This window comes from Citrobacter sp. CK189, assembly GCF_030333505.1.
In the GTDB taxonomy this organism is placed as follows: domain Bacteria; phylum Pseudomonadota; class Gammaproteobacteria; order Enterobacterales; family Enterobacteriaceae; genus Citrobacter_B; species Citrobacter_B koseri.
This window is the reverse complement of sequence record NZ_JAOWFV010000040.1, coordinates 439,563-497,233: the sequence shown is the minus strand read 5'-3', so window position 1 is coordinate 497,233 and position 57,671 is coordinate 439,563. Positions and strand designations below refer to the sequence as shown.

Annotated in this window: 54 protein-coding genes and 1 other annotated feature (1 of these 55 only partly in view); of the genes, 17 read left to right on the top strand and 37 right to left on the bottom strand. The window is 54.2% G+C overall.

The genetic code is table 11. The annotated features are described in order from the left end of the window. The 4 genes in view from lspA to OGV83_RS20655 are tightly spaced (at most 37 nt apart) and all read right to left on the bottom strand, a layout consistent with a single transcriptional unit that may run on beyond the window. Positions 1-276, bottom strand: partial view of a signal peptidase II gene (lspA, locus tag OGV83_RS20670; RefSeq protein ID WP_047459022.1) — the 5' portion only. 213 nt of this gene lie to the left of the window's left edge; the window shows 276 of its 489 coding nt (coding positions 1-276); the start codon lies at positions 274-276; the stop codon falls past the left edge of the window. Next, a complete protein-coding gene (gene ileS, locus OGV83_RS20665; RefSeq protein WP_286464523.1) occupies positions 276-3,092 on the bottom strand; it encodes an isoleucine--tRNA ligase in 2,817 nt (938 codons plus the stop codon). The genes lspA and ileS overlap by 1 nt, the downstream gene beginning before the upstream one ends. Before the next feature lie 37 nt (positions 3,093-3,129). Continuing rightward, a complete protein-coding gene (gene ribF, locus OGV83_RS20660) occupies positions 3,130-4,068 on the bottom strand; it encodes a bifunctional riboflavin kinase/FAD synthetase (RefSeq protein ID WP_012134153.1) in 939 nt (312 codons plus the stop codon). Between the two features lie 25 nt (positions 4,069-4,093). Then, on the bottom strand, positions 4,094-4,294 hold the full coding sequence (locus OGV83_RS20655; protein ID WP_049008862.1) for a DUF2575 family protein: 201 nt from the start codon (positions 4,292-4,294) through the stop codon (positions 4,094-4,096). 102 nt (positions 4,295-4,396) lie between these two features. Between OGV83_RS20655 and rpsT the strand changes: the two genes are divergently transcribed. After that, the gene (rpsT, locus tag OGV83_RS20650) at positions 4,397-4,660 is read left to right on the top strand and encodes a 30S ribosomal protein S20 (protein WP_001518655.1); all 264 of its coding nucleotides are present in this window, start codon (positions 4,397-4,399) and stop codon (positions 4,658-4,660) included. A gap of 97 nt (positions 4,661-4,757) precedes the next feature. Here rpsT and nhaR read toward each other — a convergent pair whose 3' ends face one another. The 4 genes from nhaR to dnaK all read right to left on the bottom strand — a co-directional run bounded on the left by nhaR (position 4,758) and on the right by dnaK (position 10,210). Beyond that, positions 4,758-5,654, bottom strand: coding sequence for a transcriptional activator NhaR (nhaR, locus tag OGV83_RS20645; RefSeq protein ID WP_012134154.1), 897 nt, complete (start codon positions 5,652-5,654; stop codon positions 4,758-4,760). Between the two features lie 67 nt (positions 5,655-5,721). Then, positions 5,722-6,888 carry a Na+/H+ antiporter NhaA gene (nhaA, locus tag OGV83_RS20640; RefSeq protein WP_012134155.1) on the bottom strand — a complete coding sequence of 389 codons (1,167 nt, stop codon included), beginning with the start codon at positions 6,886-6,888 and terminating at the stop codon, positions 5,722-5,724. 184 nt (positions 6,889-7,072) lie between these two features. Further along, entirely contained in the window at positions 7,073-8,206 is a 1,134-nt protein-coding gene (gene dnaJ, locus OGV83_RS20635) for a molecular chaperone DnaJ (protein ID WP_047463780.1), read from the bottom strand. 87 nt (positions 8,207-8,293) lie between these two features. Continuing rightward, positions 8,294-10,210, bottom strand: coding sequence for a molecular chaperone DnaK (gene dnaK / locus OGV83_RS20630; protein WP_012134158.1), 1,917 nt, complete (start codon positions 10,208-10,210; stop codon positions 8,294-8,296). 401 nt (positions 10,211-10,611) lie between these two features. Here dnaK and satP point away from each other — a divergent pair, with 401 nt between their 5' ends. Further along, entirely contained in the window at positions 10,612-11,178 is a 567-nt protein-coding gene (satP, locus tag OGV83_RS20625; RefSeq protein WP_286464522.1) for an acetate uptake transporter, read from the top strand. 34 nt (positions 11,179-11,212) lie between these two features. Here the strand turns inward: satP and OGV83_RS20620 are convergent, their stop codons facing one another. The 3 genes from OGV83_RS20620 to tal form a co-directional block, all read right to left on the bottom strand. Beyond that, positions 11,213-12,520: an MFS transporter gene (locus OGV83_RS20620; protein ID WP_012134161.1), complete on the bottom strand. Its 1,308-nt coding sequence runs from the start codon at positions 12,518-12,520 to the stop codon at positions 11,213-11,215. 124 nt (positions 12,521-12,644) lie between these two features. Beyond that, the gene (gene mog / locus OGV83_RS20615) at positions 12,645-13,232 is read right to left on the bottom strand and encodes a molybdopterin adenylyltransferase (protein WP_012134162.1); all 588 of its coding nucleotides are present in this window, start codon (positions 13,230-13,232) and stop codon (positions 12,645-12,647) included. A gap of 113 nt (positions 13,233-13,345) precedes the next feature. Next, complete coding sequence (tal, locus tag OGV83_RS20610) at positions 13,346-14,299, bottom strand: transaldolase (protein ID WP_012134163.1); 954 nt, start codon at positions 14,297-14,299, stop codon at positions 13,346-13,348. Positions 14,300-14,585: 286 nt separating this feature from the next. Here tal and OGV83_RS20605 point away from each other — a divergent pair, with 286 nt between their 5' ends. Together OGV83_RS20605 and yaaA are read left to right on the top strand one after the other, a co-directional pair. Next, entirely contained in the window at positions 14,586-16,016 is a 1,431-nt protein-coding gene (locus OGV83_RS20605) for an alanine/glycine:cation symporter family protein (RefSeq protein ID WP_104867792.1), read from the top strand. A 77-nt stretch (positions 16,017-16,093) separates the two neighbouring features. Next, positions 16,094-16,870 (top strand): peroxide stress protein YaaA, encoded by a 777-nt coding sequence (gene yaaA / locus OGV83_RS20600; protein WP_104867793.1) that lies wholly within the window; start codon positions 16,094-16,096, stop codon positions 16,868-16,870. A 98-nt stretch (positions 16,871-16,968) separates the two neighbouring features. Here yaaA and OGV83_RS20595 read toward each other — a convergent pair whose 3' ends face one another. The 7 genes from OGV83_RS20595 to yjjY form a co-directional block, all read right to left on the bottom strand. After that, positions 16,969-17,259, bottom strand: coding sequence for a DUF2502 domain-containing protein (locus OGV83_RS20595; protein ID WP_012134167.1), 291 nt, complete (start codon positions 17,257-17,259; stop codon positions 16,969-16,971). A gap of 237 nt (positions 17,260-17,496) precedes the next feature. Beyond that, a complete protein-coding gene (gene thrC, locus OGV83_RS20590) occupies positions 17,497-18,783 on the bottom strand; it encodes a threonine synthase (RefSeq protein ID WP_049010528.1) in 1,287 nt (428 codons plus the stop codon). Between the two features lie 3 nt (positions 18,784-18,786). Beyond that, positions 18,787-19,716, bottom strand: a complete 930-nt coding sequence (gene thrB / locus OGV83_RS20585) for a homoserine kinase (protein WP_012134169.1) — start codon at positions 19,714-19,716, stop codon at positions 18,787-18,789. A gap of 1 nt (position 19,717) precedes the next feature. Continuing rightward, positions 19,718-22,180: a bifunctional aspartate kinase/homoserine dehydrogenase I gene (gene thrA, locus OGV83_RS20580; RefSeq protein WP_049010533.1), complete on the bottom strand. Its 2,463-nt coding sequence runs from the start codon at positions 22,178-22,180 to the stop codon at positions 19,718-19,720. 25 nt (positions 22,181-22,205) lie between these two features. Further along, positions 22,206-22,326 (bottom strand) — a sequence feature (Thr leader region). Further along, entirely contained in the window at positions 22,262-22,327 is a 66-nt protein-coding gene (gene thrL / locus OGV83_RS20575; RefSeq protein ID WP_060815970.1) for a thr operon leader peptide, read from the bottom strand. It overlaps the preceding feature by 65 nt. A 212-nt stretch (positions 22,328-22,539) precedes the next feature. Beyond that, positions 22,540-23,226, bottom strand: coding sequence for a tRNA/rRNA methyltransferase (locus tag OGV83_RS20570; RefSeq protein ID WP_199976483.1), 687 nt, complete (start codon positions 23,224-23,226; stop codon positions 22,540-22,542). Between the two features lie 398 nt (positions 23,227-23,624). Beyond that, positions 23,625-23,765 carry a YjjY family protein gene (yjjY, locus tag OGV83_RS20565; protein WP_001541509.1) on the bottom strand — a complete coding sequence of 47 codons (141 nt, stop codon included), beginning with the start codon at positions 23,763-23,765 and terminating at the stop codon, positions 23,625-23,627. Positions 23,766-23,860: 95 nt separating this feature from the next. On the opposite strand from yjjY, the gene arcA reads away from it, so the two are divergent. Next, on the top strand, positions 23,861-24,577 hold the full coding sequence (gene arcA, locus OGV83_RS20560; protein ID WP_001194359.1) for a two-component system response regulator ArcA: 717 nt from the start codon (positions 23,861-23,863) through the stop codon (positions 24,575-24,577). Between the two features lie 108 nt (positions 24,578-24,685). Here the strand turns inward: arcA and creA are convergent, their stop codons facing one another. Continuing rightward, the gene (gene creA, locus OGV83_RS20555; RefSeq protein ID WP_024130725.1) at positions 24,686-25,156 is read right to left on the bottom strand and encodes a protein CreA; all 471 of its coding nucleotides are present in this window, start codon (positions 25,154-25,156) and stop codon (positions 24,686-24,688) included. A 211-nt stretch (positions 25,157-25,367) separates the two neighbouring features. On the opposite strand from creA, the gene robA reads away from it, so the two are divergent. Next, positions 25,368-26,237, top strand: coding sequence for an MDR efflux pump AcrAB transcriptional activator RobA (gene robA, locus OGV83_RS20550; RefSeq protein WP_012134174.1), 870 nt, complete (start codon positions 25,368-25,370; stop codon positions 26,235-26,237). On the opposite strand, the gene gpmB is transcribed toward robA, so the two are convergent. Next, the gene (gpmB, locus tag OGV83_RS20545) at positions 26,234-26,881 is read right to left on the bottom strand and encodes a 2,3-diphosphoglycerate-dependent phosphoglycerate mutase GpmB (protein WP_012134175.1); all 648 of its coding nucleotides are present in this window, start codon (positions 26,879-26,881) and stop codon (positions 26,234-26,236) included. The two genes, robA and gpmB, sit on opposite strands and share 4 nt — an antisense overlap. Before the next feature lie 51 nt (positions 26,882-26,932). Here gpmB and yjjX point away from each other — a divergent pair, with 51 nt between their 5' ends. Further along, the gene (yjjX, locus tag OGV83_RS20540; RefSeq protein WP_114847979.1) at positions 26,933-27,448 is read left to right on the top strand and encodes an inosine/xanthosine triphosphatase; all 516 of its coding nucleotides are present in this window, start codon (positions 26,933-26,935) and stop codon (positions 27,446-27,448) included. Between the two features lie 191 nt (positions 27,449-27,639). Here the strand turns inward: yjjX and trpR are convergent, their stop codons facing one another. Next, positions 27,640-27,969: a trp operon repressor gene (gene trpR / locus OGV83_RS20535; protein WP_024130726.1), complete on the bottom strand. Its 330-nt coding sequence runs from the start codon at positions 27,967-27,969 to the stop codon at positions 27,640-27,642. Positions 27,970-28,059: 90 nt separating this feature from the next. Then, positions 28,060-29,997, bottom strand: a complete 1,938-nt coding sequence (gene sltY, locus OGV83_RS20530; protein WP_012134178.1) for a murein transglycosylase — start codon at positions 29,995-29,997, stop codon at positions 28,060-28,062. Positions 29,998-30,211: 214 nt separating this feature from the next. Here sltY and ettA point away from each other — a divergent pair, with 214 nt between their 5' ends. After that, on the top strand, positions 30,212-31,879 hold the full coding sequence (ettA, locus tag OGV83_RS20525; protein ID WP_071257493.1) for an energy-dependent translational throttle protein EttA: 1,668 nt from the start codon (positions 30,212-30,214) through the stop codon (positions 31,877-31,879). Positions 31,880-31,950: 71 nt separating this feature from the next. On the opposite strand, the gene nadR is transcribed toward ettA, so the two are convergent. From nadR to serB, 3 genes are all read right to left on the bottom strand, one after another. Next, a complete protein-coding gene (gene nadR, locus OGV83_RS20520; protein WP_012134180.1) occupies positions 31,951-33,183 on the bottom strand; it encodes a multifunctional transcriptional regulator/nicotinamide-nucleotide adenylyltransferase/ribosylnicotinamide kinase NadR in 1,233 nt (410 codons plus the stop codon). 138 nt (positions 33,184-33,321) lie between these two features. Then, complete coding sequence (gene radA / locus OGV83_RS20515) at positions 33,322-34,704, bottom strand: DNA repair protein RadA (RefSeq protein WP_024130728.1); 1,383 nt, start codon at positions 34,702-34,704, stop codon at positions 33,322-33,324. A 97-nt stretch (positions 34,705-34,801) separates the two neighbouring features. After that, positions 34,802-35,770 (bottom strand): phosphoserine phosphatase, encoded by a 969-nt coding sequence (gene serB / locus OGV83_RS20510; RefSeq protein ID WP_024130729.1) that lies wholly within the window; start codon positions 35,768-35,770, stop codon positions 34,802-34,804. Positions 35,771-35,887: 117 nt separating this feature from the next. Between serB and OGV83_RS20505 the strand changes: the two genes are divergently transcribed. The 6 genes from OGV83_RS20505 (at position 35,888) to OGV83_RS20480 (ending at position 42,511) form a co-directional block, all read left to right on the top strand. Then, complete coding sequence (locus OGV83_RS20505) at positions 35,888-36,535, top strand: YtjB family periplasmic protein (RefSeq protein WP_012134185.1); 648 nt, start codon at positions 35,888-35,890, stop codon at positions 36,533-36,535. Positions 36,536-36,589: 54 nt separating this feature from the next. Continuing rightward, a complete protein-coding gene (gene lplA, locus OGV83_RS20500) occupies positions 36,590-37,606 on the top strand; it encodes a lipoate--protein ligase (RefSeq protein ID WP_012134186.1) in 1,017 nt (338 codons plus the stop codon). A 398-nt stretch (positions 37,607-38,004) separates the two neighbouring features. Then, the gene (locus OGV83_RS20495) at positions 38,005-38,703 is read left to right on the top strand and encodes a DUF1120 domain-containing protein (RefSeq protein ID WP_012134187.1); all 699 of its coding nucleotides are present in this window, start codon (positions 38,005-38,007) and stop codon (positions 38,701-38,703) included. 82 nt (positions 38,704-38,785) lie between these two features. After that, complete coding sequence (locus OGV83_RS20490) at positions 38,786-39,496, top strand: fimbria/pilus chaperone family protein (RefSeq protein ID WP_047459060.1); 711 nt, start codon at positions 38,786-38,788, stop codon at positions 39,494-39,496. 31 nt (positions 39,497-39,527) lie between these two features. Continuing rightward, positions 39,528-41,948, top strand: coding sequence for a fimbrial biogenesis outer membrane usher protein (locus OGV83_RS20485; RefSeq protein WP_115182020.1), 2,421 nt, complete (start codon positions 39,528-39,530; stop codon positions 41,946-41,948). Then, positions 41,945-42,511 (top strand): DUF1120 domain-containing protein, encoded by a 567-nt coding sequence (locus OGV83_RS20480; RefSeq protein WP_112001216.1) that lies wholly within the window; start codon positions 41,945-41,947, stop codon positions 42,509-42,511. Before OGV83_RS20485 ends, OGV83_RS20480 begins: the two co-directional genes overlap by 4 nt. A gap of 193 nt (positions 42,512-42,704) precedes the next feature. Here OGV83_RS20480 and deoD read toward each other — a convergent pair whose 3' ends face one another. From deoD to deoC, 4 genes are all read right to left on the bottom strand, one after another. Next, complete coding sequence (gene deoD, locus OGV83_RS20475) at positions 42,705-43,424, bottom strand: purine-nucleoside phosphorylase (protein WP_114847984.1); 720 nt, start codon at positions 43,422-43,424, stop codon at positions 42,705-42,707. Positions 43,425-43,523: 99 nt separating this feature from the next. Further along, on the bottom strand, positions 43,524-44,747 hold the full coding sequence (deoB, locus tag OGV83_RS20470; protein ID WP_200076040.1) for a phosphopentomutase: 1,224 nt from the start codon (positions 44,745-44,747) through the stop codon (positions 43,524-43,526). Between the two features lie 52 nt (positions 44,748-44,799). Continuing rightward, complete coding sequence (gene deoA / locus OGV83_RS20465; protein ID WP_024130732.1) at positions 44,800-46,122, bottom strand: thymidine phosphorylase; 1,323 nt, start codon at positions 46,120-46,122, stop codon at positions 44,800-44,802. A 135-nt stretch (positions 46,123-46,257) separates the two neighbouring features. Then, on the bottom strand, positions 46,258-47,037 hold the full coding sequence (gene deoC, locus OGV83_RS20460; protein ID WP_024130733.1) for a deoxyribose-phosphate aldolase: 780 nt from the start codon (positions 47,035-47,037) through the stop codon (positions 46,258-46,260). Between the two features lie 262 nt (positions 47,038-47,299). Here deoC and OGV83_RS20455 point away from each other — a divergent pair, with 262 nt between their 5' ends. After that, on the top strand, positions 47,300-48,886 hold the full coding sequence (locus OGV83_RS20455; protein ID WP_024130734.1) for a YjjI family glycine radical enzyme: 1,587 nt from the start codon (positions 47,300-47,302) through the stop codon (positions 48,884-48,886). Positions 48,887-48,957: 71 nt separating this feature from the next. Next, the gene (locus tag OGV83_RS20450; RefSeq protein ID WP_286464521.1) at positions 48,958-49,812 is read left to right on the top strand and encodes a YjjW family glycine radical enzyme activase; all 855 of its coding nucleotides are present in this window, start codon (positions 48,958-48,960) and stop codon (positions 49,810-49,812) included. Between the two features lie 33 nt (positions 49,813-49,845). On the opposite strand, the gene OGV83_RS20445 is transcribed toward OGV83_RS20450, so the two are convergent. From OGV83_RS20445 to OGV83_RS20410, 8 genes are all read right to left on the bottom strand, one after another. Beyond that, positions 49,846-50,622, bottom strand: a complete 777-nt coding sequence (locus tag OGV83_RS20445) for a metal-dependent hydrolase (RefSeq protein WP_115182023.1) — start codon at positions 50,620-50,622, stop codon at positions 49,846-49,848. Then, complete coding sequence (locus OGV83_RS20440; RefSeq protein ID WP_047459075.1) at positions 50,619-51,692, bottom strand: patatin-like phospholipase family protein; 1,074 nt, start codon at positions 51,690-51,692, stop codon at positions 50,619-50,621. Before OGV83_RS20440 ends, OGV83_RS20445 begins: the two co-directional genes overlap by 4 nt. A 123-nt stretch (positions 51,693-51,815) precedes the next feature. Continuing rightward, the gene (locus OGV83_RS20435; RefSeq protein ID WP_047459078.1) at positions 51,816-51,977 is read right to left on the bottom strand and encodes a DUF1328 domain-containing protein; all 162 of its coding nucleotides are present in this window, start codon (positions 51,975-51,977) and stop codon (positions 51,816-51,818) included. A 128-nt stretch (positions 51,978-52,105) separates the two neighbouring features. Further along, on the bottom strand, positions 52,106-52,723 hold the full coding sequence (osmY, locus tag OGV83_RS20430) for a molecular chaperone OsmY (RefSeq protein WP_047459081.1): 618 nt from the start codon (positions 52,721-52,723) through the stop codon (positions 52,106-52,108). A gap of 329 nt (positions 52,724-53,052) precedes the next feature. Further along, positions 53,053-54,642 (bottom strand): peptide chain release factor 3, encoded by a 1,590-nt coding sequence (prfC, locus tag OGV83_RS20425; RefSeq protein ID WP_012134201.1) that lies wholly within the window; start codon positions 54,640-54,642, stop codon positions 53,053-53,055. A gap of 92 nt (positions 54,643-54,734) precedes the next feature. Next, the gene (gene yjjG / locus OGV83_RS20420; protein ID WP_286449884.1) at positions 54,735-55,412 is read right to left on the bottom strand and encodes a pyrimidine 5'-nucleotidase; all 678 of its coding nucleotides are present in this window, start codon (positions 55,410-55,412) and stop codon (positions 54,735-54,737) included. A 14-nt stretch (positions 55,413-55,426) separates the two neighbouring features. Beyond that, positions 55,427-55,873 carry a ribosomal protein S18-alanine N-acetyltransferase gene (gene rimI, locus OGV83_RS20415; protein ID WP_012134203.1) on the bottom strand — a complete coding sequence of 149 codons (447 nt, stop codon included), beginning with the start codon at positions 55,871-55,873 and terminating at the stop codon, positions 55,427-55,429. Continuing rightward, positions 55,842-56,255, bottom strand: a complete 414-nt coding sequence (locus OGV83_RS20410) for a DNA polymerase III subunit psi (protein WP_286464519.1) — start codon at positions 56,253-56,255, stop codon at positions 55,842-55,844. Before OGV83_RS20410 ends, rimI begins: the two co-directional genes overlap by 32 nt. A gap of 103 nt (positions 56,256-56,358) precedes the next feature. Here OGV83_RS20410 and rsmC point away from each other — a divergent pair, with 103 nt between their 5' ends. Then, entirely contained in the window at positions 56,359-57,387 is a 1,029-nt protein-coding gene (gene rsmC / locus OGV83_RS20405) for a 16S rRNA (guanine(1207)-N(2))-methyltransferase RsmC (RefSeq protein WP_047459087.1), read from the top strand. Positions 57,388-57,671: the final 284 nt, after the last annotated feature.

The following is a 57,671-nucleotide window of genomic DNA, read 5'->3' as shown; positions in this document are numbered from 1 at the left end:
CGCCTTCGAGCGATACATCATCACCATCAGGATAACGCAAATACCGATGGCGATACCGGCAAAGAACCAGCGCTGCCAGCCGCCGCTGTCGGCTAAGAAACTAAACGCCGCACCATAATTACGCGCGTAGTGCAGATTAAGCGACGGGAACAGCGACACCGTATCCCCCAGAGCAAAGTTCTGGAGGATCAGGTACTTGCTGCCTAAATCGATAATCAGCACGACCACCACCAGCCACAGCCAGCGCAGTCCTGTTGAACAAAGAGGCTTACTCATCAGGCAAACTTACGTTTTTCGCCATCACCGGCGATGTTGCTGACACAGCGGCCGCAGATCTCTGCATGTTCCGCTACCTTGCCGACATCCGTGGTGTAGTGCCAGCAGCGTGGGCACTTCTCACCTTCGGCTTTACTCAACGCGACTTTCAGCCCTTTGAGCAGTTCGCTCTGCTGCGCATCAGCAGAAGCCTCCGCATAGTCAGCGACTTTCGCGCCAGAGGTCAACAGGACAAATCGTAATTCATCGCCCAGTGCGGTCAGCTTCGCCGCCAGTTCCGGTTCAGCGAACAGGGTGACTGCCGCTTCGAGAGAACCACCGACTTTCTTGTCCGCACGCGCCTGCTCGATAACCTTGTTCACTTCGCCACGCACTTTCAGCAGCTCGTCCCAGTAAGCGTCATTCATCGCTTCGGTTTCGCCTAAGCCAAACAGCCCTTCGTACCACTCCCCGGTGAAGACGTACTTCTCACGATCGCCTGGCAGATAACCCCAGATTTCATCTGCGGTGAAGGACATGATCGGCGCCATCCAGCGCACCAGCGCTTCTGCGATATGGTACAGCGCGCTCTGGCAACTACGACGCGCCACGCTGTCGGCTTTCGCGGTGTACTGGCGGTCTTTGATGATGTCGAGATAGAACGAGCCCATCTCAACGGAGCAGAAGCGCATCAGACGCTGTACCACTTCGTGGAAATCATAGGCTTCGTAGGCTTTCAGGATATCGTCCTGCGCCGCTTTCGCGCAGCCCACCGCCCAGCGATCCAGCACCACCATCTCTTCCGGTTTCACCATATCTTTTACCGGATCAAACCCGTTCAGGTTCGCCAGCAGGAAGCGCGCGGTGTTACGGATACGACGATAGCTGTCGGCAGCGCGTTTCAGGATCTCGTCGGAAACGGCCATTTCGCCGGTGTAGTCGGTAGATGCCACCCACAGACGCAGGATATCCGCGCCCAGTTTGTTCATCACATCCTGCGGAGAAACGGTGTTACCGATGGATTTGGACATTTTGCGGCCCTGACCATCCACGGTGAAGCCGTGGGTCAGTACCTGACGGTACGGCGCTTTGCCCTTCATCGCAGTGGAGATCATCAGGGAGGACATGAACCAGCCGCGATGCTGGTCGGAACCTTCCAGATACATATCCGCCGCATGACCGGCAAACTCAGGACGCACATCGACCACAGAAGCGTGTGTCGAACCGGAGTCAAACCAGACGTCCAGCGTATCCGGCACTTTTACGTACTGGTCAGCGTCGTCGCCGAGGATCTCTTTCGGATCGAGGTCCCACCATGCCTGAATGCCGTCCACTTCAACGCGCTTCGCCACTTCTTCCATCAGTTCGATGGCGCGCGGGTGCAGCTCTTCGGTGTCTTTATGTACGAACAGAGACATCGGCACGCCCCAGGTACGCTGACGGGAAATACACCAGTCAGGACGGTTCGCAACCATTGATTCAATACGTGCCTGACCCCAGTCCGGGATCCACTGTACGCCTTTGATCTCTTTCAGCGACTGCTCGCGCAGGCCTTTCTGATCCATGCTGACGAACCACTGCGGCGTCGCACGGAAGATGATCGGCGTTTTGTGACGCCAGCAGCACGGATAGCTGTGTTGCAGCTTCTCAACGTGCAGCAGCGCGCCTTTTTCACGCAGCAGCGCAACGACGATGTCGTTCGCTTTGAAAACGTTCACGCCATCGAGCGTCGGATACGTGCCTGGCAGGTAAGCGCCGTCCGGTCCAACCGGGTTAGCGGTTTCCAGACCGTATTTTTGACCGATGACATAGTCGTCCGGGCCATGACCAGGCGCGGTATGCACCGCCCCCGTACCGGCATCCAGCGTGACGTGATCGCCGAGGATCGCCGGAACGTCGAAGTCCATAAACGGATGGGTAAAGCGCAACAGCTCCAGCTCCGCGCCTTTTACAGTGCCGAGGACGGTATAGTCAGCCGCGCCAAGGCGCTGCATCACGCTTTCCACCAGGTCTTTCGCCAGAATCAGCGCCTGGCCGTCAATTTGTACCAGCGCATAATCAAAATCCGGCGCCAGAGAGATCGCGCGGTTCGCAGGTAACGTCCACGGGGTGGTGGTCCAGATAACCAGCGAGATCGGGCCATTGACGCTGGAAACGCCAAACGTCGCTTTCACCGCATTCTGGTCAGCGGCGTGGAACGCCACGTCGATAGACGGAGACGTTTTGTCATAATATTCAACTTCCGCTTCCGCCAGCGCGGAACGGCAGTCCACGCACCAGTGCACCGGTTTCGCGCCTTTATGCAGATGGCCGTTGCCGATGATTTTACCCAGCGCGCGAATGATGTTGGCTTCAGTTTTGAAGTCCATCGTCAAATACGGATGCGACCAGTCGCCCAGCACGCCCAGACGGATGAAGTCTTTACGCTGGCCGTCAACCTGGGTGGCGGCGTATTCGCGACACTTCGCACGGAATTCCGCAGCCGTGAATTTTTCGCCCGGCTTACCGTATTCCTGCTCGACTTTCAGCTCGATAGGCAGACCGTGGCAGTCCCAGCCCGGAACGTAAGGCGAGTCAAATCCCGCGAGTCCTTTGGACTTCACGATAATGTCTTTCAGAATCTTGTTAACCGAGTGACCAATATGAATGCTGCCATTCGCATAAGGAGGGCCATCATGCAGAATGAAGGTTTTTTTGCCTTTTTTGGCCGCACGAATGATGCCGTACAGGTCATCATCGGTCCAACGCGCCAGCATTCCCGGTTCACGCTTGGCGAGATCGCCGCGCATCGGGAACCCTGTTTCCGGCAAATTCAGGGTTGATTTATAGTCACTCATCAGATTCTCGGTTCCGTATTTAAAACTCGTATAGGCATTAAGCCGGTTTTGATAGCCCAAAAAAATCGCGGGCAGTTAACTCATCACGCGCAATCTGCGCTTTTAGTTCATCCAGCGATGCGAATCGCTGTTCGTTGCGTATTTTTTTACGCAGTATTACATCTATATGGCGACCATAGAGGTCCATTACAACGTCCAGCAGATGCACTTCTAACTGTTGGCGTACGCCTGCCACTGTCGGACGCGTGCCGATATTGGCAACGCCAGGCATGGGTTTATCACCCAGCCCCATCACTTCCACCGCATAAACCCCTTTTACCGGGGAGACCTGACGACGCAGCGGTAAATTCGCCGTCGGGAAACCAATGGTGCGCCCTAACTCATCGCCGTGGACGACACGCCCGGAGATGGTAAACGGATGCCCCAGCAAACTTTCAGCCAGCGGCAGGTTGTCCTCCGCCAGCGCCTGACGCACGGCCGTACTGCTGATGCGTACGCCACCTTCGCAAAAGGTCTGCGTGTTGGTGATGTCAAAACCGTACTCCGCTCCGGCTTTCTGTAATAACAAGAAATCGCCTTCGCGACCAGCGCCAAAACGGAAATCATCACCGACAGCGAGGAACCGCACGCCGAGACGCTTCACCAGCAGATCGCTGATAAAGTTTTGTGCGGTCAGGGCGGCAAAGCGGCGATCGAAGCGTACGCACAGCACGTAGTCCACGCCGCATTCCGCCAGGTAACGCAGTTTTTCCCGCAGGCGGGTCAGGCGCGCAGGGGCCTTTTCCGTAGCGAAGAGTTCCAGCGGCTGCGGTTCGAAAATCATTACCATCACCGGTAAACCCCGCTTGCGCCCTTCTTCCCGCAAGCCCTGCAGCAATGCACGATGGCCACGATGCACACCGTCGAAATTACCAATAGTCAGCACACACCCATGCGGGGCCTGACTGAGATTATGTATGCCGCGTATCAGCTTCATGTCTGGCTCAAAACAGTGAAAATCGTCAGAGTATACCTTGTACAGCGGTCAAGGTTAACCGACGATTGCCCCTGTGAAACATAAAGAAGATTGTTTTCATTGTTATGGGGCAAATCAGAACAAGAAACTGCCCATTCAATGTAATTTTTATCGTGGAAAAGCTGTATTCACGACCCGCAAGCTGGTAGAATCCTGCGCCATCACTACGTAACGAGTGCCGCCATATTAACGGCGCTTATTTGCACAAATCCATTGACAAAAGAAGGCTAAAAGGGCATATTCCTCGGCCTTTGAATTGTCCATATAGAACACATTTGGGAGTTGGACCTTGGCTAATATCAAATCAGCTAAGAAGCGCGCCGTTCAGTCTGAAAAGGCTCGTAAGCACAACGCAAGCCGTCGCTCTATGATGCGTACTTTCATCAAGAAAGTATACGCAGCTATCGAAGCTGGCGACAAAGCTGCTGCACTGAAAGCATTTAACGAAATGCAACCGATCGTGGACCGTCAGGCTGCTAAAGGTCTGATCCACAAAAACAAAGCTGCACGTCATAAAGCAAACCTGACTGCACAGATCAACAAACTGGCTTAATCGCCCGCTTGTTATCAGCTTTGTAAAAAAGCCCGCGTAAGCGGGTTTTTTTATGTCTGCCGGATGGCGGGCAAACGCCTTATCCGGCCTGTAGCGCTTACCCTTTGTGGCTAAATAGCGCCGAATAATCCGCGTGACAAATACGCTGTACGGCCGGGTGCTGAATCATCCTCTCGGCAAAAATGGCGTGGTACTCTTCCATGACGTTTTCCACACGGCCAATCTCAACGATCGATTCATCGGCGTAAAAGTCATGCGCATAGAGCGTCGGCGCGACGAAAATCGCATTGTGGGTAGCGCCAAACGCTTTCATCAGCGCCGCATCATCAAACTCGCCGAGGATTTCGACATTTAAGCCCTGCGAATTAAACCAGTTTAATAATTTGCGACCGAGCATAGAGCGACGGCCAGGGATCAGCAGCCGACGCTCTTCCAGACACGCCGGGAAGGGTTTTGCAGGCAGCGGTTTCGTACACCAGAAGCTCACGCTGCATTCACCTATCTTCACCGAAAACAGCCCTTCCTGCTGGGTAGAGTCGATTGGGCAATCCGAGATAATCATATCCAGCTTATGCTGGCTAAGCTGCTCAAGCAGCATCTCATGGGTGGATTCAAAACAGCGCAAATGAATTTGTTCGTCGTCAACCACGGCCGCGTCCAGCACATTGCTGACCAGACGTTTTGACAACGCATCCGCCACGCCGACATCAAACAGCAGGTTAGACTCTTTGCGGTAGTTAACGATATCCAGCATTTCCTGGCTTAAGGTAAACATTTTGTCCGCATAGCGAAACACCAGTTCCCCTAATTCACTGGGCTCCAACCCACGCCCTTTACGCTTGAATAATTTTCCCTGCAAGCGCTCCTCAAGGGCTTTGATCTGACCGGTGATGGTTTGCGGCGTCAGGTAAAGCGCTTCTGCCGCCCCGACAACGGAACCTTCTTTATACACATGCCAAAAATAATAAAGGTGGTTGTAGTTAATATGAGACATGCTCACTCCTCTCCCTGATCTGTGTCGCAAGGGGGGCCACATCAGCCCCCCAACCCTCTGACCCCGCTCAGACCACCGGGCTTAAACGTGTACGTAACCAGCTATAGCCGATCACTGCCGAAAGCAGAGAACCAATCAAAATCCCCAGCTTCGCCCAGTTAATCAGTGCCGGATCTACACTACCAAACGCCAGACTGGCGATGAAAATCGACATCGTAAAACCGATCCCGCACAGAATACCGACCGCCATTATTTGCTGAAAACGTGTTCCTTCCGGCAGCTTCGCCAGTTTGAGACGCAGCGCCAGCCAGCAAAACAGGCTAATCCCCAGCGGTTTACCGATCAGCAACCCGGCAATGATTCCCAGCGGGAGTATTGAGGTCAGCCCGTCAAGCGTTACCCCCTGTAGCGAGACGCCCGCATTGGCGAAGGCGAACAGAGGCAGAATCAGATACGCCACCCACGGGTGCAGCACATGTTCCAGACGCTTCGCCGGAGAACGGCCATGCTTCTCCTTCAATGGGATGAAGAAACCGACGATCACCCCGGCAAGAGTGGCATGAACGCCAGATTTCAATACGGCAGTCCACAGCACCACGCCGACCAGGATATAAACCCCTGTTCGTCTGACATCACACAGGTTCAGCACGGCCAGAAGCACAATCGCAAATGCCGCAACTCCCAGCGAGACCATCGAAAGATCGCTGGTGTAGAACAGCGCAATGATCACAATCGCGCCCAGGTCGTCAATAATAGCCAGCGCCATCAGGAATATCTTCAACGCCAGCGGCACCCTGCTGCCCAGCAAGGCCAATACGCCCAGCGCAAAAGCAATATCCGTTGCCGCCGGGATCGCCCAGCCTTCGCGCGTAATCGGGTCGGAATAGTTAAAAGCCAGATAGAGCAGCGCCGGAACAATCATACCGCCAATGGCGGCAATCACCGGAAACGCCGCCTGACGTAAACTGGCCAGCGAGCCCTGCATAAGCTCGCGCTTGACCTCCAGACCAATCAGCAGGAAAAATACCGCCATTAGCGCGTCGTTGATCCACAGCAGCATATTTTTATTGATCTCAAGCGCCCCAACCCGCAGCTGAACGGGCGTCTCCAGAAAGGCGTGATACCATCCGCTGGTGAATCCGCTGTTCGCCATCAGCATAGCCAGCACGGCGGCGATAATGAGAATGATGCCCCCGGAGGCATCACTGCTAAAAAAACGATGCAGGTGTTTCACTTTTTATTCTCTCAATATAATCAAACCTCGTGGCGTCTATCTTACCTCGCATGATCTATCGTTAAAATTAGATTATTTATGGTGAAATATTCGGTTTTTACGAAATAAGATAATCGCCGCCGACAAACAAAAAAAGCCCGGGATTGTACAACCCCGGGCTTTTTATGCAATGTAACAGCGGTGATTAACGCGTTAAATCGTCAAAGAACTTCTTCACACCATCGAAGAAACTCTTCGAACGCGGACTGTTTTTCTCACCTGTCGGGCCGCCGAAGCTTTCTTGCAGATCTTTCAGCAACTGCTTCTGCTTCTCGTTCAGACCTACCGGCGTTTCGACCACAACACGGCACAGCAGATCGCCCTGCGCACCGCCGCGTACGGATTTCACGCCTCTTCCGCGCATACGGAACAGCTTGCCGGTTTGCGTTTCGTGCGGCACTTTCAACTTCACACGGCCATCCAGCGTCGGGACTTCAATCTCGCCGCCCAGCGCCGCCATTGCAAAGTTAATCGGCACTTCGCAATACAGGTTGTTGCCTTCACGCTCGAAGATCGGGTGCTGCTTCACCTGCACCTGAACGTACAGATCGCCCGCTGGCGCGCCATGCTCGCCCGCTTCACCTTCTCCGGAGAGACGAATACGATCGCCGGTGTCCACACCCGCCGGGATTTTAACCGACAGGGTTTTGGTTTTCTCTACGCGGCCATGACCGTGGCATTTGTTACACGGATCTTTAATCAGCGTACCGCGCCCCTGACAGTGCGGGCAGGTTTGCTGCACGGCGAAGAAACCCTGACGCATCTGCACCTGGCCGGAACCATGACAGGTTGGACAGGTCTGCGGCTGAGTGCCTGCTTTCGCACCGCTACCGTGGCAAACGTCGCACTCTTCCAGCGTTGGAATACGGATCTCTTTGGTCACGCCACGTACGGCTTCTTCCAGGGTGAGATCCATGTTGTAACGTAAATCAGCACCACGCGCTGCGCGCTGACGACCACGTCCGCCGCCAAAGATATCGCCGAAAACGTCACCAAAGATATCGCTGAAGTCAGCACCGCCGCCGAAGCCGCCGCCAAATCCACCACCGCCTTGTTCAAACGCGGCGTGCCCATACTGATCGTATGCCGCACGTTTTTGCGCATCGGTCAGAACTTCGTAGGCTTCCTTGATCTCTTTGAACTTGGCCTCGGCCTCTTTATCACCCTGGTTACGGTCCGGGTGATATTTCATGGCCAGGCGCTTGTACGCCTTTTTGATTTCACGCTCTTCCGCTGTTTTGGAAACGCCTAAAATCTCGTAATAGTCTTGCTTAGCCATCTTGTTTTTATCTGCCCCTAACATGCGTGCACGGGCGGAGAGGAACCCTCTTCGCCCGTGCCAGTATTTTACCCGTTCAAAGGGCGATTATTTTTTGTCTTTCACTTCTTCAAACTCAGCGTCGACAACATCGTCATCTTTCGCGTTGTTTGCAGAAGCGTCAGCGCCGCCAGCCTGCTGCTGTGCATGCTGCTGCTGAGCGATTTCCATCAGTTTCTGGGAAGCCTGCGCCAGTTCCTGCATTTTCGCTTCGATAGCCGCTTTGTCTTCGCCTTTCAGCGCCGTTTCCAGCGCGCTCAGTGCAGACTCGATAGCCGTTTTGTCATCTGCTGGCAGCTGATCGCCTGCTTCTTCAACCTGCTTACGCGTGCTGTGCAGCAGATGGTCGCCCTGGTTACGCGTCTGAACCAGCTCTTCGAACTTACGGTCAGATTCTGCGTTCGCTTCAGCATCGCGAACCATTTTCTGAATTTCGTCCTCGTTCAGACCAGAAGAAGCCTTGATGGTGATCTTCTGCTCTTTACCGCTGTTTTTGTCTTTCGCGGAAACGTGCAGGATACCGTCAGCATCGATATCAAAGGTGACTTCGATCTGCGGCATACCGCGCGGCGCCGGGTTGATGCCATCCAGGTTGAACTGACCCAGAGATTTGTTATCAGACGCGCGTTTACGCTCACCCTGCAACACATGGATGGTTACCGCAGACTGGTTGTCTTCAGCGGTAGAGAACACCTGGCTGTGCTTGGTCGGGATAGTGGTGTTTTTGCTGATCAGCGCCGTCATTACGCCGCCCATGGTTTCGATACCCAGAGACAGCGGGGTAACGTCCAGCAGCAGAACGTCTTTCACATCACCGGTCAGTACGCCGCCCTGCACCGCTGCGCCGATAGCAACAGCTTCGTCCGGGTTAACGTCTTTACGCGGTTCTTTACCAAAGAACTCCGCCACTTTTTTCTGCACCATCGGCATACGCGTCTGACCACCAACGAGGATAACGTCGTTGATATCAGATACAGACAGGCCAGCATCCTGCAACGCGACTTTCAGCGGCTCGATGGAACGGTTCACCAGGTCTTCGACCAGGCTTTCCAGTTTCGCGCGAGTCACTTTGATGTTCATGTGTTTCGGACCGGTGGCATCTGCGGTGATGTACGGCAGGTTCACGTCGGTCTGCTGTGCGGAAGAAAGCTCGATTTTCGCTTTTTCTGCCGCTTCTTTCAGACGCTGCATCGCCAGCGGGTCGTTACGCAGGTCAATGCCCTGATCTTTCTTAAATTCTTCAACCAGGTAGTTAATCATACGGCTGTCGAAGTCTTCACCACCCAGGTGGGTATCACCGTTGGTTGCCAGAACTTCGAAGGTTTTTTCGCCGTCAACTTCGTCGATTTCGATAATAGAGATATCGAAAGTACCACCACCGAGGTCGTAAACCGCGATAGTACGGTTGCCGACTTCTTTATCCAGACCATAAGCCAGCGCGGCGGCGGTCGGTTCGTTGATGATACGTTTTACTTCCAGACCTGCGATACGACCGGCATCTTTCGTTGCCTGACGCTGAGCATCGTTGAAGTAAGCAGGTACGGTGATAACAGCTTCAGTTACCGGTTCGCCCAGGTAATCTTCTGCGGTTTTCTTCATTTTTTTCAGCACTTCAGCAGAGATCTGCGGCGGTGCCATTTTCTGACCTTTCACATCAAGCCATGCGTCGCCGTTATCGGCGCCGATGATTTTGTACGGCATGATGGAAACGTCACGCTGAACTTCTTCGTCCTGGAAGCGGCGGCCAATCAGGCGTTTAATCGCAAACAGGGTGTTTTGCGGGTTTGTCACTGCCTGACGTTTAGCCGGCTGACCAACCAGAGTTTCACCATCCTGGGTATAAGCAATGATAGAAGGCGTGGTGCGATCGCCCTCGGCGTTCTCCAGCACACGTGCAGTTGTGCCATCCATAATCGCTACACAAGAGTTGGTAGTACCCAGGTCGATACCAATAATTTTACCCATCTAAACGTCTCCACTAAAAATTCGGTCATCATGTGGTTGTGAATCTGTAATAAGGGCGAAACGTGCGGTTTCAACTACCCTGAATCGTTTTTTTTCAGACTCACTCACTGCGGTTGACTACAAGATGGGGTCGTAACCCACGTCATCAAGGGGGGCATGAAAAATTTTTTTTGCGAAAAACGATAATTTTCTTCACCGGGCATATGGAAAACACCTCTGCCAGCACGACGGTTAAGCCTTTTTCTTCCGTGATCGTCATCACAAGGGGAAATATTTCATTTTCCCCCTATTAGATCATAGACAGCCTCTATTCCCCTGATTATCATGCCGCGCCCCGAATACGGTATCGGTTGTTCGGGGAAACTATTTCACCATTCGATTAATGATGATTTTGAGGAATTATGGGCAACACTAAGTTGGCTAACCCGGCTCCGCTGGGCCTGATGGGCTTCGGCATGACCACCATTCTGCTTAACCTGCACAACGCGGGTTTCTTCGCTTTAGACGGCATTATTCTGGCGATGGGCATTTTCTACGGCGGTATCGCGCAAATTTTTGCTGGCCTGCTGGAATACAAAAAAGGCAACACCTTCGGCTTAACCGCATTTACCTCTTACGGTTCTTTCTGGCTGACGCTGGTCGCGATCCTGTTAATGCCGAAAATGGGTCTGACAGAAGCGCCGAACGCGCAGTTCCTGGGCGCCTACCTGGGGCTGTGGGGCGTGTTCACACTGTTCATGTTCTTTGGCACGCTGAAAGCCGCTCGCGCGCTACAGTTTGTCTTCCTGAGCCTGACCGTACTGTTCGCCCTGCTGGCCTTCGGCAACATCGCGGGTAATGAAGCGGTGATCCACGTTGCGGGTTGGATTGGCTTAGTGTGTGGTGCCAGCGCCATTTACCTGGCGATGGGCGAAGTGCTGAACGAACAGTTTGGCCACACCATCCTGCCAATCGGTGAAGCGCACTAATCTTCCGTTATCCCCCCGACCGGGGGGATAATTTTTACAGCTGTTGTAATTCTGCCTGCACATCCGCATCGCGATAATAAATATCCTGTCGCAACCAGACGCCCAACCCCAGCCCCACCAGTGACAACGCCAGCACATACCAGGCCGGCGCCATTGGCGACACGCCCATCAACATGGTGACCGCAATTGGCGTCAGGCCGCCAAAAATGGCATACGAGACGTTGTAAGAAAAAGAGATGCCGGTGAAACGCACTTCCGCCGGGAAGGCTCGCACCATTACGTACGGCACCGCGCCAACAACACCAACACACAGCCCCACCAGCCCGTATAATAAAAACAACTGCTCGGGATGCGCGCCAGACAGGTGATAGAAGATCCAGCTTGAGCAGGCCAGCAGAAAACTGCCTACAATAAAGGTCTTGCTGGCGCCAACCCGATCGACAATGAACCCTGCCAGCAGGCATCCCACGCACAGCATAATGGTCGCCACGCTATTTGCCTGTAAAGTTAACGCGGGCGCAAACCCGTACTGCTTTTGCAACCAGACCGGCGACATCAAAATCACGACGACAATGCCGGCCGATAACAACCAGGTCAGCAGCATCGAAATCGCCACCGCTTTTTTATGTTTCACCACTACCGCTTTGACGGGCAATTCCTGCGCGAGCGTTTTGCGCTGCTGCATTTCAAGGAAGATGGGCGTTTCCTGCAACCAACGACGTAAATACATCGCAATCAGACCAAATACGCCGCCGAGCAGGAAGGGAATACGCCAGCCATAATCATGCACCGCCTGCTGGGTCATACTGGTATTCACCAGCGTCGCCACGACAGAACCAAGCAGGATACCGACCGTCAGTCCCGCAGTCAGCGTGCCGCAGGCGATGCCGATACGGCGCTCCGGCACATGTTCAGCCACAAACACCCACGCTCCCGGCACTTCGCCGCCAATCGCTGCGCCTTGCAAAATACGCATCAGCAGCAATAACAACGGCGCAAGGATGCCCATTGAGGCGTAAGTCGGCAGCAGGCCAATCGCCAGCGTTGGAACAGCCATCAATAGAATACTCAGGGTGAACATCTTCTTGCGCCCTACCAGATCGCCAAAGTGCGCCATGATAATGCCGCCCAGCGGGCGCGCCAGATAACCGGCGGCGAAGATCCCAAACGTCTGAACCTGACGAAGCCACTCAGGAATATCGGCGGGGAAAAACAGTTCGCCCACAACCGCTGCGAAGAAAACAAAGATGATGAAGTCGTAAAACTCGAGCGCGCCGCCGAGAGCGGCAAGTGAAAGAGTCTTATAATCCTGGCGATTCAGAGGTCGTGTGTGTCGTGACATAGCAAACCATGAGTCAGTGGAGTTATTGAGGGCGTTTATCGATATGTGTAAATCAAAAATTACTATATCGTAAACAATTCAATACTCCACCACCTGCGTAATTTATGTCACAGAAAGGCCAACTTCAGGCGTTTATGTCGCGTCTGGCATTTTTCGGGCGGAAAGATGCTACCACTTCCGCTGCGGTTTCCACATAAGGCCCTTCAAGCAACTGTACACAATACGGTACGCTTGCGAAAATTCCCGGCACAACAACCTTACCCTCGGCATCTTTCACCCCTTCCAGGGTCTCTTTGATGGATTTTGGCTGCCCCGGTAAGTTCAGGATCAGCGCCTGCTTACGGATCACGCCAACCTGGCGGGAAAGGATCGCCGTAGGAACAAAGTGCAGGCTGATCTGGCGCATCTGCTCGCCAAAGCCGGGCATTTCTCTGTCGGCGACGGCCAGAGTCGCGTCAGGCGTGACATCACGACGCGCCGGCCCCGTACCACCCGTCGTCAGTACCAGGTGACAGCTCATTTCATCCACCAGCTCACACAGCGTTTGCTCAATGATCGCCTGCTCATCCGGGATCAGTCGGGTTTGTACGTCAAAAGGGGTGGTCAGCGCGGAGGCCAGCCACTCTTCAAGAGCAGGAATGCCTTTATCCTGGTATACGCCGCTGGACGCGCGGTCAGAAATGGAAACTAAACCAATACGTAAGGTGTTCATGATTATTCCGTCTAAACAGTCTCGTTAAACAGAATGATACACTGCAAAGGGAAGGACAGACAGGTTTCAGAAGAGGTAGCGTGACCAGAAACCTGTCTGGTCACGCCGAATGATTACAGCAGATCGCCGATCATTTTTTCCAGTTTTTCCTGGTCAATAGCAAACTTACGGATACCGTCCGCCAGTTTGTCTACCGCCATTGGATCCTGGTTGTGCTGCCACAGGAACTCAGACTCGGTGATGCGTTCTGGACGCGCTTTCACTTCGCCAGAGAAGGACAGTTTACGTTCGATAGCGCCTTCGCTTTCCGCCAGCTCTTTCAGCAGCGCCGGAGCGATGGTCAGACGATCGCAACCCGCCAGCTCCAGAATCTCACCGACGTTGCGGAAGCTCGCGCCCATCACCACTGTCTCATAACCGTGCTGTTTGTAGTATTCGTAGATTTCCGTAACGGAAACCACGCCCGGATCTTCTGCCGGAGCGTACTCTTTCTTGTCGGTATTGGCTTTGTACCAGTCAAGAATACGGCCCACGAACGGAGAGATCAGGTATACGCCCGCTTCCGCACAAGCACGCGCCTGCGCGAAGGAGAACAGCAGAGTCAGGTTACAGTTGATACCTTCCTTTTCCAGCTGTTCAGCAGCACGAATCCCCTGCCAGGTAGACGCCAGTTTGATCAGGATGCGATCGTTGCTGATGCCCGCGTCGTTGTAGAGCTTGATGATGCGTTTTGCTTTGGCGATAGACGCGTCGGTGTCGTAGGACAGACGAGCGTCAACTTCGGTGGAGATACGGCCCGGAACCAGTTTCAGGATCTCCAGACCAATGTTCACCGCCAGCTTGTCGGCCGCGTCAACAATCTGCTGCGCGCGATCGCTGCTCTGCTGTTTCGCCCAGGCAACGGCATCGTCAATCAGCTTACGGTATTCCGGGATCTGTGCTGCGTTAAGAATGAGAGAAGGGTTGGTTGTGGCATCCTGCGGCTGGTACAGCTTCATTGCCGCGATGTCTCCGGTGTCGGCCACCACGGTGGTGAACTGACGAAGGGAGGTCAATTTGTCCGTCATGATAGTGTTTCTCTTTAAACAGCTTGTTAGGGGGGATGTAACCGGTCTGCCTTGATGATAACACGACGCACTCACAGCGCAACCGCAGACAATGCGGTTATCCCACTCCCCTCTTTGTTTGCCTCTTTTCGGCCCCTCGCCAGGGCTGCGCGCAATTAAAGGATATTGCCATATAGTATGGTAGACTCCCCCCATTCAATAGCCTGACAAGGTCTATACTGTTCGTGAATTGGTAACGCTTACACTGGAACCCAAAAGCGTACCGGCATCAACAAGAGGGATGTTAATGCCTGATTTCTTCGCCTTTATTAATGAAATACTCTGGGGATCGGTAATGATCTACCTCCTGCTTGGCGCAGGGTTTTGGTTTACTTACCGCACCGGATTCGTTCAGTTTCGCTATATCCGCCAGTTTGGCAAAAGTCTTAAAAACAGCATACATCCCCAGCCGGGCGGGCTTACGTCATTTCAGGCGCTGTGTACCAGCCTTGCCGCGCGTATTGGCAGCGGCAACCTGGCAGGCGTTGCGTTGGCTATCGCCGCAGGCGGGCCAGGCGCCGTATTCTGGATGTGGGTATCTGCGCTTATCGGCATGGCGACCTCGTTTGCCGAATGCTCTCTGGCCCAGCTCTACAAAGAGCGCGACAGCACAGGACAGTATCGCGGCGGCCCGGCATGGTATATGGCGCGCGGCCTGGGTATGCGCTGGATGGGCGTTCTCTTCGCGATTTTCTTACTCATTGCGTATGGTCTGATTTTTAATAGCGTACAGGCGAACTCCGTCTCGCGGGCGCTCGCTTTTGCCTTTGACATACCGCCCATTATCTCCGGTATCGTGCTGGCGCTGGCGGCCTTTTTTGTCATCGTTCGCGGCATTAAAGATGTCGCAAAACTCATGCAATGGTTCGTCCCTGCGATGGCCCTTCTGTGGACGCTCACCGGTTTAGTGATTTGCCTCTGGCACATTGAACAGCTGCCCGAGATTATCGCGTCGATTGTGAAAAGCGCATTCGGCTGGCAGGAAGCCACTGCCGGGGCGGCTGGGTATACGCTCAGCCAGGCGATTACCAGCGGTTTCCAGCGCGGCATGTTCTCCAACGAAGCGGGAATGGGTTCTGCGCCTAACATTGCGGCCGCCGCCTCATCCTGGCCGCCGCACCCTGCCGCGCAGGGAATTGTGCAGATGATCGGCGTCTTTACCGATACCATTATTATCTGCACCGCCAGCGCGATGATTATTCTGCTGGCAGGCAATGGCGCCTCGCATATGCCAACGGAAGGCATCCAGCTGGTGCAACAGGCAATGATTTCACTGACCGGCGAATGGGGCGCAAGCCTTGTCGCGTTTATTGTGGTGTTGTTCGCCTTCAGCTCAATTGTCGCCAACTACGTTTACGCCGAAAATAACCTGATTTTTCTGCGTCTGGACAGTCTGCGAATGCGCTGGGCGCTGCGTATTGTCACCGTCGGTATGGTCGTGGCGGGCACGTTACTCAGCTTTCCGCTCGTCTGGCAGTTGGCCGACATTATTATGGCCTGTATGGCCATCACCAACCTGACGGCGATTCTGCTGCTCTCGCCGGTGGTGCATACGATCGCCAGCGACTATCTGCGACAGCGTAAGCTCGGCGTACAACCCGTGTTCGACCCGTTCCGCTACCCTGAAATTGAGCAGCAACTGGCGCCGGATACATGGGATGAGTTGCCGCGTCACTAGCGCGGCAATCACAACCATCGATCAAATCGGTCGGTTTTTTTGCTAAAGTCGCAGTAAATTTCCTGCAAGGACTGGATATGCTGATTCTGATTTCACCTGCAAAAACGCTCGATTACCAAAGCCCGCTGGCCACGACGCGCTATACGCGGCCTGAACTGCTGGATTACTCACAGCAGTTGATCCACGAGGCGCGCAAGCTCTCGGCGCCGCAGATTGGCAAGCTGATGGGCATTAGCGACAAACTGGCCGATCTGAATGCCACCCGTTTTCATGACTGGCAGCCTGACTTCTCCCCTGAAAACGCCCGCCAGGCGATTCTGGCGTTTAAAGGCGACGTCTATACCGGACTACAGGCGGAAACGTTCAGCGAAGCCGATTTTGATTTCGCGCAGCAGCATTTGCGTATGCTTTCCGGGTTGTACGGCGTCCTGCGTCCGCTGGATCTGATGCAGCCTTACCGTCTGGAGATGGGCATTCGCCTTGAGAACGCCAAAGGGAAAGACCTTTATCAGTTCTGGGGCGATGTGATTACCGATAAGCTGAACGAAGCGCTGGCTGCGCAAGGCGATAAAATCGTCATCAACCTGGCCTCGGATGAATATTATAAATCCGTGAAGCCGAAGCAGCTGAATGCGGAGATTATCAAGCCTATGTTCCTTGACGAGAAAAACGGCAAATTCAAAGTTATCAGCTTCTACGCCAAAAAAGCGCGCGGCCTGATGAGCCGTTACATCATTGAAAACCGGCTGACGAAGCCGGAACAGCTCACCGCATTTAACAGCGAAGGCTATTTCTATGATGAGCAAGCGTCAGGAAAAGGCGAGCTGGTGTTTAAACGCCACGAGCAAAACTGATGCCCTGAAGCGCAGGCCGGATAAGACGCCTTTTGTCGCTATCCGGCGCTAAAACCGCATAATTGCCTGATAGCGCTACGCTTATCAGGCCTGCGTACTTAATGACGGTGGTCGTCGCGGCGATCATCATGACGATGCTCGTCATGCTTATTATGATGCGGTTGCGGACGTGGTCCATGCGGCTGCCAGCGGTTTTCTCGCCACTCATAATGCTTCTGCCACCAGCCGTGGTCGCGCCAGTGACCGCCATCCCAGTAATTACCGTGGTTATCGCGATCGCCAATCTGAAGTTTAACTGCCGGTACGAGAGTAATTTCGGCAGCCTGTGCTGCGAGGGGAGCCACCAGCATCATGGAAAGTGCAAGAAGCACGGGTTTCAACTTGTTCATGAGGTACTCCTTTTTACCATTGCCCGATTTGGGTCGATGAAAGGAGATTACTTGATGAGAACGCGGGTTGTTATTCTCTGCAATCCTAATCTCTAAGTTACCGCATTTATTGAGAATTACTCCTTTTTACCTGCTAAATTTCTCCTTATTTTCTCCATAAAAAAGCCGGATGGCGGCTAACGCCTTATCCGGCCTACAATAGCTACAATAGCCCCGAAGCGCCACCGGGCACAACCGTTAGCCGCGTGTCATCATCAGCTTACGCAATTCGGCAAAATCGGCAGGCAGATTATGCGAGAGCAGCGGCAGATCGGCACGATCCGCCAGCTCTTTTGGCAGATCCAATGTTTCACCAAGAATCGCCTCCACACTCTCTTTGAATTTCGCCGGATGCGCAGTCCCGAGGAACAAGCCATACTCCCCCGGATGCAGCTGATCACGCAGCGCGCGGTACGCCACGGCAGCGTGCGGTTCAGAGGTATAACCTGCCGCTTTCAGTTCGCGCATGGTCTCCTGCGTCGTCTCATCGTCAACCGCAGCGTAGCCCAGCTCCGTCAGACGCCAGATTTTACGGCGGAACAGCTCTTCCACACGCGGCCAGTTATTGGGCTGGCTGACATCCATCGCGTTCGACAAGGTAGCCTGCGTCGCTTTCGGCGACCACTGCCCCTCTTTCAGGAAGCGCGGCACCGTATCGTTGACGTTAGTGGCGGCGATAAAGCGTTTCACCGGCAGGCCGAGCGACTTCGCCAACAGCCCCGCCGTCAGGTCGCCAAAGTTACCGCTGGGCACGGAGATCACTAACTGATTACGCGCGTCCTGCGGCAGTTGAGCGACCGCTTCAAAGTAATAGCAAATCTGCGCCAGCAGACGGCTGATGTTGATAGAGTTCGCCGAATTCAGCCCCAGCGCCGCCTTCAGTTCTTCATCATCAAACGCCTGTTTTACCAGCGCCTGGCAGGCATCGAAATCACCGTCAATCGCAACCGTTTCGATGTTGCCGCCCAGCGTACAGAACAGTTTTTCCTGCAACGGGCTGATCTTGCCGCGTGGGTAGAGGATCACGACGCGTACATTTTTTAGACCGTAGAATGCGTGAGCAACTGCCGCGCCGGTATCGCCAGAGGTCGCCGTCAGGATAGTCACCGGTTTGTCGCCGCTGATGTGCGTCAGCATTTGCGCCATAAAGCGACCGCCAAAATCCTTAAAGGCCAGCGTCGGGCCGTGGAACAACTCCAGGCACCCGACATCGCCTTCCACCTGACGCACCGGCGCCGGAAAAGCGAATGCCTTGCGAACGCGCTCTTCTAAGATTTCCTGCGGGATCTCATCCCCGATAAACGCGGAAAGGATCTTTGCGCTACGACTCACAAAGTCCTGATTCAGCATCTCATCAACTTCAGTCAGGCTAAATTCCGGCAGGTCGTGCGGGAAAAAGAGCCCCTGATTCTTGCCAAGCCCTTGCGTAACGGCCTGCGCAAAGCTGACCTGCTCATTATGATCTTTCAGATTGTAGAGTTTCATTGTTTATCCCAGTACTCGTGCGCCCGCCGTATCCAGCTGACAAATATGAACAAAGCCTTCCTGATTTTGCAGGTAATTTTTACCCAGCCAGTCTGCTACACGCTGCGCCGTATCCGGCTTATCACAGAGCGCGAAGAGCGTCGGCCCGGACCCGGAAATACCGCTGGCCAGCGCGCCAATTTCCGCTACCGCCTGACGTGCCTGGCTGAAGCCCGGCAGCAGACGAGCGCGGTACGGTTCGGCAATCACATCCTTCATCAGCTTCGCAGCAAGCTGCGGCTGACGGGAATAGCAGGCATGGATAAACCCGGCCAGATGCCGCCCGTGGGCGATACAGTCCTGACGGCGATACTGCGCGGGTAAAATCGCCCGCGCTTCAGCCGTCGAAACGTTAATCCCCGGATAGGCCAGTACCCACAGCCACTCATCAAATCCTGGCACCTGCTGGCTGATAATGCCGTTTTCTTCGATCATCAACTGCATGCCGCCGAGAAAGCACGGCGCGACGTTATCGTAATGAATGCTGCCAGAGATACGCCCTTCCAGTTCCCCCATGATCGCCAGCAGACGCGTGTCGTTCAGCGGTTTGCCACAGAACTCATTCATCGCCACCAGCGCGGCGACCACGGAACAGGCGCTGGACCCTAACCCGGAACCAATCGGCATGTTCTTTTCCAGCGTCATCGCCACCGGTATCTGTTTACCCAACTCCTGGCAAAAACGCTCCCAGCACTGATAAACGATATTTTCACGCGGCGCTGACGGCAGCTTGTCGGCAAAACGCCCTAAATTATTCAGCGTGAAGCTTTCTGCCGCATCCACCGAGACCACATCGCCCAGCAGTGAGCCATCAACCGGCGTGACGGCCGCCCCAAGCACATCAAATCCGACGCTCATATTGGCACTGGAAGCCGGAGCATAGACTTTCACCATTTTAGACTCCTAACTTCCATGAAAGGGTGCGCAGCAGATCGGCAAAAACACCCGCCGCCGTCACATCGTTCCCCGCACCGTAACCGCGCAGAACCAGCGGCAGCGGTTGATAATAGTGACTGTAAAACGCCAGCGCGTTCTCCCCGTTTTTCACTTTAAACAGCGGATCGTTGCCGTCAACCTCGGCGATCTTCACGCGACACACGCCGTCGTCTTCAATGTTGCCAACATAGCGCAATACTTTGCCTTCATCACGGGCTTTCGCCACACGAGCGGCAAACGCGTCATCAAGCTGCGGCAGATTGGTCATAAACGTGGCGACATCGCCGGAATCGTCGAAACCTTCCGGCAGCACCGGCTCAATCACGATATCGGACAGTTCCAGCTCACGTCCCGTTTCACGGGCGAGGATCAGCAATTTGCGCGCCACATCCATCCCGGAAAGATCGTCGCGCGGATCGGGTTCGGTATAGCCCAACTCGCGCGCCATCGTGGTCGCGGCCGAAAGGCTCATGCCTTCATCCAGCTTGCCGAAAATAAAAGAGAGCGATCCAGACAGGATGCCGGAGAAGTGTTGCAGTTCATCACCTGCGTTCAGCAGGTTTTGCAGGTTCTCGATAACCGGTAAGCCCGCGCCTACGTTGGTGTCGTACAGGAACTTACGTCGGGATTTCGCCGCGGCAAAACGCAGTTGATGGTAGTAATCCATCGACGACGTGTTGGCTTTTTTGTTCGGCGTTACCACATGGAAGCCTTCACGCAGGAAGTCGGCGTATTGATCCGCCACCGCCTGGCTGGAGGTACAGTCGACAATAACCGGGTTAAGCAGGTGATACTCTTTCACCAGGCGAATTAAGCGCCCTAAATTAAACGGTTCTTTCGCTTCCGCCAGTTCCGCCTGCCAGTTATCCAGGTTCAGGCCATGCACATTGGTCAACAGCGCTTTCGAATTCGCCACGCCACAAACACGCAGGTCGATATGCTTGTTTTTCAGCCAGGACTGCTGGCGTTTCAGTTGCTCAAGTAACGCGCCGCCAACGCCGCCAACGCCGATAACGAACACTTCAATCACCTGATCGGTGTTGAACAGCATCTGGTGGGTAACACGTACGCCCGTTGTGACGTCATCGTTATTCACGACCACCGAAATCGATCGTTCGGACGAGCCCTGCGCAATCGCGACAATATTGATATTCGCGCGCGCCAGCGCCGCAAAGAACTTCGCCGAAATGCCACGCAGCGTGCGCATACCGTCGCCAACCACCGAGATGATCGCCAGACGTTCAGTCACCGCCAGCGGTTCCAGCAACCCTTCTTTCAGTTCCAGGTAGAACTCATCCTGCATTGCACGCTGGGCCCGCGCGCAGTCGCCCTGCGGTACGCAGAAACTGATGCTGTATTCAGAAGAGGATTGCGTGATCAGCACCACGGAGATCCCCGCGCGGGACATTGCCGCGAAGACACGCGCCGCCATCCCGATCATCCCTTTCATTCCAGGGCCGGAAACGCTGAACATCGCCATATTGTTCAGGTTCGAGATCCCTTTCACCGGCAGTTCGTCTTCATCCACGCTGGCGCCGATCAGCGTACCAGGAGCTTGCGGGTTTCCAGTGTTTTTAATCAGGCATGGGATTTGGAACTGAGCAATGGGGGTGATGGTGCGAGGATGAAGGACTTTGGCGCCGAAGTAAGAAAGCTCCATCGCCTCCTGATAGGACATCGACTTCAGCAACCTGGCGTCCGGCACCTGGCGCGGATCGCAGGTATACACGCCGTCGACGTCAGTCCAGATCTCACAACAGTCGGCGCGTAAGCAGGCAGCCAACACCGCAGCGGAGTAATCAGAACCGTTGCGGCCCAGCACGACCAGCTCGCCTTTTTCGTTACCGGCGGTGAAACCTGCCATCAGCACCATGTGGTCAGCCGGAATGCGGCCCGCCGCGATACGGCGCGTAGATTCGGCGATATCAACGGTCGATTCGAGGTAATGCCCGACCGCCAACAATTTTTCGACCGGATCGATAACCGTCACGCCATGACCGCGCGCTTCCAGCAGGCCAGCCATGATCGCGATCGACATCTTCTCGCCACGGCAGATCAGCGCAGCATTGATGCTATCCGGGCACTGGCCCAGCAGGCTGATTCCGTGCAGGATATGTTTGATTTGCGCAAATTCTTGCTCAACGAAAACTTTCAACTGCGCCAGCGGGAACCCCGGCTGAGCGGCTGCAAGACCCGTAAGAAGTTCGGAAAAAATACGTTCGGCATCGCTGATATTCGGTAAAGCATCCTGACCGCTGATGGTCTTTTCAATCATCGCCACCAGATGGTTAGTAATTTTGGCGGGGGCAGAGAGAACAGTCGCTACCTGCCCCTGCCTGGCATTGCTTTCCAGAATATCGGCAACACGCAGAAAGCGCTCTGCATTTGCCACTGATGTACCGCCGAACTTCAACACTCGCATGGTTGTTACCTCGTTACCTTTGGTCGAAAAAAAAGCCCGCACTGTTCAGGTGCGGGCTTTTTTCTGTGTTTCCTGTACGCGTCAGCCCGCACCGTTACCTGTGGTAATGGTGATGGTTGTGGTAATGGTGGTGCTGATGCGATTCATGGATGTTGTGTACTCTGTAATTATTATCTGTCTGTCTTGTATCTTTAAAGGGTTAAAGTATCTCGTGACCTAAGTCAATAAATTTTTAATTTGATCACATTCCGCAACATGTTCACGAGCTGCTGCTTGCGCATTTATTTTCAACCAATACGGAATGAAGCAACCTCTTGAAACCAGATTTAAAATCTCACATCAAGCAATTCAACAAGATTTTATTTTGTTATATTTTTCTCAATATCATGCAATAAACGGTGCAGCATGGCCGTGTCGCGCTGCCCTGACAGCCCCAGTCGTTGTTGCAGCCAGTCCGCCAGTTTGATGTCATCAGCAACATCCAGCGTCGCCAGTAACTGCGAAACGCGTGTGCGTAACGCCTGCAATTGCGGCGCGTCAGTCACCTCTGCTTGTTTCGCCGATTGTTGCATTAAACCTGCTAATTGATAGCAATACACCATTACTGCCTGCCCTAAATTGAGTGAAGGATAATCAGCAACCATTGGCACGCCGGTTAAAACGTCCGCCAGCGCCAGTTCTTCATTCGTCAGGCCCGAATCTTCCCGGCCAAAAACCAGCGCCGCATGGTTCATCCACTGCGATTTTTCCTGCAACAGCGGCAGCAGTTCTGCGGGCGTTGCGTAGTAGTGGAACTTCGCGCGACTGCGGGCCGTGGTGGCGACAGTGAAATCAACATCGTGCAGCGCTTCCGCCAGCGTTGGATAAACACTAATATTATCAATAACATCAGCGGAACCATGTGCGACCCAACGGGTCGCCGGCTCCAGGTGCGCCTGGCTGTCGACAATACGCATATCGCCAAAACCCATCGTCTTCATTGCCCGTGCCGCCGCGCCAATATTTTCCGCTCTGGCCGGCGCGACCAGAATAATTGTTACACGCATTTCGATTCTCTTTTTGACCAGCCGCTGGCAATAATGTGACCAATGTCAACATATTACGCAGCACGAATTTACAATTTTTTAACGAAAATCGTTGAAAAACCATTTCACATTCAGTAAAAGGCACTAAACTATTTCTTATCTTTACTATTGCGTTTTATGTTAAGAAATACTACATATCCTTCTGTTTATTTAGGATAATTTAATTTAGAATGAATCACACCTATTGGATTCATTACATTTATTAGTTGGCATGCGCAACTAGTTGGATTATTGCAAATTTGTGATGAACGCTAGCATTTGGATACGATGATTTCATCAAACTGTTAACGTGCTACAATTGAACTTGATATATGTCAACGAAGCGTAGTTTTATTGGGTGTCCGGTACGTCTTAGCCTGTTATGTTGCTGTTAAAATGGTTAGGATGACAGCCGTTTTTGACACTGTCGGGTCCAAAGGGAAAGTACCCACGACCAAGCTAATGATGTTGTTGACGTTGATGGAAAGTGCATCAAGAACGCAATTACGTACTTTAGTCATGTTACGCCGATCATGTTAATTTGCGACATGCATCAGGCAGGTCAGGGACTTTTGTACTTCCTGTTTCGATTTAGTTGGCAATTTAGGTAGCAAACATGCAGACCCCGCACATTCTTATCGTTGAAGACGAGTTGGTAACACGCAACACGTTGAAAAGTATTTTCGAAGCGGAAGGCTATGATGTATTCGAAGCGACAGATGGCGCGGAAATGCATCAGATCCTCTCTGAATATGACATCAACCTGGTGATCATGGATATCAACCTGCCAGGGAAAAACGGTCTTCTGTTAGCGCGTGAACTGCGCGAACAGGCTAACGTTGCGTTGATGTTCCTGACTGGCCGCGATAACGAAGTCGATAAAATCCTCGGCCTCGAAATCGGCGCAGACGATTACATCACCAAGCCGTTTAACCCACGCGAACTGACTATCCGTGCGCGCAACCTGCTGTCCCGTACTATGAATCTGGGTACGGTCAGCGAAGAGCGCCGTAGCGTCGAAAGCTACAAGTTCAACGGTTGGGAACTCGATATCAACAGCCGTTCTTTGATCGGCCCAGATGGTGAGCAGTACAAACTGCCACGCAGCGAATTCCGCGCCATGCTTCACTTCTGCGAGAACCCGGGCAAGATCCAGTCTCGTGCAGAACTGCTGAAGAAAATGACCGGTCGCGAGCTGAAGCCGCATGACCGTACTGTTGACGTGACTATCCGTCGTATTCGTAAACATTTCGAATCCACGCCGGATACCCCGGAAATCATCGCGACCATTCACGGTGAAGGTTACCGTTTCTGCGGTGATCTACAGGACTAATCGGTTACCACCGGCAGCAAAAACGGCGCAAAACGCGCCGTTTTTTATTGTCTGTCAATGGTTTATCCGACCTGAACGGGAATCACTTCCAGAGACGCGTCAGGAACGTTACCGCCACGGCATAACGGGCACCGCGCTTATGGCATTTTTTGGCGACCCTTCAACGACCTTGTCAGAATAGGCCAGATACGCCAGCGTATTGCGTTTGGCATCATAAAAACGCACGACCTGTAATTTTTTAAACACCAGCGACGTGCGCTTCTGAAAAACGACATCCCCTTGCGCTTTCCCGTTCTTAATTTTATCGCTCAGCTCAATCGGCCCTACCTGCTGACAGGAGATCGCCGCGTCGGAGGTATCTTCGGCCAGTCCCAGACCGCCTTTAATCCCCCCCGTTTTCGCCCGACTTACATAGCACGTCACATTTTTGACGTCGGGATCGTCAAACGCTTCGACGACGATTTTATGGTCAGGCCCAAACATTTTAAATACGGTATCGACGGAACCCACCTGTTCTGCATGCGCAAACTGCCCCAGCATCAACAGAATTGAGGAAAGTATTAAGCTCTTGTATTTCATATTGTTACCATTCATAAAAGTTACACTGCGCAATTATTCGACACGTCTGGATAAACTGTTTACAGATCACAGGATTAGAATAATCATGCTTTAGTGTGCCCCAAAAAAGCACAGATGAGCAAAAAAAACACCGAATGCTAAAACAGCAAAAAATGCTATTATCCACTTACCTGATGTCAGGTGCTCGTTGTGGAAAGGATGAGGATATTTTATGGATCAGGCTGGCATTATTCGCGACCTCTTAACCTGGCTGGAAGGCCATCTGGATCAGCCTCTGTCGCTTGACAATGTGGCGGCAAAAGCAGGTTATTCCAAGTGGCACCTGCAAAGAATGTTTAAGGACGTGACGGGCCATGCTATTGGCGCTTACATCCGCGCTCGCCGCTTATCTAAATCCGCCGTGGCCCTGCGCCTGACGGCGCGTCCGATTCTGGATATCGCGTTGCAGTACCGCTTCGATTCTCAGCAAACCTTTACCCGCGCGTTTAAAAAGCAGTTCTCTCAGACGCCGGCGTTATATCGCCGTTCTCCAGAATGGAGCGCCTTTGGCATTCGTCCGCCGATGCGTCTGGGTGAGTTCGCCATGCCTGAGCATCAGTTTGTCACCCTGGAAGATACGCAACTGCTCGGCACCACCCAGAGCTATTCCTGTTCGCTGGAGCAAATCTCCGATTTTCGACACGAAATGCGCGTACAGTTCTGGCAAGACTTTCTCAGCCAGGCGCCAACGATTCCTCCGCTGCTCTACGGCCTTAACGAAACGCGCCCCAGCCTGGAGAAAGATGACGAACAGGAGGTGTTCTACACCACCGCGCTACCGCAAGAACATGCCAACGGGTATGTGCCGTCAGCGCAGCCTGTTACCCTACAGGGCGGCGAATATGTGATGTTCACCTACGAAGGTTTAGGAACCGGGGTACAGGAGTTTATCCTGACGGTATACGGCACCTGTATGCCGATGCTGAACCTGACCCGCCGTAAAGGGCAGGATATAGAGCGATACTACCCGGCAGAAGATGCCAAAACAGGCGGTCGCCCTATTAACCTGCGTTGCGAATTCCTGATCCCCGTTCGCCGTTAACGCTGTAGCTCATCTAACGCAGGGGCATCGAGATGCGAGACGTCCCCTGCCGTTTCAACGACCCAACCAGGCGCCAGCCACAAACTTTCCTGATAATCGACGCGGGAAATAGAGCAATTACGCAGACGTAACCGACGCTCCGCCCAGGCCGGTAATCCCAGAATGGTGCTGACCAGGCAACCCAGCGCGATACCGTGACTGACCAGCAGCGGGCGGCTGCCCTGCGGCAGTTCCAGACAGGACGCGAGAGCGGCATTGACGCGATCGCTCAGTTCCTGCATGGATTCGCCATCAGGAATGCGCCCGTCAACCGTGCCGTTCACTAACTGGCGACGCCAGTTCTCTTCTTCTTCGGTGAGGGTGTCGATGTGTCGTTTTTCCAGCACGCCCATGTCCAGCTCACGCAGACGGGCGTCGAAAGTGATATCGCAACCGCATGCCTGGGCGATGATTTCAGCCGTGCGGCGGGTGCGACCGAGATCGCTACTGACGATATGGGTGATGCCGAGCGTTCTGGCGCGTTCTCCCACTTGCATAGCTTGTTGCTCACCTTTAGCGGTCAGCGGACTGTCAGACTGGCCTTGAATACGTCGCTCGGCGTTCCACTGCGTTTCACCGTGGCGAACAAGGTATACCTGTAACATGCTTTTTATCCGTTATACTGCGATGACATTCATTTCTGAGTAATTCTGATTATGCACCATGTTGTCTCAGCAACCACCAATCCCGCTAAAATTCAGGCAATTCTGCAAGCATTTAACGAGATTTTCGGTGAAGGATCCTGCCATATTGAGTCCGTCTCCGTCGAGAGCGGCGTGCCGGAACAACCTTTTGGAAGTCAGGAAACGCGCGCTGGCGCACGGAATCGGGTAGAAAATGCGCGCTGTCTGCGTCCTCAGGCCGATTTTTGGGTGGCTATCGAAGCGGGGATTGATGATAACAGTACGTTCAGTTGGGTGGTGATAGAGAATGCCGCCCAGCGAGGCGAGGCGCGATCGGCAACGCTGCCGCTTCCTGCGGTTATCCTTGAAAAAGTTCGTCAGGGCGAAGCGCTCGGCCCGGTGATGTCGCAGTATACCGGTATTGATGAGATTGGCCGTAAAGAGGGGGCTATCGGGGTGTTTACCGCCGGAAAACTGACCCGCTCCAGCGTTTATCACCAGGCGGTGATTCTGGCGCTCAGTCCGTTTCATAATGCGGTGTATCGGTAGGGCTCGCGATCCACGCCGGATGGCGGCTTCGCCTTATCCGGCCTACGTTCATCATTCCTGTAGGCCTGATAAGCGTAGCGCCATCAGGCGTGAACGTCCGTCATTCCTGTAGGTCTGATAAGCGTAGCGCCATCAGGCATGAGCGTTCACCATTCCTGTAGGCCTGATAAGCGTAGCGCCATCAGGCGAAATTACCTTTCGCTCTTGAGCAACACCTGCTCCAGCCACTGGCGTAACTCTACCGGTGCGGATTTCAGGCTGTTGGAACCGCGCGTAATGGTGGCGATGCCCGCCCCCAGCTCATTTTTAAGCTCGCGCTGGCTCATTTCACCGCGTAACAACTCTTCAATGATACGCACGCGCGTTCCCAGCGCCTCACGCTCATCCGGCGTCAGCATCAAATTGAGTAAGGGAAGGTGCAGGTCTTCCGCACAAGCGTGCTTGAGCAGCTCAACAAAGCGTAACCACTCCTGGTGACGCTGTTCTGCCATCGCTGCTGAATAGGGTGATTGCTGAGTCATAGAATGTCGCCATCGTTGCAAGGGGAAACGTATCTGCCTCCCCCGATTGTACTCTTTAACGAGTACGATAGCATAACATAACCGATGCGATCAGTAACGGCGCTGCCATTCTGCGTCATTCATCAACGTTGGTTTATCGCCCATGAAGTAGCGATAGTAGGCATCATAAGCCAGCACGTTCTTCACGTAGCCCCGCGTTTCTGAGAACGGAATACTTTCAACAAACGCGACGGCGTCGATGCGCCCTGCGCTGTTGCCAAGCCAGGTACGAACGCGCCCCGGCCCGGCATTGTAAGCCGCTGAAGAGAAAATACGGTTATTACCAAACTGTTGATAAACGTATTGCAGGTAACTGGTGCCAATGTTGATGTTCGTCTCCGGGTCAAGCAGCTGGCTGGGGCTGCTGTAGCCCGGTATCGAGAACATTTTCACCGTATGCGTCGCCGTGCCCGGCATAACTTGCATCAGACCGCTGGCCCCTACCGGGGATTTCACTTTCGGATTCCAGGCGCTCTCCTGACGCGCAATCGCCATAGCGTAACTTTGCGAGATCGCTTTGCCGCCAGTGTAACGGGCGAAAAGATCCTTGTACGCCAGCGGGAAACGCTCTTCCAGATGATCCCACAGTTTCCCTGCGATCGTCGCCTGCACGCTCAGATCCCACCAGTGGTTATTGAAGGCATAACGCGCCAGCTGTGCCTGCTCCGACTTCGTCCTGCTGGAGACCAGATTCGCCCACTCGCTGCGCGCCGTATTATCCAGGTTCCAGTACATCAGTTCGCGTACTCGCGCCATTTCCGCGCCCTGCGTAAGCGAAGCGTCCACTGTCGTCGGCGCTTTGTCGATCTTCAGCACATACGCTTCACCCAGCTTTTGCGCGGCGACCATCGGGTAGAAACCACGCTGTTGCATCAGCGCATGGAGAATCTCTTTTGCCTCTGCCTCACGCCCGCGCTCAAGCAACAAATCCGCCTGCCAGTAGCGCCATTCATCCTTCTCCTTCGCTTCCATCGGCAGTCGGGCAAGCCAGGTATTCAGCCCACGCCGATCGCCGGTGCCCAGCGCCATCCGCACGCGGCGTTCCACCAGCGTGGTGGATTGCGAGCGCATAATCGCATCATCGCGCCACTTCGCCTGCGCATCGGTCACATCGTTCCCCATCAGCCGCCAGGCGACGATATCGCGCAGTTCCTGAGTTTGCTCCTCATTAAGCTGCTGGGCCTGCACCAGTGACGGGATCATCAAACGCGCATTCTCTGCGTCCTGACGCGCGACGCTGGCAAAGGCCACTGCCGCCATCTGACGGGTAAAATCGGTCGCGCCGGTCGTACGCGCAAAAGTCATCACGCTATTGGGATCGTTCGCCAGCGCGATGATCGCCGAAGCAATGGTCTGGTACTGCGCAGGCATCTGCCCGGCCAGCACCGTTACCAGCCCCGTGTTGCCTGCTTTCATCGCCAGGCGGATGCGTTCCAGCCAGGCCAGCGGGTCCTGGGTGCCGGAAGCGCGCCAGACGCTGAACAGTTTGTCACAGGCGTTCGGCTGGCTTTTCCCGGTCAGCCAAAGCGCTTTCGCCCCCTGCCAGGCCTCTTCCGTCTGCCCGGTATTCCATTTCGCGTAGTAGTAATTACATTGCGCTTCGGTGGTGCCCGGCTTCTCGGGGCTGAACGCTAGCAGTCCACGCCAGTCTTCGCGACGCGCCAGCTCATTAACGAAACGCGATTGCAGCGTACGCGCAGGAGGAAGCGTAGGGTTGGCGCGCACAAACTGGGTGACGGTGACCGCAGGCTGGTTCATCAGATCGTCGGTGATCTGGCGATACTCAAGATAGGGATACAGCGGGTAATTCTTCAGGCCAGGCATCATCTGCTCAACGACATCCATCTGTCGGTTATCCCAGGCCTGTTTGATTTGCGCATAGCGATTGCGCTGCTCATCCAGAGAATCCGCTCGCGCCGCCTGACTTACCGTCAGCAGGCATACGCTGGCGGCGATAAGACGCCAGGTAAATGGTTTGGCTTTGTCCACAAGCTCTTCCTCTTGTCGTAATACATCAATGCAGCATCATGCCGCGTAATGAATTTATGCTAACCAGACATTGCTAAATGCGCCATGTTACGGACACTTTTTTACTTTTATTGCGAGTGAGAGTTGCTGGCTGGGATTAGCCCGGGAAAAAGGCTACACTTCGCCTTTGAAAATTATTCTTCATCACGATAAACCTATAGAGGCGAAGTCCAACGTGGCTCAATTCGTTTATACCATGCATCGTGTCGGCAAAGTGGTTCCGCCGAAACGTCATATTTTGAAAAACATCTCGCTGAGCTTCTTCCCTGGGGCGAAAATCGGCGTACTGGGTCTGAACGGCGCCGGTAAGTCTACCCTGCTGCGCATTATGGCTGGCATCGATACAGATATTGAGGGCGAAGCTCGCCCACAGCCAGGCATCAAAATTGGCTACCTGCCGCAGGAACCTCAGCTCACCCCTGAACACACCGTTCGCGAATCGATCGAAGAGGCGGTGGCCGAAGTGGTCGGCGCCCTGAAACGTCTGGATGAAGTGTACGCGCTGTACGCCGATCCAGATGCGGACTTTGACAAGCTGGCCGCCGAACAGGGCAAGCTGGAAGAGATCATCCAGGCGCATGACGGCCACAACCTGAACGTACAGCTGGAGCGCGCCGCTGACGCCCTGCGTCTGCCGGACTGGGATGCCAAAATCGCGAATCTTTCCGGTGGTGAGCGCCGCCGCGTCGCGCTGTGCCGTCTGCTGCTGGAAAAACCGGACATGCTGCTGCTCGACGAACCGACCAACCACCTGGATGCGGAATCCGTCGCGTGGCTGGAACGCTTCCTGCACGACTTCGAAGGCACCGTTGTGGCGATTACCCACGACCGTTACTTCCTCGACAACGTGGCGGGCTGGATCCTCGAACTTGACCGTGGCGAAGGGATTCCGTGGGAAGGCAACTACTCCTCCTGGCTGGAACAGAAAGATCAGCGTCTGGCGCAGGAAGCCTCTCAGGAAGCGGCCCGCCGTAAATCCATTGAGAAAGAGCTGGAGTGGGTGCGTCAGGGTGCTAAAGGCCGTCAGTCTAAAGGCAAAGCCCGTCTGGCGCGCTTTGAAGAGCTGAACAGCACCGAATACCAGAAACGTAACGAAACCAACGAACTGTTTATTCCACCTGGACCACGTCTGGGCGACAAGGTCGTTGAAGTCAGCAACCTGCGTAAATCCTACGGCGATCGCCTGCTGATCGACGATCTCAGCTTCTCAGTACCGAAAGGCGCGATTGTCGGCATCATCGGTCCGAACGGCGCGGGTAAATCCACCCTGTTCCGCATGATGTCCGGTCAGGAACAGCCGGATAGCGGCACCATCACGCTGGGGGAAACCGTAAAACTGGCTTCCGTTGACCAGTTCCGTGACGCGATGGATAACAGCAAAACCGTGTGGGAAGAAGTTTCCGGCGGGCTGGATATCATGAAGATCGGCAACACCGAAATGCCAAGCCGCGCCTATGTGGGCCGCTTTAACTTCAAAGGCGTCGATCAGGGTAAACGCGTGGGCGAGCTGTCCGGCGGTGAGCGCGGTCGTCTGCATCTGGCGAAGCTGTTGCAGGTTGGCGGCAATATGCTGCTGCTCGATGAACCGACCAACGACCTGGATATCGAAACCCTGCGCGCGCTGGAAAACGCCCTGCTGGAGTTCCCGGGCTGTGCAATGGTTATCTCGCACGACCGTTGGTTCCTCGACCGTATCGCCACGCACATTCTGGATTACCAGGATGAAGGCAAAGTGGAGTTCTTCGAGGGTAACTTTACCGAGTACGAAGAGTACAAGAAACGCACGCTGGGCGCCGACGCGCTGGAGCCGAAGCGTATCAAGTACAAACGTATCGCCAAGTAATGTATCAGATGCCGGATGGCGCTACGCTTATCCGGCCTACACCTTGTAGGCCGCCATCCGGCGCTTCAGGCTTAACCCTGCTCGCCCATCATCTCTTTCACTAACTCCACGCAGCGCAAAAATCGACCATCGTAATCGGCCTCTTCTACGTGGACGAAATTGATGTTGTTCTCCCGCAGCATATCCACCAGCAGATTCTGGAACTCTTTACGATCCACCGAACTGCCCAGACTCCGTAACCCATCCGCGACCCAGGGCGTATTGTTCTCCAGCAGGATCACCAGATCAAAGCGGTATTCATCGATCAACGCCTGTACAAACGGATGCTCGCGCCCTTCGTATTTTTTACAAAAGGCCTGCGTGGTAACGAAATCGGTATCGATAAAGGCCACTTTATTGGCGTATTTCACCGCAAAATCAATATATTGTGCATGGCCCAGCGCGATCTTATCGTAATCAGAATACTGTAACGCCATCTCGTCACCGCCCAGATGCGAGAAGACATAGTCGCGCCCGTACTCCCACGCGCTGGTGGTATTAAAAATATTGGCGAGCTTGTTCACCAGCGTGGATTTCCCGCTCGACTCCCCGCCTAATATCGCCACGGTGCGCACGAAAAAGGGCTTCACTTCCGTCGGAATGTATTCCCAGTAGCGGAACGGGTTTTCACGGATCTGCGCCCCGCTGATACTCATAAAGGTTCGTTTCGGATCGACCAGCACCGTTTCAATAGCCAGGTGTTCGAGATACTGCGGCGCATCGGCTTCCTCGGACGTGTAGATCCAGTTGGGCTGAATCCCCTTCTCTTCCATAAAGGCTTTGATGCCGTTGCTCCACACATCCCAGCCATGCGGGTACGGCTCCATCCCTTCCTCATTGAAGGCATGAATACGAATATTCTTCTGATATTTAAAGGTCTGTAGTAGCCAACGCAGACGATCCGACACGGTAGGCTGTTGCGACATGGCGCTGTCTTCAAACAGTTCGCGGTCGCGGGTATCGTCATAACCCATAATGATATGCAGTTCATCCACCTGGCTACAGGCGCGCTGAATCAAATAGATATGCCCGGTATGCAGGGGGTAGAACTTGCCAAACACCACGCCGATGTTTTTCCGCTGCCGGGGAAACTCCAGCCCCAAAAAACGATGCAGCGCCTCCAGCTTTTGCGCGCTGGGGCTTTTAATCTTCGCGTTCAGAAGTTGGCTCAAATACCCTTTGGTCATGCCGCTGGCATCCGCCACCTGTTGCAGGGTACACCCCTTTTGCTTGATCGCGGTTTTGAGATAGTCGAACGATGACACAAGAGCCTCCTGCTAAAAAACGCGTAACAATGCCTGATGGCGCTTCGCTTATCAGGCCTACAACATCAATCCGTAGGCCGGATAAGACGCACTGCGTCGCTATCCGGCAAATTATACAACATCAGTGCATACAGATGATTATAAGTCGTCAAACACACTTAACGCATCCGCAAGCTTTTTAACGCCAAAAACCTGCATCCCTTCCGGCGGCTTTTTCGGCACGTTGGCAGCCGGTACGATAGCGCGGCGGAAACCGTGTTTAGCCGCTTCAGAAATACGTTCCTGACCGCTGGGCACCGGGCGAATTTCCCCTGCCAACCCCACTTCGCCAAACACCACCAGATCCTGCGGCAGCGGCCTGTCGCGCAGGCTGGAGACCATCGCCAGCAATAGCGCGAGATCCGCGCTGGTCTCCGTGACCTTCACGCCGCCCACGACATTGACGAATACATCCTGATCGGCCATCTGCAATCCGCCATGACGGTGCAGCACCGCCAGCAGGATCGCCAGACGGTTTTGTTCCAGACCGACCGCCACGCGACGCGGATTCGCCATCATCGAGTGATCGACCAGCGCCTGAATCTCTACCAGCAGCGGGCGCGTCCCTTCCCACACCACCATGACCGAACTGCCGGAAGTCACCTCATCGCCACGGCTTAAGAAAATTGCGGACGGGTTGCTGACTTCACGCAGCCCCTGCTCCGTCATCGCAAAAACACCCAGCTCGTTTACCGCGCCAAAACGGTTTTTATGGCTACGCAGCGTGCGAAAACGGGAGTCAGCGTCGCCATCCAATAGCACCGAGCAGTCAATGCAGTGCTCCAGCACCTTCGGGCCAGCCAGCGAGCCGTCTTTGGTTACATGACCAACCATCACAATAGCCACGCCGCGCGTTTTGGCAAAGCGCGTCAGATAAGCGGCCGTCTCACGCACCTGGGCCACGCTGCCTGGCGAGGACTGGATATCCGCCATATGCATCACCTGGATGGAGTCGATCACCATCAGCTTCGGTTGTTCTTCTTCCGCAATCAGGCAGATCTGTTCAATACTGGTTTCTGACAGCATATTCATGTTAGCCGTCGGCAATCCCAGCCGATGCGCGCGCATCGCTACCTGTTGCAGGGATTCTTCGCCCGTGACATACAGGGTTTTCATCTGCTCGGCCAGTTTGCAAAGCGTTTGCAGCAGCAGCGTGGATTTCCCCGCACCGGGGTTGCCGCCAATCAGGATGGCGCTACCGGGCACGACACCGCCGCCCAGCACACGGTCGAACTCTTTAAACCCGGTGGAAAAACGCGGCAGCTCCTCAAGGCTGATGTCAGACAATTTCTGCACCTTTGCCACGCCTGCGTTACCGGCATAGCCGCTGAGTCGCTCATTACGCGCCACCGTTGGCGACGCGGCAAGACGCACCTCGGTGATGGTGTTCCAGGCATGACAGGCGCTGCATTGCCCCTGCCAACGCGGATAATCGGCCCCGCATTCATTACAAACAAAGGCGCGTTTTGGAGCTTTTGCCACGGTTTACCTCTTTATTTCATGCAGTTGCCGGATGGCGCTGGCGCTTATCCGGCCTACAGTCACTTTCCCGTAGGCCCTGCGCCATCCGGCAATTCAATCATTTTTGATTCATACTGCCGGAGAGAATGCAGAACACCCCCATCAGGTCAGCGTGACGAATCGTGATTTCCGTCTTTTCATTCACTTTCGGTTTGGCGTGGTACGCAATCCCCAGCCCAGCCGCTTTAATCATCGGCAGATCGTTAGCGCCATCGCCAATCGCCACCGTCTGCGCCACGGGAATTTCATACTCCTGCGCCAGTCGGGTCAGCGTGTTAGCTTTGTACTGGGCATCGACGATATCGCCAATGACATTGCCGGTAAATTTCCCGTCGATGATCTCCAGCTCGTTCGCCACCACCGCGGTTAAACGCAGCTTTTCACGCAGGTATTCCGCAAAAAAGGTAAACCCGCCGGAGGCAATCGCCACTTTCCAGCCGAGCGTTTCCAGCTTCAGCACCAGTTGCGTCAGACCCGGCATCAACGGCAAATTCTCGCGCACCTGGCGCAGAATATCGGCATCCGCGCCTTTCAGCGTCGCCACACGGCTGCGTAAGCTGGCGGTAAAATCCAGTTCGCCGCGCATCGCGCGTTCCGTGACTTCCGCAACCATTTCGCCCGTCCCGGCCAGCTTCGCGATTTCATCGATGCATTCGATCTGAATCGCCGTCGAATCCATATCCATAACCAGCAGACCTGGCGTACGCAGATGCGGAATTTTGCCCAGCGGCGCGACGTCCAGCCCGGCGCCGTGCGCCAGTTTCGTCGCGCGCGGCGTTAAGGAACCCGCCAGACGAATCACCTGATAATCTTCGACGCACCAGGCCGCCACGATCACCATCGCCGCGCCCAGCTTGCTCTGGTACTGCGTTAAGCGCTGCTTATCCAACCCGCGACCGTACAGCAGCCAGCCGCTACGGCCTGCGTGGTAATCCAGTGGCATCACCTCGTCACCACTTAATGAAAGGGGTAAACCAGGCCACAAAGAAACATCTTCAGGCAGATCGCACCAGGTAATGTTAGGCATTAAAGCTCCTGTAAAATCGTTCGGGTCGGGAATCATCCTGGGGAAAATAACGCATGAGGCTACCCTGTAACCATCGCTTCTGGCAACATTAAGCCTCAAATTTTCAGCAGGTGGAATATGGCTCGCGCAAAACTGAAATTCCGGCTTCATCGTGCAGTGATTGTATTGTTCTGTCTCGCACTGCTCGTCGGGCTGATGCAGGGGGCGTCCTGGTTCAGTCAAAACCATCAACGGCAGCGCAATCCGCAGCTCGAAGAACTGGCCCGCACGCTGGCGCGCCAGGTGACCTTAAATATCGCGCCGCTGATGCGCACCGAAACGCCGGATGAGAAGCGGATCGCCGTCGTACTCCGCCAGCTAACGGAAGAGAGCCGCATTCTGGATGCCGGTGTCTACGACGAGCAAGGCGATCTCATTACGCGCGCAGGCGAAAGCGTCAATGTGCGCGACAGGCTGGCGCTGGACGGTAAAAAAGCGGGCGGCTATTTTAATCAGCAGATTGTCGAACCTATTCAGGGTAAAAATGGCCCGCTGGGCTATCTGCGCCTGACGCTGGATACGCATACGCTGGCGACCGAAGCGAAACAGGTCGATAACACCACCAACATTTTACGCCTGATGCTGCTCCTGTCACTGGCAATTGGCGTGGTGCTCACGCGCACCTTGCTACAGGGCAAACGCACGCGCTGGCAGCAATCGCCTTTCCTGCTCACCGCCAGCAAATCCGTACCGGAAGAGGAAGAGAGCGAGAAGAAAGAACCATAGGATAGCCGCCGCTTTGTCGTTAATATAGTTGAGACCACGAAAAGGAATGCTGCCATGACGACATTACGTCTGCTTATCTCTGACTCTTACGATCCCTGGTTCAACCTGGCGGTTGAAGAGTGTATTTTTCGCCAGATGCCCGCGACACAGCGCGTTTTGTTCCTGTGGCGCAACGCTGATACGGTCGTCATCGGGCGGGCGCAAAACCCGTGGAAAGAGTGCAACACCCGGCGCATGGAAGAAGACAATGTCCGGCTGGCGCGTCGCAGCAGCGGCGGCGGCGCGGTGTTCCACGATCTCGGCAATACCTGTTTTACATTTATGGCCGGGAAGCCGGAGTACGACAAAACGATCTCCACCGCGATAGTGCTCAATGCGCTGAACGCGCTGGGCGTTACCGCAGAGGCTTCCGGTCGTAATGATCTGGTGGTGAAAACGCCGGAAGGCGACCGCAAGGTTTCCGGCTCCGCCTATCGGGAAACCAAAGATCGCGGCTTCCACCACGGCACATTGCTGTTGAATGCCGATCTCAGCCGTCTGGCGAACTACCTCAATCCTGATAAGAAAAAATTACAGGCCAAAGGGATCGCCTCCGTACGCGGGCGCGTCGCCAATCTGGTCGAACTGCTGCCTGGTATTACCCATGAACACATCTGCGACGCCATTACCGAGGCGTTCTTCAGCCACTACGGCGAACGCGTGGAAGCCGAAATAATCTCTCCAGATAAAACACCGGATCTGCCCAATTTTGCCGAAACGTTCGCTCGCCAGAGCAGTTGGGAATGGAACTTCGGCCAGGCGCCAGCCTTTACGCATCTTCTGGACGAACGCTTTATCTGGGGCGGCGTTGAACTGCACTTCGACGTTGAAAAAGGGCACATCACGCGCACTCAGGTTTTTACCGACAGCCTTAACCCTGCGCCGCTGGAAGCGCTGGCAGGCCGTTTACAGGGGTGTCTGTACCGTGCGGATATGCTGCAACAGGAGTGTGATGCGCTGTTAGTCGATTTTCCAGAGCAGGAAAAAGAGCTACGGGAATTGTCGGCGTGGATTGCGCGGGCGGTGCGTTAACCCTCTCCAGGACGTGCCCGTTTACCCTTAACAAGGGCGGCACGTTACTTTCTCAATAACCATCAGCAATGCATTAAAAGCCTGCCGATTAACGCTCAGGCTGGCATATTATTTATCAATAATATTCACCACATGAATATATAAACATACAATCTCGCCATATTCCAACCGCATACAAAATAGCAGCAACTCTAAAACAAAAAATAACAAAGATCACCAGAAATCAGTTTTAAATAAAACTAAAACCACTGTCTGCTGTGTCCAGATAATATATTACTTCTGAAATATAACTCTATCCCAACCATATTCCATAGCTATCTGGTTGATATAAAACGTATTCAGAAGGCAAGTAACATGCCTTTTCGTACCATCACACAATTCAAGTTAAGGATCAACAAATGAAAAAAGCACTTCTTGCCACCGCAATCGCGGCACTGACCATGTCTAACGCATGGGCGGCCGACGGCGCCACCACTGAACTGCGCGTAACGGGGAAACTGCTGGTCGGTGGCTGTACCGCGACAGTCAACGGCGGCAACGCACTTGACTTCGGCTCGCATCTGATCAGCGACCTTAGTTCAACGGCCGTCAACGATATCGCCACGAAAGACACCGATCTGGTCATCGAGTGCCCCAGCGCCACGAAAGTAGGCTGGACGCTGACCGATAACAAAGCGGATAGCAACGCAGAGATCTGGATAACCGGCATCATTAAAGGTAAAGGAGTCTCATTCGGCGTAGGTAAAACAGCAGGCAATGTCAACATTGGCGCCTATGCCGTATCCATCGATTCTGTCAAGGCTGCAAGCGCGAAAGCCGTCAATGGCGAAGACACTTTTGACGCTGACTATATTGTAAGCGCCGCCGCAAGTACGGGTTTGTGGGCTAAGGCGACAACGGAAACTTCTTTTCGGAACCAGGAAGGGACGCAGGATATCATCACCGTCGGCGCCAAAGGCACGCTGGAACCAGCAGCCTATAACAATGCAACTTATCCGCTTAAGGTTTCTCTGGCTGTAGATAATACCACCAAACTGGCCATTAGCGATGATACCGATATTTCAGGTTCCGCCACCATTACCCTGAGATATATCTAATCACATCGTTATTAATCATATCTGTACAACAACTCCCTACATGGATGGGTGGGGAGTTTTTCCAATAGAAGGAATTACAATAATGTCTGACAAATCTTGTACCGTTAAAGCGTATATATTTGCCGCCACGCTTCTCTGTTTACCTTTATCTCAGGCTTATGCGGCAGGAATGGTTCCCGCCTCCACACTACTGGTTATTGAAGAAAGCCATAATGGCGGAACGATAAATGTCAAAAACAGCGATACGGTTCCGATGTTGCTGTACACCACAATAGAAGATGTAAAAGATGACAGTGGCATCACCGTCAACGTCACCCAGCCCGTCGTACGCGTGGAACCCGGTCAGGAACAGCAGGTCCGCTTTATTATGGAAAGCAGCGCCCCGCTAACCAAAGAGCACTATAAACGCGTCACCTTTGAAGGCATCCCGCCATCAGGCGTGTCTAAAGGCGCAATGAAAGTTAACTTCAATCTGCGTCAGGATCTGCCGGTATTAATTCGCCCCAAAAATTTACCGGTCGTCACCGATGCGTGGAAGCTGCTGAAATGGTCCGGCTCCGGGCAGCATATTAAAGTCAGCAACCCTTCCGCCTATGTGGTGCGCCTGGCGCAACAGGTGATTTTTTTACCTTCGCAAACGGCCGGGGAAATCGCAAAAACCTATATTTTACCCGGAGAAGTTCTGGATGTAACCGTCAAGAAATCCATCATTTCCGATCAATCTGTACGCTTCTTCCCGGCCAGCCGCTACGGCATCGACATACCCAATTTCACTGCGCCGTTAACACCATAATCAATAAAAAACGGGGACAAAGTAAGTGTATATGAAAGGAATCAACCTGCTGTCTCGCCATATTCAGATCGCGTTATATTCATGTACGTTATTAACCTCAACGGCGTTAGCCCGTGAGGTAACGTTCAGTACCGATATACTCAATACGCGCGGCATCAGTAAAAATATCGCAAATTACTTCGCAGAAGAGCCGCGTTTTTTGCCCGGTGTACATAGCGTTCTAATCAACGTAAACGGGTCAGAAAAAGGTTCGCTGGGCGCCAAATTTGACGAACAAGGGCAACTCTGCGTAGATGACGATTTTCTGACAGCGATCGGGCTACGTCCTCTGGGGATTTCCCTGCAAGAACACTGTCATGACCTGCAAAAAGATTATCCCTCCGCCGTCATAAAGTCCCTTCCCGGTAAGGAGATGCTGGAGTTAACTGTCCCGCCCGACGCACTGGAAAATAGCGCGTCCCGGGAGAAAAACTATAGCCACGGCGGCAGCGCCGGGCTGCTCAACTACAGCCTGTTTTCCACGCGAAATGAATACAACGGCGGCGACAGCCATAACTACACGCAGGGCGATCTCGAAGCGGGCGCCAATCTGGCCAACTGGGCATTGCGCAGCCGCTATTTTCTGCTGGACTCTGACGGCGATCGCAGCGCTAAAAATTTATTCACTTATGGCGAACACGTTTTTGAAGCGCAACAGATGCGTGTCCAGGTTGGGCAGATCAGCTCCAGATCGGCGCTGTTTTCTGGAACATCCCTCAGCGGCATTCAGTTACTCCCCGAGTCCAGCATGACCTCTGATAATTCAGGCGTCACCGTGACGGGGATTGCCCGCACGAACCAGGCGCGAGTAGAAGTCCGCCAGGCGGGGCAGCTTGTTTATTCCACGCTGGTAAACGCGGGGGCATTCAGGCTGGACAATGTCCCCATCCTGTTAAATAACGCCGATCTTCAGGTCAGCATCGTCGAAACCGACAACGTCACAACCAGTTTCATCGTACCTGCCTCCTCAATCAACCTGAACGGCCTTCCGCGACCACAAGGGCTTATGATGTCAGTAGGCCAGGTGCGCAACGTCGACAGCGATTACAGCGACCCCTGGGTATATAACATTTCAGACGGCTGGCGCCTTACCCCACAAACAAGTTTGCTGGCGGCGGGGGTTCTTGCCGAGGATTATCAGGCAAGCGGTGCAATGCTGGAGTGGAGTTCAAACGAGAAATGGCAAGTATTTGCCAGTCTGCTGGGCAGCCGCGAATCCTTCGGCGATACGCGCAGCGGTATAAAGGCGGAAATTCAAAACCAGCTGACACTTCCCGGCCATGTCTCTGTTGGGGTCAGCACCGCACGTTATTCTGACGACTATCGTGAGTTGTCCGAGGCGATGGACGACGACAGCGCAAGCTATCAAAGCAGCTATAGCGCCAATGTAAACTGGAGCGGCAGAACAGCAGGAACCTTCTCGTTAGCCTATAGCTATAATCAGGCCACGGATGATTATGAAGACTCCAGTTACGTGAGTCTTTCATGGGGAAAAACATTTAAATACGCGTCAATAAACGTGAACTGGCAGCACTCTGTTAGCAACGATAACGATAATGACGACATCAACGATGACAACTATGACGATGATGTGTTTTACATCAACCTCAACATTCCTTTCCAGTCACAGTCGATTAACGCATATATGCGTAATCAGGGCGACCGAACGACATATGGCTTACGCAGCAGTGGCCCTCTCAGCGACAATACCAGCTATTCCGTTTCGGCGGATCGCGATATCGGAAACGATCTCAACACTCTCAACGGCAACATCAACAGCAACCTGCACTACACGCAGATGAGCGTTGGCGCAACAACCAACAATGACGATCAGCGTACCTACAGCGCAATGCTGTCGGGCGGCATTGCCCTGCATCGCCAGGGGGTAACCTTCTCCCCCTATACCATTAAAGATACCTTTGGCATTGCCCACCTGAGCGAACCGGAAAGCGGCATCGAAATCGCAACGCCACAAGGCCCGGTCTGGACAGATTTCTGGGGGCAGGCCGTGGTGCCAGGACTGACGGAGTGGCGTAAGTCACGTATTGAGGTGAATGCAAATACGCTGCCCAAAAATATGGATCTGGCTAACGGAACAAAGCTACTGGTGCCCGCTCATGCCACCGTCAGCGACCTGGATTTTAACGTGCTAAACACCCGTCGCGTCATGCTGAAGATAAAACAGCAGGATGGCTCCTGGCTTCCTAAAGGCACGTCTGTTGTTGATGAAAAAGGAAACTACCTGGTCAGCGCAGTGGACAGCGGCCGCGTCTTTATTAGCAATATTGACGAAACGCCAACGCTCTATAGCGTTGATGACAATATGAACCGTATCTGCAAAATCACTTACACATTAAGCAATGTGCAGAATAAAGAGGCGTTTTACGAAACGGCGGAGGGTATTTGCCAATGAAGTCATACGGAAAGTGGATCATTGCAGTATGTACGTTAGCAGCGCTGGGGTCACGCATAGCATGGGCAGACGAGAACTGCCAGGTATCGCTCTCTCGCGCTACCGTAGCCTTTCCCCCGATGCAGCGAAATGACAACGTCGGCTCACAGCAAAACTGGTTTAAAATGCCCTCGCGCGATATCAATGTCAGCATCTATTGCCCGCAACCACAGGTGATGGCGCTATTTGTACATGGCGCCGCAGGCCCACAAGGGCGATTTCTTTTCGGTAACGGCGGAGGGCTGGCGTTGAAAGCCAGCCAAATGATACTGGATGGTCGCAGCTATATGATCGGGAAAACAACCGATCGCAATGAGTTCATTCCCGCAGACGGCCATGCCGATACACAGCTGCTGCACAATAATGAAGCCATTATCGCTATCGAGAACAATGAAGCCGCGCGCGGGCAGCAGTTGAACTTTACGTTAACGCTAACGCCAGTGCTGAACGAAAAGCAGTTCCGTAACGTCAGCGACAATACTGAGATGGAGAGTAATTTAAGCTGGGAGTTGCTAACGCATTAATCGCCAAAGGGCGGTAAATAAACAGGCAGGAAAAAGGGGCAAACTGCCCCTTCAGAGTGCTGACAAAGGATTGTGCAGCATTTATGTCGGGTGGCGGCCAGGCCTTACCCGACCTACAAATCACGTAAAATATTTTGTAGGCCTGATAAGCGAAGCGCCATCAGGCGTAAGGGGCAAACTGCCCCTTCTTTTTTTACTCTTTATCGCCCAGCAGAACAGATTCCAGCGCGATTTTGATCATGTCGTTGAAGGTCGTCTGACGTTCAGCAGCAGTGGTCTGCTCGTGAGTACGGATATGGTCAGACACGGTGCAGATGGTCAGCGCTTTCGCACCAAACTCAGCCGCTACGCCGTAGATACCCGCCGCTTCCATTTCCACGCCCAGGATGCCGTATTTTTCCATCACGTCGAACATTTCGCCGTCAGGAGAATAGAACAGATCGGCGGAGAACAGGTTGCCCACGCGCGCGTCAACACCCAGCGCTTTCGCCGCATCTACCGCGTTGCGCACCATGTCAAAGTCAGCGATCGCTGCAAAATCATGATCCTTGAAGCGGATACGGTTAACTTTGGAATCGGTGCAGGCACCCATACCAATCACCACATCGCGCAGTTTCACGTCGTTGCGTACCGCACCACAGGAACCGACACGAATGATTTTCTTCACACCGAAATCGGTGATCAGCTCTTTGGTATAGATGGAGCAGGACGGGATACCCATACCGTGACCCATGACGGAGATCTTACGGCCTTTGTACGTCCCGGTGAAACCTAACATGCCGCGAACGTTGTTCACTTCACGCACGTCTTCAAGGAAAGTTTCAGCAATGTGCTTCGCACGCAACGGGTCGCCCGGCATCAAAACGACGTCAGCGAAATCACCCATTTCTGCGTTAATATGTGGAGTTGCCATCTTTTATCCTTATCTCGTTGTTATTGCCTGATGGCGGCTACGCCTTATCAGGCCTACAAAACCGTAGGCCCGGTAAGCCTGCGCCACCGGGCAATTGCATCACAGCATGTTTTTGCCGTAGTCCATCGACGACGTACCGAAGTACGTTGCCAGCGTCTGACCGATATCCGCGAAGGTTTCACGGTGACCGAGCGAGCCCGCTTTCACTTTCGGGCCATAAATCAGCACCGGAATGTGCTCGCGAGTATGGTCCGTACCGGTCCAGGTCGGGTCGCAACCGTGGTCGGCGGTCAGGATCAGAATGTCATCTTCACCGACCAGTTCCATCAGTTCCGGCAGACGACGGTCAAACAGCTCCAGACCCGCAGCATAGCCTGCTACGTCGCGGCGATGCCCCCAGGAGGAGTCGAAATCAACAAAGTTGGTAAAGACGATCGTCTCGTCGCCCGCTTCTTTCATCTCTTTAAGGGTGGCATCGAACAGCGCGTCCAGGCCGGTGGCTTTCACTTTTTTGGTGATGCCGCAGTTGGCGTAGATATCCGCAATCTTACCAACGGAAACCACGTGCCCTTTTTTCTCGTCGACCAGTTTCTGCAAGATGGTCGGCGCTGGCGGTTCAACGGCCAGATCGTGACGGTTGCCGGTACGCTGGAAGTTACCGGCCTTATCGCCGATAAACGGACGCGCGATAACGCGGCCAATGTTGTAGCCGCCTTCGGTCAGCTCTTCACGGGCGATTTCGCACAGCTCGTACAGTTTATCCAGCCCAAAGGTCTCTTCATGGCAGGCGATCTGGAATACGGAGTCAGCGGAGGTATAGAAAATCGGTTTACCGGTTTTCATATGCTCTTCGCCCAACTGATCCAGAATGACCGTACCGGAAGAGTGACAGTTACCGAGATAACCCGGCAGGTTGGCGCGTTTTACCAGCTTATCCAGCAGTTCCTGCGGGAAGCTGTTTTCGTGGTCGCTGAAGTAGCCCCAGTCAAACAGAACCGGAACACCCGCAATTTCCCAGTGACCAGACGGGGTATCTTTACCGGAAGAGAGCTCGTGCGCCCACGCGTACGCGCCAATCACTTCCGCATTGCCGTCCATACCCGCAGCAATTTTACCGGTAGAACCTTCATGCGCTTTCACCAGACCCAGGCGGGTCAGGTTAGGCAAATTCAGTGGGCCTTTACGGCCATTGTCGGCCTCGCCCCTGGCGCAGGCTTCTGCAATATGGCCCAGGGTATCTGAACCTACGTCGCCAAAGCGATCCGCATCTTCAGTTGCACCAATACCAAAGGAGTCCAGCACCATAATAAATGCACGTTTCATCTTGTTCTCCATACATCTTGCGCTGCAAAAAAGCGATCAGATCAGTATACAGCTATTCGGTAATACGACGATAGACTGTCGGTGTAATTTCAGGCGCTTTGTCGTCAAGGCTGATTGCCGCTTTGACGGCTTTCGCCGCTTCCTGCCAGCTGGCTTCATCTTTGGCGTGGATAACAGCCAACGGACGCTGCCCGTCAACGCTGTCGCCCAGACGCGCCATGTCGGTAAAGCCGACGCTGTAATCAATGGTGTCCGACGCCTGGCGACGACCGCCGCCCATTGAGACCACCGCCATGCCCAACGCGCGAGTGTCCATCGCGGATACAAAACCTTCAGTATCGGCATAGACGGCTTTGCTGAGCATCGCCGTCGGCAGGTATTTCGCGTAGTTTTCAACGAAATCGCTCGGCCCTTTCTGTGCCGCTACCATGCGACCAAAGATTTCCGCCGCTTTGCCGTTATCCAGCACCGCCTGTAGTTTCACTCGCGCATCAGCGTCATCTTTCGCCAGCTTGCCGGAGATCAGCATCTCCACGCACAGCGCCATCGTGACGTCGAACAGACGCGGGTTGCGGTATTCACCTGTCAGGAACTGCACCGCTTCGCGCACTTCGACGGCGTTACCGGCGCTGGAGGCCAGCACCTGATTCATGTCGGTGAGCAGCGCAGTTGTGCGCACGCCTGCACCGTTGGAAACGCCAACGATGGCTTCAGCCAGCGCGGCAGAGAGTTCGTAGGTCGGCATAAAGGCGCCGCTGCCCACTTTCACGTCCATCACCAGTGCATCCAGCCCTTCCGCCAGTTTTTTCGCGAGGATTGAAGCGGTGATCAGCGGGATGGAGTCCACCGTCGCGGTAATGTCGCGGGTGGCGTAAAAACGTTTATCCGCCGGTGCGAGCGAACTGGTCTGCCCAATAATCGCCACACCCACGTCTTTAATGATTTCGCGGAAACGGTTGTCGTCAGGGAAAATATCAAATCCCGGGATCGCTTCCAGTTTGTCGAGCGTACCGCCGGTATGACCGAGGCCGCGCCCGGAGATCATCGGAATGTAGCCGCCGCAGGCCGCCACCATAGGGCCAAGCATCAGCGAAGTCACATCACCCACGCCGCCGGTGGAGTGTTTGTCGACAATGGGGCCGTTAAGGTTGAGACTCTTCCAGTCCAGAACGGTTCCTGAATCTCGCATCGCCATGGTCAGCGACACACGCTCAGGCATCGACATATCGTGGAAGAAAATGGTCATCGCCAGAGCGGCAATCTGCCCTTCAGAGATGGTGTTATCACGAATACCATTGATAAAGAAGCGGATCTCTTCGTCGCTTAACGGATGACCATCACGTTTTTTACGAATAATTTCTTGTGCGAGAAACACGGTAACCCCCAGGGGAAAAGAGTAGAAGGCCATTGTAGGCCGGGTAAGCAACGCGCCACCCGGCAGTCGTATTGATGCCGGATGGCGGCTGCGCCTTATCCGGCCTACGTCACTACAACTCCGGCAATATAAGGCTTAGTAGCTGCTTGCGCTCTTGCCGTCCCCGTGGCCCAGCGCTTTCAGCAGGCTTGCCAGCAGGCTGGATGCGCCGAAACGGTAGTGACGGGAATCCGCCCAGTCAGCGCCAAACAGTTCGTCAGCAATGGCCAGGAACTGCTGTGCATCTTCAGCGGTACGCACGCCGCCAGCCGGTTTGAAACCAACGGTTTTGGAAACCCCCATATCGCGGATCACTTCCATCATGATGCGTGCGCTTTCCGGCGTTGCGTTAACCGGAACCTTACCGGTAGAGGTTTTGATAAAATCCGCACCAGCTTTGATGGAAATTTCAGACGCTTTACGGATTAACGCTTCTTCTTTCAGCTCACCGGTTTCGATGATCACTTTCAGCAGCACGTTTGCCGCCGCACAGGCGTCTTTACAGGCTTTCACCAGATCGAAGCCCACCTGCTCGTTACCAGCAATCAGCGCGCGGTACGGGAATACCACGTCAACTTCGTCCGCGCCGTACGCGATGGCCGCGCGGGTTTCTGCCAGCGCGATGTCAATGTCGTCATTACCGTGCGGGAAGTTGGTGACGGTCGCAATGCGGATATCCGGCGTGCCCTGCTCTTTCAGAGTCTTACGCGCAATCGGAATAAAACGCGGGTAGATGCAGATAGCGGCAGTATTCCCAACCGGGGTTTTCGCCTGATGACACAGCGCGATCACTTTTTCATTGGTGTCGTCGTCATTCAGGGTGGTCAGGTCCATCAGTTTCAGCGCACGCAGGCTGCTTGCGGTTAAATCAGTCATTACATTCTCCTGGCTCATCGCCGGTATAAAATTTCACCTTGCGAGTTTGTTAGTATTCTAACATCCGCTCGCCATTACACTTCGATATACATCACAGTTAATGAAAACTACGTACAAATTTGCATTACTGTAACGAGATCCACTTCAAATAAATGACCTTTCCCGGCCTCGCGAGTGGGCAACAGGCGCATCCTGATCAAAAGCCATCATCACGCAACTTCCTACAATGGCGCTTAACCTTCGGCACAAAAAGGAAACGAAGATGCCCACTTCATGCGAAACCGCGCTGCAACATCGTTGCCAGCAAATTGTGACCAGTCCGGTGCTCAGCCCCGAACAAAAACGTCATTTTCTGGCGCTGGAAGCTGAAAACGCTTTGCCTTATCCGGCCTTGCCCGCAGAGGCTCGCCAGGCGCTGGACGACGGGGTTATCTGCGATATGTTCGAAGGTCATGCCCCGTTCAAACCTCGTTATGTTTTGCCCGATTACGCCCGTTTTCTGGCTAATGGCTCACAGTGGCTGGAGCTGGAAGGCGCAAAAGATCTGGATGACGCACTATCTTTGCTGACCATCCTCTACCATCACGTTCCTTCCGTAACATCGATGCCGGTCTATCTGGGGCAACTGGATGCGCTGTTGCAGCCGTATGTTAAAATTCTAACACAAGACGAGATCGATATTCGAATAAAACGTTTCTGGCGCTATCTCGACAGAACGCTGCCGGACGCCTTTATGCATGCCAATATTGGCCCGGCCGACACGCCTGTCACCCGCGCTATTTTACGTGCCGATGCTGAGTTAAAGCAGGTTTCACCTAACCTGACGTTTATCTACGATCCCGATATCACACCGGATGATTTACTGCTTGATGTCGCTAAAAACATTTGTGAATGCAGCAAACCGCATATTTCTAATGGCCCGGTAAATGATAAAATTTTCACAAAAGGTCAATATGGCGTCGTCAGTTGTTACAACTCTCTGCCGCTTGCGGGCGGCGGCAGCACGCTGGTCAGGATCAATCTGAAAGCCGTTGCAGAGCGCAGCACCTCTGTCGATGACTTCTTTACGCGCACGCTACCGCACTACTGCCAGCAGCAGATCGCCATCATTGATGCCCGATGTGACTTCCTCTATGAACAATCACATTTCTTTGAGAATAGCTTCCTGGTGCAGGAAGGGTTGCTTGATCCCGGACGTTTTGTACCGATGTTTGGGATGTATGGCCTGGCCGAAGCGGTAAACCTGCTGTGTGAAAACGCGGGGATGAACGCGCGCTACGGGAAAGACGACGCGGCCAATGCGCTGGGCTATCGCATCAGCGCGCAGTTGGCCGATTTCGTCGCAAACACGCCCGTTAAGCATGGCTGGAAACAGCGGGCAATGCTGCATGCCCAGTCAGGCATCAGCTCCGATATCGGTACGACGCCGGGCGCGCGTTTACCGTACGGCGATGAACCTGACCCCATTACCCACCTGCAAACCGTCGCCCCCCACCATGCGCACTACCATGCCGGGATCAGCGACATCCTGACGCTGGACGAAACCATCAAGCGGAATCCTCAGGCGCTGGTGCAGCTTTGTCTGGGCGCATTCAAGGCCGGCATGCGGGAGTTTACCGCCAACGTCAGCGGCAACGATCTGGTGCGCGTCACCGGGTATATGGTGCGCCTGTCAGATCTGGAAAAATATCGTGCCGAAGGATCGCGAACAAACACCACCTGGCTGGGGGAAGAAGCCGCGCGCAATACGCGCATTCTGGAACGACAAGCACGCGTAATAAGTCATGAACAGCAGATGCGCTTCCTAACGCAAAATCATTCGAGAGGCATCGAGGCGGCAAGCGAATGAACCCCCAGTCACGTACACGTAGTACGTGACTGGGGTGAATAAGTGCAGCCAACAAAGAGGCAGTTCGAAGGATGAAGTGTTTAGTCAGTAAAATCATACCGTTCTCCTGCGTGGACGGCCCCGGCAGTCGTCTGGCTCTGTTCTTACAAGGGTGCAATCTGCGCTGTAAGAATTGCCATAATCCGTGGACGATCGGGCGCTGCAACGACTGCGGCGAGTGCGTTCCCCAGTGCCCTCATCAGGCGCTGGGCTTCAGCGCGGGGAAAGTGGTATGGCAGGCTGACGTCTGCGAGCAGTGCGATACCTGTTTGCGGATGTGCCCGCAGCAGGCCACGCCGATGGCGCAGACGATGAGCGTCGATGAAGTGCTGGACCATATCCGTAAGGCGTCGCCATTTATTGAAGGCATCACCGTCAGCGGGGGCGAAGCCACCACCCAGTTACCGTTTATTTGCGCGCTGTTTGCCGCGATCAAGGCCGATCCGCAGCTGTGTACGCTGACGTGTCTGGTCGACAGCAACGGCCTGTTGAGCGAAACCGGCTGGCAGAAACTGCTGCCCGTTTGTGATGGCGCAATGCTCGATCTAAAAGCCTGGGATAGCGCCTGCCATCAGCGTCTTACCGGGCGGGATAACGCGCAGATCAAGCACAGCATCAGGATATTGGCGGAGCATGGCAAGCTGGCCGAGTTACGGCTGCTGGTGATTCCTGGTCAGGTGGATTACCTGCAACAGATAGCGCCGCTGGCCGCGTTTATCTCCCGTCTGGGCGATATTCCCGTCCGGTTAAACGCTTTCCATGCACATGGGGTGTATGGCGAAGCAAAAACGTGGCCGGGCGCAACGCCTGACGACGTGCAACAGCTGGCAAACGCATTATGGGCGCACGGGGTGCATAACCTGATTTTCCCAGCTTTATATTTATGAATCGCCGGATGGCGGCTGCGCCTTATCCGGCAATCAGAGACGAAATAACGCCGCCGTATTGCGATACAGCGTTTCGGCGATCACCTCAGAGGGTTCATCGCGTAGCGCGCACAGCTCGCTGAATACCCGTGCCGCCTGTTCCGGGCGGTTTGGCTGCCCCTGAAAACCATTTAGCGGCATATCCGGCGCGTCGGTCTCCAGCAGCAATGCATCCAGCGGCAGTTGCGCCATCACATCACGCGTTTTACTGGCGCGCGGATAAGTAATCGTGCCGCCAACGCCAATTTTGTAGCCTAACTGAACAAAGCGTTCCGCCTGTTGCAGACTGCCGGAAAAACCGTGTACCACCCCGGTTCGCGCCAGGGCGTGGCGTTTGAGATGCATCGCCAGCTTGTCATGGGTGCGACGCGAGTGAAGGATCACCGGCAGATCGTAGCGTTTCGCCAGTTTAAGCTGCGCCTCCAGGAGCCGCTCTTGCTCATCGAACTGAGGATTATCGCGGTAAAGATCCAGCCCGATCTCCCCTACCGCCACGACTTTCTGCGGGCGTTGATCCAGCGCCTGTTGCAGGCGATCCAGACTGTCATCTGCGTGCTGCTCAATAAACACGGGGTGCAGCCCCAGCGCCGCGAACAGCGGCGGGAAGCGTTCCGCCAGCGCCAGCACGCGTGAAAAACAGGCCGCAGCCGTCGCCGGAACAATGATTTTGCCAACCCCCGCATCAGCGGCACGCTGAATGCTGGCCGCTTCATCACCGGTGAAAGGCGGAAAATCAAAATGACAATGCGTGTCGATAAATCGGCAACTCACGCCAGATCCTCATTATTGAAGGTAGTGTCGTTGGCCTGCGCCGCGCCGCTGACCGTTGCTACGTGCATATCGTTGGCCACCGCCGCCGGAGGCACCACCACCGGGCCAGGAATGACAATCTTCGGCGTGTGGCGGGAGAGCGGCGGTTTCTCCGTCAGCAGTTTCCCCACCGTCGCCAGAAAATAGCGCCCGCACAGGCGTCCGATTTTGTAATCTTCACGCAGCGCAGGAAGACGGCTGCCCAACGCCATGCTTTGCAGCGGTTTCGGCGGGTAGATTTCAATGATACGCAGCTTACCCGGCGGCTTCTCAATAAAACGCTGAATGGCGCTATAGCTGGTTTCGTGGTGCTGTACCAGATTCACCAGCGGCTGCAAACTGCTCTCCCCCAGCCAGCGCTCCATGCGCTTAAACCACTGCGGCGTATAGTACATTTGCGAAGGCACCGTGCGGATCACCACAATCGTTTTCGCGCCACGCTTTGCCGCCTCCTGTACCGGGATCGCATCGCTGATCCCGCCGTCCAGATAATTGATGCCATCCAGCGCCACGCCTGTACGGTAGAACCCCGGAATCGCGCTGGTCGCACGAATAATATCGAGCCAGTTTTGCTTCGTCGGCGAGAAATAGTTCGCCGTGTAGTCATCCCCACGACAGGCGCACATATAGAAGGATTTTCCGCTATCAAACAGACGCGCGGCGGTGTCCATCGCCAGCGGCATCTGCCCGGATGTCGCGTCCACCAGCCAGTCGAGATCGATCAGGTTCCCCCCGCGAACAAAACGCACCGGGTCGAAGAACTCCCGCTTCGTGGTGTAACGCATAATAACTTTGCGCCCATAGCCGGGCTGGTTACAGAGATAGGCAGAAAGGTTTTGCGCCCCGGCAGAGGTGCCGAGGTAGAGGTCGAACGGATTGAACTTCGCGCGCATAAACTCATCCAGCACGCCAGCGGTAAAGATTCCCCGCTGCCCCCCGCCCTCGCACACCAGAGCCATTCGGCCTGGTCGGAACGCGTTTAATGATAATGGCGCAATATTGCCGAGCGTCACGGGTATTCGCTGCCCCACCTCTGCCTTCCTGTGTTTTATTTTATAGAATGACAAAGTAACGCAAATTCGCGATAGCTAAAACCGTAAAAGCCAGTCCGATAGACTGGCTTAGCATGAATCATGGGTATTACGGGTGACGTGCTAGGGTCGTTTACGGCCCATAAACAGGCTGATCAGGAACAGGACAATCCCGACGACGAAGACAATTTTCGCTGCGCTTGCCGCGGTGCCTGCCAGTCCACCAAAACCCAGAGCGGCGGCAATTAACGCGATAACCAGAAATATAATGCCCCAACGAAACATAAGCTTCTCCTTTACCATAGTTAATGTCGACCGCTTGATATGAGCGTTCAGGTTGCTCATTCGCGATATTTTTAGTGTGGTGTACATTGCGCCTCCCGACAAACGTCGGGAGGGCGAATTAAGACGAATTACTGAGTTTTCAGGTCATTTTTGACGCTTTTCACACCATCAACCGCTTTTGCGATACTTTCAGCACGGTCGATTTGCGCCTGAGAATCTACGGTTCCTGAGAGCTGCACCACGCCGTCGGTGGTTTCGACTTTCACTTTGCGGGAAGGCACGATGTCATCCGCCAACAGTTTCGCTTTGATCTCGCTGGTAGTGGCCGTATCCCCGGCATAGCCTTTCATCGTGCCGGACTTGCTGTCGCGAACATGCAGTTTGTCGCTGACGGAGGTCACACCCTCAACGCCTTCCGCCACTTTCACGGCTTCTTCAGCCTGAGCCTGGCTTTCAACAAAGCCGCTTAATGTCACCACTTTGTTATCGGTTTTGACCGAGATATCGGTGCTCTTAATACTTTCATGATCCACCAACGCCGCTTTCACTTTTGCGGTGATGGCGCTGTCATCCATGAAGTTACCGACTTTATTCATAGAGCTATCGACTTTCTGTCCCGCGCTTTCTGCGCTGGACTGTGCCTTATCCAGCGTAGAGGTTTCCGCAAATGCAGAACCGGTCGCAACAGCGGAGGTCAACATTACGGCCAGGAGAGTTTTAGAAATCTTCAGTCTTGTCGTCGTCATCGATTCATTCCTGTATGGATGGCAGCCGTCACAATCAACATACTTATGCAGAATCGCGGCGCTAATCCCATCTTTATTCAGTTATTAATATCGCAGACAAGATAAATGACGGCCTTAACAACCAGTATTCACGCATTGAACAGTGTTAAAAGTCGTCATTTATGTCATCACTTTGTTAAATATAGTTCACAATCGCAAAATCGCTTGCTGATACGCTTAAAAAACAAGCAACCATAAGAAAAACTGAGGGATTTAAGAACATTCCGCAAGCGGTTAAAAAGGCAGGGAAAGTAACAGGGCGCGCCGGATGACGCGCCCTGGAGGGACAATTAGTGCTCGCGCGTTTTACGGAACTGAACGTCAGGATAGCGTTCCTGCGTCAGGTTCAGGTTAACCATTGTCGGTGCGATATAGGTGAGGTTATCACCGCCATCCAGCGCCAGTTGAACTTCATTCTTACGCTTAAACTCTTCGAATTTCTTCGCGTCAGTACATTCAACCCAGCGTGCGGTGGCGACGTTGACGGACTCATAGATAGCCTCAACGTTGTATTCGCTCTTCAGACGGGCAACCACCACGTCAAACTGCAACACGCCGACAGCGCCCACGATCAGATCGTTGTTGGCGATCGGACGGAACACCTGTACCGCGCCTTCTTCAGACAGCTGAACCAGCCCTTTCAGCAGCTGTTTTTGCTTCAGCGGATCTTTCAGGCGGATACGACGGAACAGCTCCGGCGCGAAGTTCGGTATACCAGTGAACTTCATCATTTCGCCCTGAGTGAAGGTGTCGCCGATCTGAATGGTGCCGTGGTTGTGCAGGCCCAGAATATCGCCCGGATACGCCTCTTCAACGTGAGAACGGTCGCCCGCCATAAAGGTCAGCGCATCAGAAATCACCACGTCTTTGCCGATACGTACCTGGCGCATTTTCATGCCTTTCTCGTACTTACCGGAGACCACTCGCATAAACGCCACGCGGTCACGGTGTTTTGGGTCCATATTGGCCTGAATCTTAAACACGAAGCCGGTGAACTTCTCTTCTTTCGCTTCTACCGTCCGGGTATCGGTCTGGCGCGGCATCGGCGCAGGCGCCCACTCCACCAGGCCATCCAGCATATGGTCAACGCCGAAGTTACCCAGCGCTGTACCAAAGAAGACCGGGGTGATTTCACCTGCCAGGAACAGTTCATGGTCGAACTCGTTGGACGCGCCCTGCACCAGTTCCAGCTCGTCGCGCAGCTGCTGCGCCAGGTCTTCCCCTACGGCAGCGTCAAGTTCCGGGTTATCCAGACCTTTTACAATGCGCACTTCCTGAATGGTGTGGCCTTTACCGGTCTGGTACAGGTAAGTTTCGTCTTTATAAAGGTGATAGACGCCTTTGAACAACTTCCCGCAGCCAATCGGCCAGGTGATCGGCGCACAGCCGATTTTCAGCTCGTTCTCAACTTCATCCAGCAGCTCCATCGGGTCGCGGATGTCACGGTCGAGTTTGTTCATAAAGGTGAGGATCGGCGTATCGCGCAGGCGGGTTACTTCCATCAGCTTACGGGTACGATCTTCGACGCCTTTTGCCGCGTCAATCACCATCAGACAGCAGTCCACCGCCGTCAGCGTGCGGTAGGTATCTTCCGAGAAGTCTTCGTGCCCGGGGGTGTCCAGCAGGTTGACCAGGCAATCATGATACGGGAACTGCATTACCGACGTGGTAATAGAAATACCACGCTGCTTTTCCATTTCCATCCAGTCAGATTTTGCATGCTGGCTGGAGCCACGGCCTTTTACCGTCCCGGCAGTCTGGATAGCCTGTCCGAACAGCAATACCTTCTCAGTGATAGTGGTTTTACCGGCATCCGGGTGAGAAATAATGGCAAAAGTGCGGCGCTTAGCCACCTCTTGCAAATAAGGAGACAACGTCATAGTTCAATCTTCTTGAGTAAGCGCGGCGTCTGACCACGCATGTTGAATACGAAAAATTGCGGCTATTTTACCCATCAACGGGGGGGAGGCAATCAGTGTTTACACAGGAGTTGCTCCAGTTCGCTTAATGACGCCACGGTCCAGGTCGGTTCAATGCCCGCAGGCTGCTCGCGATGGTGCGCATTCAACCAGCAGGTGGAAAGCCCGGCGTTCATGCCGCCGAGAATATCAGACTCTGCGGTATCGCCGACCATTAACACGCGAGAACGGTCAGGGCTGCCCGCCTGCTCCAGCGCGTAATCAAAGATGCGCGGATCGGGCTTTGCCACGCCCACTTCTTCAGAAATAACCAGCAGATCAAAACGATCGCGAAGCCCTGTTCGTTCAAGGCGAATTTGCTGCAATGAGGTGAATCCGTTGGTGATGATGCCCATCTTCACCTTACCGTGCAGGGCGTTAACCAGCGAAACCGCACCCGGCAGCGGTGCGCAAATCTCCGCCATAGCATTCATAAACGCATCATTTAACTCTTCAGGCGGGACGTTCAGCTGCTCGCCCCAGCCGACAAAGCGCTGGCGCTGAAGCTGAAGCGAAGTGATAGCGCCGTTCTGATAATCCACCCACAGCGGTTTATTGACGGCCTGGTAGTCCTGAAAATCTTCAGCGGTAAAGGTGACGCTATAGTCGAGAAACATCCGCTGCAAGCCGGTAAACGAGTCAAACGTAAACAGCGTTTCGTCGGCATCAAAGAAAATCCAGTCCCACTTCATCATTCCACCTTGTCTTACATACTGATTGGCAATGCCATGATTATCGCGTCCTCACGCCCGTCAGCCGTCGGGTAGTAATTACGGCGCACCGTTGCCTCATTAAAACCTAAACTTTCATAGAGTGCGATGGCGGCGGCATTTGAGGCGCGCACCTCCAGCCATAACGTCAGGACGCCGCGTTTTTCCAGTTCATCAATCAGATGTTCCAGCAGTTCTCGCCCCAGCCCCCGACGCTGAAAATCCGGGTCGACCGCAATATTGAACAGCGTCGCCTCATCCAGCACCACCTGCGTAATCGCGAACGCCGCCATCTTTCCGCCGACCGTCAGTTGATAGTTGAGGTAACGTTCGCCCTGATTGCTGGCAAAGGTTTTTTCACTCCACGGAAACGCATGGGCGCGTTTTTCAATCAGAAACGCAGCAGGTAAATCAGTCGGATTGAGGGAAGAAATCGTGTTCATATGCGCAAATTTGTTGCCATAGTACGGCGCGTGCCGTTGGGTTTGCCCGTAATTCATTAAACGCAGGACTTGTCACCTGAGCGCCTTCCAGCAGCAAAGGCTCTTCAGTACCCAGCCGCCAGCTGTTGCACCGGCTGCCTTCCGGCAGCATGGCGACGCGGTCAGGCGTCAACGGTAATACCTGGTCGGGACTGACGGTCAATGCGCGCAAAATATCGCTCATCAAGGGTTCGGTCAGCGCCGGTAATTCTTCCGCCACGACCACCAGACGAACGTGCGCCGGAAGGGAAATCGCGATTTCCCCCTGTAGCGCGCCAGGGCGACGCAGCGACCACTGGGTAATGCCCAGTTGCTGTAATTGCCAGTCTCGTCGGGATGTCATAGCGAAACGCTCCTGTCTGTCAGGGGCGCAAATATAGCAAATTCGTCGAAACTGCGCCAACAAACAACTATAATCGCCGCCAGGAACAATAGAGGAACCTTTCATGTCTGCTTTTACCCCGGCAAGTGAAGTCTTGCTGCGCCACAGTGATGATTTCGAACAAAGCCGTATTCTGTTTGCCGGAGATTTGCAGGATGACCTGCCAGCCCGCTTCGAAAGCGCCGCCAGCCGCGTGCATACGCAACAATTCCACCACTGGCAGCTGTTAAGCCAGCTGATGGGCGAGAAGGCGCGCTTTAGCCTGGTCGCCCACGCTGACGACGTCGCGGACTGCGACACGCTGATCTACTACTGGCCGAAAAATAAACCTGAAGCCCAGTTCCAGTTGATGAATATCCTGTCGCTGCTGCCGCTCGGCACCGACATCTTCGTGGTGGGCGAAAACCGTAGCGGCGTTCGCAGCGCAGAGCAAATGCTGGCCGACTACGCGCCGCTGAACAAAATCGACAGCGCGCGCCGCTGCGGGCTGTATCATGGCCGTCTGGAAAAACAGCCTGTCTTTGATGCGGAAAAATACTGGGGCGAGTACCGCATTAACGATCTGACCATCAAAACGCTGCCCGGCGTTTTCAGCCGCGACGGTCTGGATGTCGGCAGCCAGTTGCTGCTTTCCACGCTGACGCCACATACCAAAGGCAAAGTGCTGGATGTCGGTTGCGGCGCAGGCGTGCTCTCTGCGGCCTTAGCCAGCCACTCGCCAAAAGTGCGTTTAACCCTGTGTGATGTTTCCGCGCCTGCCGTTGAGGCCAGTCGCGCAACGCTTGCGGCAAACGGCGTTGAGGGTGAGGTATTCGCCAGTAACGTCTTTTCTGACGTAAAAGGGCGTTTTGATATGATCATCTCTAACCCGCCGTTCCACGATGGAATACAAACCAGCCTGGATGCCGCGCAGACGCTGATTCGCGGCGCGGTTCGCCACCTCAACAGCGGCGGTGAGTTACGTATCGTGGCTAACGCTTTCCTGCCTTACCCGAAAGTGCTGGATGAAACGTTTGGCTTCCACGAAGTGATTGCGCAAACCGGGCGCTTTAAAGTTTACCGCACGGTGATGACGCGCCAGGCGAAGAAGTAGAGTGGTCATCGTAGGCCGGATAAGGTGCCTGCACCGCCATCCGGCATGGTTTGCGGATGCCGGATGGCACTTCGCTTATCCGGCCTGCGGTTAGCGCCCATTTTTGCAGCAATCAATCCATCCTGCGTAATTAACTATTGACGAAAAGCTGAAAACCACTAGAATGCGCCTCCGTGGTAGCGATTCTTTTTAAGAATCGATGGTATGCGAAGGTGGCGGAATTGGTAGACGCGCTAGCTTCAGGTGTTAGTGTCCTTACGGACGTGGGGGTTCAAGTCCCCCCC

Excerpts from the sequence above, each read along its gene's own strand:
- thrC (WP_049010528.1), bottom strand. The coding sequence starts at position 18,783 with ATGAAACTCTACAATCTGAAAGATCATAATGAGCAGGTCAGCTTTGCG.
- nhaR (WP_012134154.1), bottom strand. The coding sequence starts at position 5,654 with ATGTCTCATATTAACTACAACCACCTTTATTATTTTTGGCATGTGTAT.
- creA (WP_024130725.1), bottom strand. The coding sequence starts at position 25,156 with ATGAAATACAAGAGCTTAATACTTTCCTCAATTCTGTTGATGCTGGGG.
- ribF (WP_012134153.1), bottom strand. The coding sequence starts at position 4,068 with ATGAAGCTGATACGCGGCATACATAATCTCAGTCAGGCCCCGCATGGG.
- OGV83_RS20450 (WP_286464521.1), top strand. The coding sequence starts at position 48,958 with ATGAAGTGTTTAGTCAGTAAAATCATACCGTTCTCCTGCGTGGACGGC.
- yjjX (WP_114847979.1), top strand. The coding sequence starts at position 26,933 with ATGCACCATGTTGTCTCAGCAACCACCAATCCCGCTAAAATTCAGGCA.
- OGV83_RS20570 (WP_199976483.1), bottom strand. The coding sequence starts at position 23,226 with ATGCGTGTAACAATTATTCTGGTCGCGCCGGCCAGAGCGGAAAATATT.
- deoC (WP_024130733.1), bottom strand. The coding sequence starts at position 47,037 with ATGACTGATTTAACCGCAAGCAGCCTGCGTGCGCTGAAACTGATGGAC.
- yaaA (WP_104867793.1), top strand. The coding sequence starts at position 16,094 with ATGCTGATTCTGATTTCACCTGCAAAAACGCTCGATTACCAAAGCCCG.
- OGV83_RS20595 (WP_012134167.1), bottom strand. The coding sequence starts at position 17,259 with ATGAACAAGTTGAAACCCGTGCTTCTTGCACTTTCCATGATGCTGGTG.
- gpmB (WP_012134175.1), bottom strand. The coding sequence starts at position 26,881 with ATGTTACAGGTATACCTTGTTCGCCACGGTGAAACGCAGTGGAACGCC.
- OGV83_RS20495 (WP_012134187.1), top strand. The coding sequence starts at position 38,005 with ATGAAAAAAGCACTTCTTGCCACCGCAATCGCGGCACTGACCATGTCT.
- OGV83_RS20480 (WP_112001216.1), top strand. The coding sequence starts at position 41,945 with ATGAAGTCATACGGAAAGTGGATCATTGCAGTATGTACGTTAGCAGCG.
- dnaJ (WP_047463780.1), bottom strand. The coding sequence starts at position 8,206 with ATGGCTAAGCAAGACTATTACGAGATTTTAGGCGTTTCCAAAACAGCG.
- OGV83_RS20620 (WP_012134161.1), bottom strand. The coding sequence starts at position 12,520 with ATGTCACGACACACACGACCTCTGAATCGCCAGGATTATAAGACTCTT.
- yjjY (WP_001541509.1), bottom strand. The coding sequence starts at position 23,765 with ATGACTAAAGTACGTAATTGCGTTCTTGATGCACTTTCCATCAACGTC.
- arcA (WP_001194359.1), top strand. The coding sequence starts at position 23,861 with ATGCAGACCCCGCACATTCTTATCGTTGAAGACGAGTTGGTAACACGC.
- trpR (WP_024130726.1), bottom strand. The coding sequence starts at position 27,969 with ATGACTCAGCAATCACCCTATTCAGCAGCGATGGCAGAACAGCGTCAC.
- mog (WP_012134162.1), bottom strand. The coding sequence starts at position 13,232 with ATGAACACCTTACGTATTGGTTTAGTTTCCATTTCTGACCGCGCGTCC.
- OGV83_RS20435 (WP_047459078.1), bottom strand. The coding sequence starts at position 51,977 with ATGTTTCGTTGGGGCATTATATTTCTGGTTATCGCGTTAATTGCCGCC.
- OGV83_RS20455 (WP_024130734.1), top strand. The coding sequence starts at position 47,300 with ATGCCCACTTCATGCGAAACCGCGCTGCAACATCGTTGCCAGCAAATT.
- thrA (WP_049010533.1), bottom strand. The coding sequence starts at position 22,180 with ATGCGAGTGTTGAAGTTCGGCGGTACATCAGTGGCAAATGCAGAGCGC.
- dnaK (WP_012134158.1), bottom strand. The coding sequence starts at position 10,210 with ATGGGTAAAATTATTGGTATCGACCTGGGTACTACCAACTCTTGTGTA.
- rimI (WP_012134203.1), bottom strand. The coding sequence starts at position 55,873 with ATGAACACGATTTCTTCCCTCAATCCGACTGATTTACCTGCTGCGTTT.
- prfC (WP_012134201.1), bottom strand. The coding sequence starts at position 54,642 with ATGACGTTGTCTCCTTATTTGCAAGAGGTGGCTAAGCGCCGCACTTTT.
- tal (WP_012134163.1), bottom strand. The coding sequence starts at position 14,299 with ATGACGGACAAATTGACCTCCCTTCGTCAGTTCACCACCGTGGTGGCC.
- satP (WP_286464522.1), top strand. The coding sequence starts at position 10,612 with ATGGGCAACACTAAGTTGGCTAACCCGGCTCCGCTGGGCCTGATGGGC.
- OGV83_RS20490 (WP_047459060.1), top strand. The coding sequence starts at position 38,786 with ATGTCTGACAAATCTTGTACCGTTAAAGCGTATATATTTGCCGCCACG.
- lplA (WP_012134186.1), top strand. The coding sequence starts at position 36,590 with ATGACGACATTACGTCTGCTTATCTCTGACTCTTACGATCCCTGGTTC.
- yjjG (WP_286449884.1), bottom strand. The coding sequence starts at position 55,412 with ATGAAGTGGGACTGGATTTTCTTTGATGCCGACGAAACGCTGTTTACG.
- OGV83_RS20485 (WP_115182020.1), top strand. The coding sequence starts at position 39,528 with ATGAAAGGAATCAACCTGCTGTCTCGCCATATTCAGATCGCGTTATAT.
- OGV83_RS20605 (WP_104867792.1), top strand. The coding sequence starts at position 14,586 with ATGCCTGATTTCTTCGCCTTTATTAATGAAATACTCTGGGGATCGGTA.
- OGV83_RS20410 (WP_286464519.1), bottom strand. The coding sequence starts at position 56,255 with ATGACATCCCGACGAGACTGGCAATTACAGCAACTGGGCATTACCCAG.
- deoB (WP_200076040.1), bottom strand. The coding sequence starts at position 44,747 with ATGAAACGTGCATTTATTATGGTGCTGGACTCCTTTGGTATTGGTGCA.
- OGV83_RS20505 (WP_012134185.1), top strand. The coding sequence starts at position 35,888 with ATGGCTCGCGCAAAACTGAAATTCCGGCTTCATCGTGCAGTGATTGTA.
- serB (WP_024130729.1), bottom strand. The coding sequence starts at position 35,770 with ATGCCTAACATTACCTGGTGCGATCTGCCTGAAGATGTTTCTTTGTGG.
- rsmC (WP_047459087.1), top strand. The coding sequence starts at position 56,359 with ATGTCTGCTTTTACCCCGGCAAGTGAAGTCTTGCTGCGCCACAGTGAT.
- osmY (WP_047459081.1), bottom strand. The coding sequence starts at position 52,723 with ATGACGACGACAAGACTGAAGATTTCTAAAACTCTCCTGGCCGTAATG.
- ileS (WP_286464523.1), bottom strand. The coding sequence starts at position 3,092 with ATGAGTGACTATAAATCAACCCTGAATTTGCCGGAAACAGGGTTCCCG.
- deoD (WP_114847984.1), bottom strand. The coding sequence starts at position 43,424 with ATGGCAACTCCACATATTAACGCAGAAATGGGTGATTTCGCTGACGTC.
- robA (WP_012134174.1), top strand. The coding sequence starts at position 25,368 with ATGGATCAGGCTGGCATTATTCGCGACCTCTTAACCTGGCTGGAAGGC.
- thrB (WP_012134169.1), bottom strand. The coding sequence starts at position 19,716 with ATGGTGAAAGTCTATGCTCCGGCTTCCAGTGCCAATATGAGCGTCGGA.